Here is a 55856-nt window from a genome sequence, read left to right as displayed (position 1 = left end):
GCGCCTTCTTCCTGTTCTACTCGCTCGGTCAGATACCGGCAGGCTTTCTGCTGAGCAAGGTCAGCGTACGCGTGGTCGCTCCCGCGGCGATTGGCCTGACGTCACTCGTGACGCTGCTGATCGGCACCTCCCACAGTATCGGCATGCTCAAGCTCTATCGCTCGGCCCTGGGCGTGGCAGAGGCTGCTTTGCCCCTGTCGATGCTGAGCACCATCAACCGTTGGTTTCCGCCGCGGGAAAAGGGCACGGCTACCGGAGCGTTCCTATCCGCCGCGAAGATGGGCGCGGTGATCGCACCGCCATTGGGGGCAGCGCTGATTCTGCTCGATGGCTGGCGCACCATGTTCATCGCCTTCGCTCTGCCAGGCGTGCTGCTGGCCTTGCTCTGGTGGTGGCTCGTTCCCAACGACCCAAGGGCCTGCAAGCAGGTCAGTGACGCCGAAGCCGAACACATCGAAGACCAGACGACCGCGCACAGCGAGTCGGTCCGTAAGCACCGGGATTTCGGCAGGCTCGACCGCGCGCTGCGCTATGAACGCACCCCTCTCCTGGATACGTCCCGCTCCGTGTTCAGGTCCTGGAACATCTGGGGGTGTGGTCTGGGCTACCTGCTCATGACCGGTGTGGTGAACGTGCTCCTGGCCTGGCTCCCCAAGTACCTCGGTGAGGTGAAGCACTTCGAACTGATGCAGGTCGGCTTCGTGGCGTCCTTGCCCTTCGTTGGCGGGGTGCTTGGCAATATCGTCGGTGGCTGGCTATCGGATCGAATCCTGGACCGCCGTCGCAAACCGACCATGATGATCAGTGCGGTAGCGACCTGCGTGATGATGGTCGCTCTGGTCTACGCGCCCAATGGGCTGCTCGCGGTCAGTCTGTTGCTGTTCGGTACCGGCTTTCTGCTCAACATTGGCTACTCGTCGTTCTCGGTCTATTCGATGGGGCTGACGACCAGAACGACCTATCCGGTGGCTGCATCCGTGGTCAACAGCGCGGGCCAGGCGGGGGGCGCCATGGCGCCGCTGATCACCGGCTTCCTGCTGGATAGCTATAGCTGGACCGCGGTGTTCATTTTCCTGGGTGTCTGCTCCTTGGCCGCGCTGGCCTTCGTGCTGACCATTTCCGAACCGGCGACCGCGCCCGCTGAGGCCTCTGCTGCCTAGGGGGCGCAACCTTGGTTCACGATCACGGCCGCTTGCTGCGCTACCGTTCTGTAGCAGCAGGGCGGTCTGGCGCACCGGGCTAACGCTGCAGCTGTTTCGTGAAGTCGCAGAGGTGCGTCGCCAGCGTGGCGATCTCGGCGACGAAGGTCGAGGGGCGATCGTTGCGGTACATCGCCATGTAGGGAACCGGTGGCAGCTCGGGATCGGTCTCGACGATGACGAGCTTGCCGTCTTCCACCAGCGGGCGGAAACATTCGCGCGGCAGATAGGTGACGCCGAGACCCGCCGAGGCCAGGCCGAGCATGGCGGTGAGGCTGTCGGAGGAGAGGATCCTGGGCAGCTCTATGCCGCGTGCGTGCAGCCAGCGGTTCACGAACAGCCCCGATCCTGACTTCTTGCCCTGCATCAGCATGGGATATCTGGCCAGCTCGGCCAAACTCACCACGCCGGAATTCCGCACCAGTCCCGGCGCGGCCATCCAGGCATTCTCCACGGTCGCCAGGGGCACGCTGGTGACCTCGGGGGCGGTGAAGGTGTCCGGGATCACGATGAGGTCGACCAGGTCGTCCATCAGCCGCTCGTGCAGGTTGCGACTCATGTCGACTTCCGGCTCCACCGTAAGCCCCGGAAAGTCAGCGACCAGCCGCGTGACCAGGCGCGGTAACCAGGTCCAGGCGGTGAGTTCGGTAACGCCCAGCCGCAGGCGGCGCGTGGTGACGTGCTTGCCGTCCTTGAGCGAGGTGATGCGCTCGCTCAGATCGAGCATTTCTCGCGCGATGACCAGCAGCTCCTCGCCCTCGGCGGTGAAGCGGGCACCCCGCTGCGAGCGGTCGAACAACTGCAGGCCGGTGGAAGACTCCAGCTCCTGCACCCGTTTCGAAATGGCCGACTGGGTGGTGCTGAGGTGTTCCGCAGCCCTTTCGAACGTACCCAGCCGTTCGATCCAGTGCAGCGCCAGTAATTGCCGTAGCGTGACCATTGGCATTCCTTCAGGGCATGAGTGGTCATACCTTAATATCGCTTTTTCTATTTAGCCACCGGCCTATCCTCGACGTCATTCAACAAGAGGAGCCCCCATGAACGTCATCGCTTCCAGTCCGACCGCGCTGGTCGAAGCCTTCGCCCGCACCTCCACCTCGATCATCAGCGACTGTCTCGACCGGCTTCCAGGCGCTCGGCTGCGGCCCTTCCACCGGATCGAAGGCACCACGGCGGGCCTTGCGCTCACCGTGAAAGTACCCGCCGGCGACAATCGGGCGATCCACCAGGCGCTGGAGCTCCTCGTCCCTGGCCAGGTGCTGGTGGTCGATGGCGGCGGCGACCTGAGTCGCGCCCTGATGGGCGATATCATGGCGGCTATCGCGGAAAAGCGCGGTGCCGCAGGGGTCGTCGTCGATGGGGCGATCCGCGACCTGGCGACGATCAGCAAGGGTAGCTTTCCGGTCTTCGCGCGCGGGGGCTATCACCGTGGCCCCTACAAGAATGGCCCGGGCGAAATCAACGTGCCGGTGACCATCGGCGACATGATCGTGTCTCCGGGAGACCTCGTCGTGGGTGACCATGACGGCATCGTCGCCTTTCCCATCGCCCAGGCGGCGGAGCTGCTCGATCGGTGCCTGGCGACCGAGCGCAAGGAAGCGGAGATGCTCGCGCAGATTGCCGCTGGAACCTACCGGGGCGCCTACGCGGCCCACTGATCACGGAACACGCAAATGAAGCTAGCGATTATCGGCGCAGGCGAAGTAGGCCTTACCTATGCGCATCCCTGGGTGGCAGCGGGCCACGAGATCCTCCTGTGCGACCTCAAGCCCTCACCCCGAGCCCAGGCCTTTGCCAAGGAGCACAACCTGGCGCTCTTCACCTCGGTAGACGACGCGGTCGCCGAGTGCGACGTCGTCGTCTCCTGCGTTTTCGGCACCGTCTCGCTCCCGGTCGCCGAGCAGGCGCTCGCCCTTATGCAGGCGGGCGCGCTGTTCATCGACATGACCACCGCGGATCCGGAGCGGATCAGGCGAGCCGCGGCCATTGCGGCCGAGCGCTCGATCCCCTATGTGGACGTGGCCATCCTGGGGGCCATCGCGTTGACGCACGCGAAAACCAATCTGCTGGGTGCAGGCATCGGCGTTGAGCGCGCGGTCGCCCTGTTCGCCGAAGCCGGCGCACCGCTCACGCCCATCGAGGGAGGCGCCGCGGGCGATGCGGCGGCCCTGAAAATCCTGCGCAGCGTGTTCACCAAGGGACTGGAAGCCCTGACCATCGAGTGCTTCATGGCGGCCGAGAAGCAGGGCGTCACGGAAAAGCTCCACGATGCCCTGAGCGATATCGACCAGGGCTCGCTCAGAGACTTTCTCGGCGCCCTGATCAGGACGCATGTCGTCCATGCTCCGCGCCGTCTCAAGGAAGTGGAAGAGGCCGAGCGCCAACTGCGGGCAGCCGAGCTGCCGGTGGCGGTGCTGCCCGGGGTGAGGGAGGTATTCGCTCGGACATCCGCACAGCTGGCACGCGAGCCTGTCGACACGGCATCGCCGACCCTGGACCAGGCCTTCGACTGGCTGTTCAAGGCGAATGGCGTGGTGAGGTAGCGGGGCACTCCATGTGACGCCGAGTGAACGTCGGCGCTCGGCGATTCCATTACCCGGGGTTAAAGCGCCTCTGGCGCTAGGACGGCAGCCGGCACCGCCGGCTGCCCCAGCAATTCCTCCAGAATACTCAACCTGAACTGCCGTTGCAGGATCACCGCATAGAAGCGCTCGGCGATTTCCGGTACCTCGGCGTAGAGCTGCAGCGCGCCAGTGCGCACTTCGTCCTGCACCACCACGGCGGGCAGCAGGGCCATGTCGCCGGAGTCACGGGCGAGCAGGCGCAGCAGGGCCATGTCGTCGACCTCGGCGCAGATGCGCGGCGTCAGTCCCTGGCCGCTGCGATAGACCTCGAACTGGCTGCGCACGTCGCTGCTGCGCCCGGGCACGATCAGCCGGGCCTGTTGCAGGTCCCGGTGGAGGTCGAAGGGACGGCTGTCCTGGCGCGGTGGACCGATCAGGCACACCGGCCGGCGATTGAGCAGGCGGCATTGCCAGGTGCGCTGGCTGTCGGCGCTCACCGCCTGGTTGGTCAGCACCACGTCCAGCTTGTGCAGGGCCAGGCGCTCCAGCAATTCGTCCACGCTGCCGGATTCGAGGGTCAGCACCAGGTCTTCACGACCGAGGAAGGGGCGCAGCAGGTTCTCCTGGAAGTTGCGCGAGAGGGTCGCCACGGAGCCGATGCGCAGTGCCTGGTTCGCTTCCTGGGTGTTCTGCAGGGTGTCCTGCAACTCGCTGCCCAGGGCGAAGATGGTCTCGGCGTAGTCCAGCACCAGCTGTGCGGCTTCGGTCAGCCGCAGGCTGCGTCCGGAGCGGAGGAACAGGGGATGGCCGAGCTGATCCTCCAGCACCCGGATCTGGGTGGAGAGGGCGGGCTGGGAGACATGCAGCGCCTCGGCGGCGCGGGTGAGATTGCCTTCCTTGGCCACGGCTCAGAAGTAGCGGCCAAGTTGCTCGGACGGCTGCGCCGCTGCGCCCGCGACTGGGCGCAGACCCGGCCGGAATGGGGGCTGGCCGGCAATGCCGCCTTCATCGCCGCGCCGCGCGCGCGGACTCGCGCGGTGGACCTGCAGGACCGCGCCTTCCTGCATGACTACGACTGGCGGCAGGATGCGGGGGGCAAGGTGCTGGAGCAGATCATGACCGCGCCCATGGTGGTGGCGCACTGGATCAACCTGCAGTACTTCACCTCGACCACCGACAACCTGCGCTTCGGCAGCGGCAACAAGCTGCTGCACAACGTGGTGGGCGGTCATATCGCCGTATTCGAAGGCAACGGTGGCGACCTGCGCATCGGTCTGGCGGGCCAGTCGCTGCACGACGGCCAGCAGTGGATGCATCGCCCGATCCGCCTGCATGTGGTGATCGAGGCGCCGCGCGCCATGATCGATCAGGTGATCGCGGCGCATGCCGTGGTGCGTGATCTGGTGCGCAATGGCTGGCTGCACCTGCTGCGTCTGGATGGCCTGCCGGCCCGTCTGGAACTGCGCACGGTCGGGGGGTGGCAGCCTCTGTCCACGGGCTGACGCTGGCCGGCGCCAGGCCGCCCGAGGCTTCAGGCGGCCTGGCATGGCAAAGCTGAAATCCGTGACCAAGGGGTCGAGGCCGCTTGCTAAGGGGGCAGCAGCTGCCGCCCGAGCAGTGGAAGGATCACGTCGCGTGTCAGGGGCGCCAGCGGCAGATCGCCGGGTTCGCCTACGGCTACCCACACCGCCTCTGCTATTTCGGCGGCAGGCACCGGCTGGTCTCCCGCGCGCATGGCTACCTGATACAGCGCGCAATCGACCCTGAAACCGGGTTCGTTGGCGGCCGGCGCCCGATGATTGCCGAGAAAGGCCGCGGCATCCGGCCTGATGACCAGGCCAAGCTCTTCCGCCAATTCGCGGATCAAGGCTTCCAAAGGTTGCTCCCCAGGATCCACCTTGCCGCCCGGTTGCATGAAGGCGGTGGTGCCCCGCTTGCGCACCAGCAGCACCTGCTGGCGTTCGTTCAGGAGGATGGCGGCGGCGATGTGGAGGGTAGGGGGCAAGGCAAGCGTCCTGGCTGGTGTGGGCGGATCACCCTGCAGTGAAGCGAGCGAAAAGGCAACCGTCGGCGGTCCTGGCTAGTCTGGTCATGAGGGCGTGTGGTGGCGGTCGAAGATCGATTTCATAGATCGGTGTGCAGCGCATAGCCATTGAACCCGGGAGCGAACAGCAGGGCGCCCCAGAGTAAGAGGTCCGTCTGCAGGAATTCGCGCTTTATCCAAGCGAACTTGATGCCGCATTGCAGGGAGAGGGAGGGATCGATCAGCCACCCCAGAAGGACGGCTGCCAAGCCCACTAGCATGGCGATAGCGCCGATACTCTTCAGGACGTGCTTCACCTCGGTAACCCTCTGCCCGAAAACGGCATTCAGTGAGTGATCGCCGGGGGTCAAGGGTATCGATCGATAAAGAGCCGCGTGTAAAACTTCCTGAACGCTTGTAAACACGTGTTAAAGCGCGGCTCGGGGCCTTTGAGCGACGCTGCTACGGCACAGTCCTGGAGCGGACGCCCTCAGCGCATCGCCCGAAAGGCTTCCCGCAGGTGACCGACGAATTCTTGCGGATTTTCCATCGCCGCGAAGTGCCCACCCTGATCGGCTTCCGCGAAGAACCGCAGATCGGCGAAGCGCCGCTCGGCCCAGCGGCGCGACAGCCGCAGCTGCTCACCGGGAAACATGCTGATGCCGGCGGGCAGGGGCAGCGGCGCGGTAGGCATGCCGTTCGCTATCTCGCGCATCGCCTCCCAGTAGAAGCGCGCCGAACTGGCGCCGGCATTGGGCAGCCAGTAGAGCATGATGTCATCGAGCAGATGATCCAGCGCCAGGACGCGCTCGGGTTCGCCCGCGCTGTCCGAGACGTCCTGGAACAGCGCGTAGATCCAGGCTGCAAGGCCTACGGGCGAATCGGCCAGGGCGAAGGCCACCGATTGCGGGCGGGTCGTCTGCACCTTCATGTAGCCCGAGTACTGGCGTTCATAGCGTGCGGCGTCGGCGAGCATCTTCTGCTCGGCCGGCGTGGCCTCGGCCACCTCCTGCGCCGTGGGCTGGAACATCACTATGTTCAGGTGCACACCGGCCAGGCCCGCCGGGCGCATGTGCGCCAAGGCGGTGGTCACCGCGGCGCCCCAGTCACCGCCCTGGGCCAGCCAGTGATCGCCGTAGCCGAGTCGGCGCATGAGTTCGATCCAGGCCAGGGCGGTGCGGCCCACCCCCCAGCCGGGTTCGCCGGGCTGGTCCGAGAAGCCGAAGCCGGGCAGCGCGGGTATGACCAGGTGAAAGGCGTCGGTGGCGTCACCGCCATGGGCGACCGGGTCGGTGAGCGGCCCTATCACCTCGCGAAACTCCAGCACCGAGCCCGGCCAGCCATGGGTGAGCAGCAGGGGTGTAGCCGCCGGCTCGGGAGAGCGCACATGCAGGAAGTGGATGCCGAGGCCGTCGATTTCGGTGCGGCTACTGCCCCAGCCGTTCAGCAGGGTCTCGGCTGCCCGCCAGTCGTAGCCACCGCCCCAGCGCTCCACCAGGGCCTTCAGGCGCGTCAGTTGCGGTCCCTGGCTCCCATCGTGGACGGTCTCGCGGTCGGGCCAGCGTGTAAGCCTGAGTCTTGCCGTCAGCTCGTCGAGCTGGGCTTGAGGCACGTGGATAGGAAAGGACTGGATGAGATCGGTCATGGAGAGCCTCGCAGGGAAGGGCGCAGTCGCATAACTGAACGTTATCGTTCAGTTTACAGGCTCTGTCAATCCGCCTAAGGTTCGCCCATGAACGAGATGACCAAACCACGCGGCGGGCGACCTCGGCGTGAAGAGGCCGGCGATGTCGATCGTCGGCTGCTGGACGCTGCCTTCGAACTCTTCCTTGCCCAGGGCTTTGCCGCGACCTCCTGCGAGGCGGTGGCGCGACAGGCCGGAGCGGGCAAGGCCAGCCTCTATGCGCGCTTCGCCAACAAGGACCAGCTCTTCGAGGCGGTGATCCGCCGCCATTCGGGAACACTGCCGCAGATCGAGCCCTTGCCCTCCGGCCTGCCGCTCGCGGAACGCCTGCGGCTGGCCGGTCAGGACATGCTGGAGCACGCCTCGCGGCCGAAGACCCTGGCGATGATGCGACTGGTGATCGCCACGGCCGATCGCTTTCCGGCCGTGGCGGCCGAGGCGACCCGGATCGGCTGGGAGGCAGGTCGCCTGCGGGTGCGGCAGGCGATCGAGGCGGGCCCGGATCGGCCGGACGACGTCGAGCGCCTGCTCGAGGCGTTCATCGATCTGGTCTTCGCGCCGCATCAGTTGCGGGCGCTGCTGGGCGACGATCCCGAGGGACTGCAGGCGCTGGCGGCGGAGCGGATCGAGCGGGCGATTTGCCTGTTGCTGGACTGAGGGTACTCGGCGAGCTGGAGCGCTCGATGAGCATGAGATTGCCTTGAAGACCGGCGTCAGGCGAGATCCTGATTGGGAGCCTGCTTGCCCGCAGCGATCCTTCGCTAGCCCTTGCGTTTGGCCGATATCGCCGCCGCCGTGGAAATGAGCAGGTCCGCCATCCGCTTTTCGTCGCGCTCGGCATTCCAGCGTGCGCGGGTCACCGCGACGTTGACGGCGCCTATTGCGCGGCCCGCTGCATCGACGATCGCTGCCGCGGTCGAGGTGTCACCATAGAAGAACTGGTCCTCGACGTGGGCGTAGCGCCGCTGGCGAGCCTGCCGGATGTTTTCCCAGACCTTGTCGCGATCGGTGACCGTCGCCGGGGTATAGGCGATCAGCTCGCTGCGATCGAGGATGTCGTCGACCTCGTCATCCGCATAGGTGGAAAGAATCGCCAGTCCGGGTGCGGTACACCAGGCGGGAAGTCGACTGCCGACGATGACGTTGGCGTTGAAGACGTGGCGGCTGACGATACGCACGACGTAGACGATGTCGGTCCCGTCCATGACGGTCAGGTTGGTGGCTTCTTCCGTCTCGCTGCCGAGTTGCTGCAGATAGGGCGCGGCGCGATTGACCAATTCGCTGGACGACAGGTAGTGGAAGGTGAAATCGAGCAGTCTGGGTGACAGCTCGTATTTCTTGTCGGCGCCCTTCGTGAGGTAGCCAAGGGTACTGAGCGTATGGGTAAAGCGCTGGGCGGCGCTGATGTCCATATCGGCGAGCCCGGCGATTTCCGAGAGCGAAAGATGGCGTTTGCTGCCATCGAACGCGGTCAGGACCTTCATCGCCTTCTCGACGGATTGCACGTAAAGCGAAGAGGCGGTGGGGTCCTTGCGCGGACGTCGCGGATCACTCATGGAGAGACTCCTGCTTGGGGGGCGCGAATTATCGGGTCGCCGGCGCTATTTTTCTATCGCAGTTCGATAAAGCTAGTCCTGGATACTTTCTCAGCACTTCCAGGCGTCTGCTGTCGAGCGGCTCAGCAGATGCTTTCTGATGCGCTCGCTGGGTGTCAGGTCGAAGGCGTCGACCGCCTGATAGAAGGTCGGTCGCTGATAGGAAGCGAGCTTGTCTGCGGACCAGGCCGCGAGAGCGGCGAAGTCGAGCGCGGTGTCAGGCTTGGCCTGCACGTACAAGAGGATTTCCTGTTCGCCGATGGCGGAGGCGACACCGATCGCCGCGCTGGCATGGACGGCCGGATGGCTATTGAAAATTCGCTCCACTTCCCAGGCCGAGACGTTCTCGCCACGAACGCGCATGCTGTCGGTTTTCCGGCCCACGAAGAACAGCTCACCGTCGGCGTTGCGCCTGGCCAGGTCGCCGGTGAACAGGCGTCCCTCGCGAAGGGTGGCGGCGGTCGCCGCGGGATTGTCGAGATAGCCTGGCAGAAAGGCGCCTTCCACCGCACTCGACAGCACGATTTCTCCCAGTTCACCGTCGGCCACCGCTTGCCCGTGCTGATCCAGGAGTTCGACGGTCAGCCAGGGCAGGGGGCGTCCCACCGAGCCCGGCGTTCCCCGTTCGTTCAGCGTGGCGAAGCTCGAGCACTCAGTCATGCCATAGCACTCGCGCAGGGCACAGCCAAAGCGCGCTTCGGTGTCAGCCCAGCGATTCAGGCCAACGCCTGCGCCCCATAGAACGCGCAGCGGATGGCGATCAGGCCAGGCCGCTGGCGGCTGCTGCATCAGGATGTCGATGATGCCTCCCAGGTAGTGCAGCTGGGTGGCCTGGGCAGCGGCGCACTGATCCCAGAAGCGACTGGCCGAGAAGCGCGGCACGATGTGCAATTCGCAGGGGGTAAGCAGGGGCGCCATCAGCATCTGGGCGCCGCCGATATGGCACATTGGCTCCCAGATCAGCAGATGGTCGTCCGGCTGGACGTCGGCTACCCGGATGACCGACTCGCCAGCGATACGCATCATGCGATGGGTAAAGATCACGCCCTTGGGATGGCCGGTCGTGCCGGACGTATAGATGATGCATAGCGAGTGGTCGAAGGCCACCTGCTCTGGACGAAGCTCGGCAGCGGGCGCGGCTTCGGCCTCGCGAACGAGGTCCGCAAGGGTCACTAGGGGTAGGCGGTGGGCAGCTCCCGCCTGCAGCAGCGGTTGCAGCGCGGGCTCGCTGATCACCAGGTCGGGCTGGGCATGTTCGAAGGGGTAGTCGAGTCCCGGGCCCCGCAGCTTGGTGTTGATCGGGATCCAGGTGATGCCGCTCAGCGTCATGGCATAGATCAGGGCGACCTGATCGGCGCTGTTACCGAGGAACGTCGCGATCCGACTGCCCACCCCCAGTCCACGCGCCGCCAGGGTGCTCTGCAAACCGGCGACCCGGGCGCGAAGCGAGTCGCGCTCCAGCGCTTGCTCACCGAAGACGATGCGCATCCGGCTGGAGCTGTCGGTCAGGCGTTCATGGAGGAGCGGGATGACGTCCAGGCGATCCTGGGGGGATCGCGCGGGAAAGAAATCGGTATGGGGATGCATGGATCAGCGTCCTTGAAGTTTCGCGGTAGCACGCGACGACACCCAGCGGGCGAGGAGCGCGAAGGCGACGATGAAGGCGACCAGGGTGGTCGAGACTGCCGCCAGGGTGGGGGAGAGCGCCAGCTGGATGCTGTCCCACATCTGCTTGGGCAGGGTCGTGTTGATGCCGCCACTGACGAAGATGGCGATGGTCAGGTCATCGAAGGAGGTGATGAAGGCCAGCAGGAAGGCGGATACCAGGCTGCTCGACATCAGCGGGAGGGTGACGGTCCGCAGGCGCGTCAGCGAAGAGGCCCCGAGAATTCGCGCGGCATCGTCCAGGCGCCAGTCGTACTGCTTGAAGGCAGCGCTGAGGGTGACCACCACATAGGGCAGGGCCAGCACGGTATGCCCGATGACCAGGCCCAGGTCGCGACCGGCCAGGCCGATGCGCGAGAACAGATAGAGCAGGCCGAGGGCGATGACGATGCGCGGCACGATCAGGGGCGAGATGAACAGCGCGAACAGCAGCTTGTTCCAGCGTGACGGCAGGCGGGTGAGGGCCAGCGTCGCACCGAAGCCGAGGATCACCGCGAGCAGTGCCGTGAGCACCCCGACGCTCAGCGAGCGCCAGAGCGCCGCCTGCCAGACCGGTGAGAAGAAGAACTCGGCGAACCATTTCAGACTGAACAGCTTGGGTGGAAAGGCGATATAGGGCGCGCTGGTGAAGGCCAGGGGAATCACCACCAGGACCGGCAGGATCAGCAGGGCCACCAGCAGCACGCTGTAGCCGGTGAGGAGGAGGCTATCTCCCTGGCCGTACCGCCGCGGCAACAGGCCCGACAGGGCATGACCAAGGCCGATCAGCAGGCGTTGGGACACCCCGGCGCGGCGATTCTTCGGCGCCTCGCCGCTGAGCGAAGACAATCCGGCCACGCGATCAAACAGCCAGAACACCAGCAGCGAGCAGACCAGCAGCACCACGGACAGGGCCCCGGCGAAATGCAGGTCGAAGAGGTCGAGCACGGACGAGATGACCAGCTGCGCCACCATCATTTCGCGGGGCGAACCGAGCAGGGCCGGCACAATGAAGAAGCCGAGACTGGTGATGAAGACCAGCAGGCTTGCCGCGGCGACGCCGGGCCCGGACAGGGGCAGGAAGACACTGAAGAAACTCATGGTCCGGCTGGCGCCCAGGGTCTCCGCGGCGGGCATCAGGCGCTTGTCGATGGTTCTCATGATCGGCAGCAGGGTGATCACCGCCAGGGGCAGCATGGCGTGGACCATGCCGATCAGGGTGCCGGACAGCGCCGGCACCAGTCCCGAAGGATCGTCGACGACCTTGGCGGCAAGCGTCGTCAGCAGACCCTTGCGACTGAGCAGCAGCATCCAGGCGTAGGTCTTCACCAGATAGCTGGTCCAGAACGGCAGCATGATCCACAGCAGCCAACGCTCCCGCCCATGAGGCGACAGGCGACACAGCAGATAGGCGATGGGGTAGGCGAGCAGGACCGCGAGCACCGCGGCCAGGGCGGAAATCCAGAAGGTGATCCAGAGCACCCGGGCATAGATGGGCGTCGAGGCGATCCGTTCGAAATTGGCCAGGGTCAGTTCGCCAGCGTTGCCCTGAACGCTGCCCACCAGCATCTCGGCGACCGGGAGTAGAAAGAACGCACCCAGGAACAGCAGGGCCGGCAGCGCGGGCAGCAGACCTCGACGCAGGCTCATGGGCGGACCTCCGCCGGCAGCAGCGCGGCCTGCCGCGGGTCCCAGGTGATGCCCACCGCATCACCCGGTCTGACGGTCAGTTGCCGCGGGCACCTGACGTTGAATGCCTTGCCCGAGGGCAGTCTGACCTGGGCGCGCAGATCGCTGCCCAGGAAGACGCACGCGTCCACCAGACCCTGCAGCAGTCCCTCCCCGGGCGCCGTCAGTCGCGCGGCTTCCGGGCGAACCAGGAGCAGACCTTCGCTGCCATCGCACCCCTGATGAGCGTCGAGGTCCAGGGTGGCGTTTTCGACCTGCAGCCGGCGATCGGCGGTGAAGCGGCCCTCCAGCAGATTGGAGTGGCCGATGAAGCCAGCGGCGAAGCGGCTGACCGGTCTGTCGTAGAGGTCCTCGGGCGTCCCCAGCTGTTCGATGCGGGCCTGGTTCATCAGGCAGATTCGATCGGACAGCGTGAGCGCCTCTTCCTGGTCATGGGTGACATAGATGAAGGTGGCGCCCAGCTCGCGATGCAGGTGGCGGATCTCCAGCTGCATGTGCTCGCGTAGATTCTTGTCCAGCGCGCCCAGGGGTTCGTCCAGCAGGATCACCGAGGGGCGGTAGACGAAGCAGCGCGCGAGGGCGATGCGTTGCTGCTGGCCGCCAGAGAGTTCCTGTGGGTAACGGCGCGCGAAGTCGCGCATCCGCACCATGTCGAGGGCGTCGTCGACCGCCTTCGCGATATCGACCTTGCTCCGCTTGCGCATGCGCAAGCCGTAGGCGACGTTGTCCCACACGCTCAGGTGCGGAAACAGCGCATAGCTCTGGAACACCAGGCCGATCCCCCGCTCGCCCGGCGGCGTGCGGGTGGCGTCCTGGCCATCGATGAGCAGGGTACCCATCGAGGGCTGGACCAGTCCCGAGATCATCTGCAGGAGCGTGGTCTTGCCCGAGCCGGAAGGGCCGAGCAGGGTCAGGAATTCGCCGTCCTGCACGGTCAGGTCGGTGGGCTGCAGCGCAACGGCGTTCCCATAGGTTTTGCCAAGGCCGACGGTTGCTAGTTTTATGGCCATCTCCAGCTCCCCTCAGGACAGAATCCAGGCGTTGAAGCGCTCGGTCACTGCAGCGCGATGTTCCGCCCACCACTGCGGACTGGGCAGCCGCATGTGCTGCAGGTTGCCCGGCTCGGTGGGCAGCAGACGTGCGCGCTCGGCGGGGATGCTGTCGAAGGCCTTGCGGTTGGTGGGGCCGTAGGCCAGGGTCCTGGTCAGTTCGGCCTGGCGCTGCGCATCCGCGCAAAAGCGGACGAACTGCTTGGCGAGGTCCGCGCGTGGCGTGCCCTTGGGAATCGCCCAGCCTTCGATGGAGTACAGGCCCTGGTTCCAGGCGATCTCCACCGGGGCGCCATTGTCGATGGCCGCCTGGGCGCGACCATTCCAGGTGGAGATCATGTCCACCTCGCCGCTCTGAATGGCCTGCATGGCCTGGGCACCGGAGGTCCACCAGATATCGACATGGCGCTTGATGCGATCGAGGCTCTTGAACGCACGGTCCACGTCCAGCGGATAGAGGTCATCGATGGCGACCCCGTCGGCCATGAGCGCCTGTTCGAGGGTATCCAGCGGGTTGCGTCTCAGGCAGCGGCGACCGGGAAACTTCTCGACGTCCCAGAAGTCGCGCCAGGACTGGGGGCCCTTGCCGGGGGCGAAGGTGTCGGTGCGGTAGGCCAGGACGGTGGAATAGACGTCCACGCCCAGCCAGTTGGCGGTGACCGCCTCGGGGAGGAGATCGGGATAGTCCTCCGCCTTCAGCCCGATGGGTTCGAGGAAGCCCTTTTCCTCGAGAAAGGGAATGTCTGCCGAGATCGTCAGGGTGGTGACGTCCCAGACATAGTTGCGGGTCTGCACCATGGCCGAGAACTGGGCGACCGGCTGGGATTCGCGGGCCACGCTGATGACCTTGATACCGGTCGCCTGCTCGAAGGGCGTGTAGAAGGCCCGGCGATAAGCCTCGGTATAGGGGCCGCCAGGGTCCGAGACCACGAGGCGCTGATCCTGAGCGAAAACGATACGCGGCAGACCTGCCGCGGCGGCCAGAAGGGCGCCGGCCTTGAGCACCTGTCGGCGACCTGGATTCTGGAATTGACTCATCTGGACTGACTCCTTGGCAACGAAAACTCGTTTGCAGGTCGTGCCGTGCCGCAAACGCCCGGCAGCGGTGAACCCATGTCGTCGGCAGAGATAGCGGAAGGCCTCGTGGGCGAGGCGTGGAGGGTGGTGCTCCCGGTCAGGGGGGCCGCGCTCTTACTTGGCGCGTTGCTGGAAGAAGGCCTCCATCATCCGGGCGGGTTCGCCGGATTCGTAGGCCTCGCGCTGGATGCGGGTGCCCGCCTCGATGCTGTCCTGGAAGCCGGCTTCGGTCATTTCCCGGAAACGCTGCTTGTCCAGGCGCATGGCCACCGGCGGTTTCGCCGCCAGGGCTTCGGCAACTTCCAAGGCCTTGGTGAACACCTCTTCAGCCGGGACGAGGTGATGGATCAGGCCGATGCGGTGGCATTCGTCGGCGTCCATGAGCCGGCCGGTCAGGGTCAGTTCGATGGTGCGGGACATGCCGAGCATGCTGTTCATGATCCAGGGGCCGGTCGTGCTGGCGATCCCGGCATTGATCTCGGGTTGACCCATGCGCACGCCGGGGTGGCCGACCCGGATGTCACCCAGCAGGGCCACCTGGAAGGCGGAACCTGCCGCGGTACCGTTCAAGGCCATCACCAGCGGCTTGGATAGACCACGCAGGGCGGCGTAATAGCGCTGCCATTCGCCCACCCAGGCGACGGCGCGCTCGCCGTCGAAATCGTGCGCTTCGGAGAGGTCCTGGCCCGCGGAGAAGGTCCGGTCACCGGCACCCGTCATGATGATGGCCCGGATGGCGTCGTCCGTCTCGAAGCGCTCGAGCGCGTCGATGATCTCGTTGCGCATGGGGGTAGTCCAGGCGTTGAGTTTAGCGGGCCGGTTGAGCGTGATGACCGCAACCGCGCCTTGGATATCGATCAGGATGTCGCTCATTTTTATCTCCATTCGATAAAAGTTATTTAAACGAGATTTACCTTTATCTTTTAACGAGGGGCTGTCAAGTCGCGATTGTTGTCGCCAACGGGGCGGCGACAGGCAACTGGAGGAGCTGAGAATCGACGCGAGCAAGGCCATTTGGCTGGGCGGCGCGCGGGCAGCAACGGACCTCAGCGACGCCTGGTCAGGCCGCTGCTTGTTTGGGTGGGCAAGGAAAGGTGGCGGCGGCAGAGGCCACGCGGTCGTGGCCGTGGACCGATGCCTGGAGATCAGCCCCGCGCTCGCCGCTGTGGTCTGCCCGCTAGTTGCCGGGCCAGGACGATGAAGTTCTGCAGGGCGGGAAAGGGATTGAAGGCGCGGCAGGCAAGGGTGATCGGGGCGGCCAGCCGGGGGCGGGCGTGCAGGATGGGCAGTAGAAGATGTATCGAGCGGCTCTGATCTGCGAGTGGAGGCTGCAGTCCAGCGGCGAGGGCGCTACCGAGCGTGTGCTCTTTCCGGGCACTCGGCGAGACCATGAGACGAAGCGCCCTAGGGGTGTGCAAGTGGCAGCAGCGGACGTCTCGGTCGTCTGCTTCGCCCTCACTCCTCGCTCGACGCGAAGCCCTCGAGCCAGCGCGCTTCCGAACAGAGCAGGTGGTGACGCATGGCGGTCTGGGCGCCGATCAGGTCGCGGGCTTCCATGGCGCGCAGGATGGCTTCGTGTTCGGCCACGGCGACGCCCCAGGTTTTCTGGCTTTCGGTCTGCTCGGCGACGTGGGTGGAGAGGGGGCTGTGGCGCTCGTCGAACAGCGAGGTGATGATGCGCACCAGCGTGGAGTTGCCGCTCATTCGGGCCAGGCGGCAGTGGAACTTGCGATCGTCCTCCATGGGCGAAAGGCCCTGGGCAATCTTGTCGCTCATGTTCTGGATGCACTTCGCCAGGTAGCGGTAGTCGGCCTTGCCGCCCAGGGAACAGGCCAGCACGATGGTCGCGCCCTCGATCATGGCTCGGGCGTGCATCAGCTCCGAAGGACTCTCGCCGAGGGTGGAGGTGCGTACTCCGGTGTTCAGCAGCGCCGCGTTCACATAGATCCCGGAGCCCTGGCGCACCTCGATGCTGCCTTCGATTTCCAGGGCGATCAGGGCTTCGCGCAGCGACGGCCGGGAGACGCCCAGCAACTGCGCCAGGTCGCGCTCCGGCGGCAGGCGGGTGCCGGCTTCGATGGCGCCCTCGTGGATATGCTGGCGCAGGCGATCCGCGATCTTCTGGTAGAGCTTTCTTTCGGTGGTGGCAGTGGGCAGCGTCATCGGTGAAACCTGCATCTTCAAGGGCTTCAGTATCTCATGGGCTACCCGGATCGGCGCCAGCGGCTCAGGGCTGGGCGGCCAACTCGAACAGCGGGGTCGCCAGTCGCCACTTCGCCGATCCCGCCTCGGGGGAGGACAGCTGATAGCGCGCCATCAGGGTTTCCCATTCCTGGATCCTGGGGTTGCGCTGTTCCAGCGCCTGCAGGCGGTCGAAGGAGAAGTCCGGCCCGGCCTCGAGCAGCATGGTCAAACGGCAACCCAGGCGCCAGAGGGTCATGTTGGCGACGCCGGCTTCGCGCAGATGGGCGATGACCTCGGGCCAGACCGCCGCGTGCTGGCGTTCGTATTCGGCGATGAGCTCCGGGTCGTCCCGCAGGTCCAGCAGCAGACAGTAGCGTGTCATGGTCTCGCTCCTCGGCCAGGTCAGGCCCGTTAGATTTCGACGATGGCTTTGACGACGCCGCGGGCCGGGTCCAGCAGCTCCGCGAAGCGGGTGGGCAGCTCGGCCAGTTGCAGGCGATGGGTATTGAGCGCCTGGTCCGGGATCAGGCCCTCGCACAGGCAGCGCTCGACATGCTGGAAGTCCTCGGCGGTGGCGTTGCGACTGCCCAGCAGGGTGGTCTCGCGCTTGTGGAATTCGGGGTCGGCGAAGCGGATGTGGTCCTTCACCACCGAGATCAGTACATAGCTGCCGGCATGGGCGACGAATTCGAAACCCCGCTCGATGGCGCGGGCGTTACCGGTGGCGTCGAACACCACATCGAAGAAGTCACCATCGGTCAGCCGTGCCAGTTCGTCCTTGTCGCCGTCACCGACGGTGACCGTGGCCGCGACCCGCAGATGCTGGCGACAGAATTCCAGGCGATCGGTACGGGTATCGAGGACGGAGACCTGGGCCCCGGTGATGCCGGCGAAGATCGCCGCCGCCATGCCGATGGGGCCGGCGCCCACCACCAGCACCCGCTGTGCCTGACCCAGGCCCGAACGGCGCACGGCGTGGGCGCCGATGGCGAGAAATTCCACCATCGCCGCCTGATCGAGGGTGAGGCCCTCCGCCTTGAAGACGAAGCGGTCGGGCAGGCTGAGGTATTCGGTCAGGGCGCCATCACGATGCACGCCCAGGACCGCGATCCTGGTACAGCAGTTGGTCTTGCCCTGGCGGCAGGCGATGCACTGGCCGCAGGACAGGTAGGGCACCACGTAGACGATGTCCCCCGCCTGCAGGCGCCTGCTGTCGTCGGTTTCCTCGACGATGCCGGAAATCTCATGCCCCATCACCCGTGGGTATTCCAGGTAGGGCTGGTTGCCTTCGTAGATGTGCAGGTCGGTACCGCAGACGCCGACCCGACGGATGCGGATCAGGGTTTCGCCTGGGCCACGCGCGGGCTTGGGCGTATCGCGCGAGACCAGCAGGCCGGGTTTTTCACAGATGACGGTCAGCATAGGAAGACTCCGCATCGCTCGGGATGCACATTGGATTCGGGGCGAGACGCTCGCTGGGCGGGACAGCCAGTGGCCGGCGCCCAGGAGAGGGATGGCAAGGGCTGTGCGGTTTCATGCCGGGGCTCCTGCGACAGGGGCGTCGGCGTCCAGCAAGCCGCGCTGCTTGAGGGTGCTCCAGAAGGCCGCCGGAATGGGCGTCTGCAGCCAGGCCACGTTACTGGCCACCTGCTCAGCGCTGCGCGCGCCGATGACCGCCGAGGCGACCGCCGGATGCGCCAGGGGAAATTGCAGGGCCGCGGCGGCCAGCGGGATCGCGAATTCGGCGCAGACCTCCTGCAGGGCGCGGACCTTGGCCACCACCGCCGGCGGCGCGGCGCCATAGTCGAAGTGCTGGCCACCGGCGAGGATCCCGGAGTTGAAGACCCCGCCGGCGACGATGGCGTGGCCCTGGGCCCGGCAGCGATCGAGCAGGGGGCTCAGGCTCTCCTGGTCCAGCAGGGTGTAGCGACCGGCCAGCAGGGTGCAGTCCAGCGGGCACTCGTCGAGGCTGTCGACCACGACCTCCCATTCGTTGACGCCCAGGCCGATGGCCTGGACCTGGCCGGTGCTGCGCAACTCTTCCAGCGCGCGGAAACCACCGCCGCGGGTCAGCGCCTGCCAGTGCCGGTCATGCCGCTCGCCATGGGTGCGGCGGCCGATGTCGTGCACATAGAGGATGTCGATCCGCGCCAGCCCCAGTCGCTGCAGGCTGTCTTCATGGGACCTCAGGATGGCGTCGTAGCTGTAGTCGTAAACCGGCTTGAAGGGCAGTGGCCGAGCCCAGCCGTCATCGTTGGCGCGCTCGCTGCCGTTGGGCGCGAGCAGCCGGCCCACCTTGCTGCTGAGCACGACTTCATCCCGCGGCAATTCGTCGAGAAAGGCCCCGAGGCGATGCTCCGAGCGGCCATAGCCATAGAAGGGCGCCGTATCGAAATAGCGGATGCCCTGCTGCCAGGCGCCGGCCAGGGTGTCGACGGCCTGCTGCAGTGGTATGTCCCGGTACAGTCCGCCCAGCTGGGAGCAGCCCAGCCCGAGCACTGGGAGTGCCAGCGGGCTTTTCGCCAGGGGACGCCGTTCGGAGAGATTCATCGCCAGGCCTCCACTCAATAGAGCACGTTGCGTGCGTCAGGGCTGTCCAGGTTGGCCTTGTCGATGAGCAGGACGCCGGTGTCGATGAACTTGGGCACCTTCTGCTTCTCGATGACCTTGATCACCGTGGCGACCGATTCCAGGCCCATGCGATAGGAACTCTGCACCACGATGGCGTCCAGGGTGCCGTCGCGGACGAAGCCCTGCAGGTCCTCGTTGCCGTCGAAGCCGATGGCCTGCAGCTTGCCGGTCTTGCCGGACTGGGCGATGGCCCGCGCCATGCCGACCGCGGTCGGTTCGTTGGCGCCGTAGATGCCCTTGAGGTCGGGATTGGAGGCCAGCACGTCGGTGGTCTGGTTCAGGGCATTGGCCATCTGCGACTGGGAATAGAAGGGGCCCACCACGGTCAGCTGCGAATGCTGCTCCAGGTATTTGCGGAAGCCACCGACCCGGCCCACTTCCGAGCCGGTGCCCGGCACATAGGACATGATGGCGATCTTGCCGGTCTTGCCGACCTTCTCGATCATGCGCTGGGCGGACAGCTCGCCGGCCTTGTTGTTGTCGGTGGAGAGAAAGGACTGGTAGTAGGGCGCGCCGCTTTCCGCCACCGAGGAGTCGATCAGCACCACCGGGATATGGGCTTCCCAGGCCTGCTTGATGGCCGGCACCAGGGCGTCCGGGTCGGACGGCGCCAGCACGATGCCCGAGACGCCGCGGTTGACGGCATTGACCACCATGTTCACCTCGTCGGCGATCGCCGATTCCGAGGCCGGTCCCTGGAAGGTGACCTTGTAGCTGGTGTGCTGCTTGGCCGTTTCCTGCACGCCCTTCTGCACGTTCTGCCAGTAGTTGGAGTTGGCACTCTTGACGATGACGGCGATCTCGCCGTTACCGGCCAGCGCCAGGGAGGTCGCGGCGGACAGGGCGACACCCAGGACCACTTTCTTGAAGTTTTTCATCGGTCGTTCCTTGTTGTTGTTATCGAGGGTTCACTTCTTGCGGTTGCGGAGCTGGTCGATACAGACGGTCAGCAGGATCACCAGGCCGATGATGATCTGCTGGGTGAAGCTGGAGACGCCGAGCATATTGAGGCCGTTGCGCAGCACGCCGATGGTGAAGGCGCCGATCAGGGTGCCCGACACGCTGCCGATGCCGCCGGAGAGGGAGGTGCCGCCGATCACCGCGCTGGCGATGGCGTCCAGTTCGTACATCACCCCTTCGTTCGGCTGGGCGGTGACCAGGCGCGACATCAGCACCGCGCCGGTCAGGCCGGCCAGCACGCCGGACAGCACATAGGTGAAGAGGGTGACCGCGCGCACCTTGACCCCGGAGAGCCGGGCGGCTTCCGCATTCGAGCCCACGGCATAGATGTGACGGCCCAGGCGGGTGCGGCTGAGCACCAGCCACAGGGCGATGGCCAGGACGATCATGATGATCACCGGGTAGGGGATGCCGGGGAAGATCACGTTGGGAAAGCCGTCGTCGCCGATCCGCTCGATGCGGCCCAGGGTACCGTTGCCGAGCACGCCGAAGGCCGCGCCAAGACCGGAGATGGGCTGGGCATCGGTCAGTCGCAGGGCCAGGCCGCGGGCCACCAGCATCATGCCCAGGGTGGCGATGAAGGGCGGCAGCTTGACCAGGGTGACGAACAGGCCGTTGATCGCGCCGCAGATCCCGCCGACGATCAGGCCGACCAGGATGCCCACCTCGATGGGGGCACCGGCCTTGACCGCCATGGCGTTGGCCACCCCCGCCAGGGCCAGGACCGACCCCACCGACAGGTCGATGCCGCCGGTGATGATCACCGCCGTCGCACCCAGGCCGAGAAAGGCGATGGAGGTGACCTGCAGCGCCACGCTCATGCCATTGCCCATGGTGAGGAAGGCACTGCTCATGGAGGAAAACACCGCGATCAGCGCCAGCAGGCTGACCAGGGCGCCAAACTTCTGCAGGAATTCTTTTTGTTTTTCGGTCATTTCTCTGTCTCGCTCGACACGCGTGGGCGACCTGCCGTCAGTGCGACGTGCAGCCGGAGGCGTAGTGCATGATCTGGTCCTGGGTGGTGGTCCGGGTCGCGACATCACCGGTCAGGCGGCCTTCGTGGAAGACCAGGATCCGATCGCTCATGCCCAGCAGCTCGGGCAGCTCCGAACTGATCAGGACGACGCCGATGCCCTGGGCGGCCAGCTGGTCCATCATTTCGTAGATGGCGTACTTGGCGCCGACATCGATACCCCGGGTGGGCTCGTCGAAGAACATGATCCGGGCGTCACGGAACAGCCATTTGCCGATGATGATCTTTTGCTGGTTGCCGCCGGAGAGGTAGCGGGTGACCTTGTCGATCGAGGGCGTGCGAATGTCCAGCCGCCGCACATAGTCCTGGGCGACCCGCGCCTCCTCTTTGAAGCGGATGAAGCCCAGCGGGGTGCAGAGGGCGCCGAGGTTGGCCAGGGTCAGGTTGTGCGCCAGGGTCATCTTCACCGCCAGGCCGTCCTTCTTGCGGTCTTCGGACAGGTAGGCGATGCCCTGGTCGATCCCGTCGCGCGGACTGCGGAGGGTGACCGCGCGGCCGTTGATCTCCACCTGGCCGGCATCCAGCCGGTCGGCGCCAAAGATCGCCCGGGCGATCTCGGTGCGCCCGGCGCCCATCAGGCCGGCGAAGCCGAGGATCTCGCCGCGGCGCAGCTCGAAGCTGATGTCCTGGAAGACCCCCTTGCGGGTCAGGCCCTGCGCCCGCAGCAGCACCTCGCCGGTGGGAACGGCGGTGCGTGGCGGGAATTTCTCGTCGAGGGAGCGCCCGACCATGCCCGCCACGATGGCGTCGACACTGGTCTCGGCAAAGCGCTGGGTGGAGACGTAGCGACCGTCGCGCAGGATGGTCACCCGGTCGACGATGTGGCGCATCTCGTCCAGCCGGTGGGAGATGTAGAGCATGCCGACGCCGCGCGCCTTGAGGTCCTGGATGACCTTGAACAGCGCCTGGGTCTCGCTTTCGGTCAGCGAGGAGGTCGGTTCGTCGAGGATGAGCACCCGGGCGTCCAGCGACAGCGCCTTGGCGATCTCCACCATCTGCTGCTGGGCCACCGACAGCTTGGCCACCGGGGCGCGGGGGCTGATGGCCACGCCCAGGCGGGCCAGGCAGGCTTCGGTGTCCGCCTGCATCTTGCGCCTGTCGATCAGGCCGAAGCGCACCGGCTCGCGGGCCAGGAAGATGTTTTCCGCCACCGTGAGGTGCGGCACCAGGTTGAGCTCCTGGTGAATGATGGCGATGCCCACATGCTCGGCTTCCGACACCGACTTGAAGTGCCGCTCTTCGCCCAGGTAGCGGATCCGCCCCTCGTCGGGCGGCTGCTGGCCGCTGACGATCTTCATCAGGGTGGACTTGCCGGCGCCGTTCTCGCCGCAGATGGCGTGGACTTCGCCCGGGTAGAGGCTGAGGCTGACGTCGTTGAGGGCCACGACGCCGGGAAAGCGCTTGGAGATGTGTTCGAGCGTCAGGCAGGGGGCGGGCGCGGCCGTTACGGGGCCGCCACCTTCGCCGTGGGGCGATGGGGTATCCAGCATGGTGCTCTCTCTTGTTGTTGTTCTAGGGTCGGTGCCCTATGTGAGATCCATGGCAGGGAAAGCTACACCCCAGATCAGATGTCTGGCAAGACCAATTGGATTTTTTGAAATTGGTCTTGCCAGATTGCCGGGTGGTTCGTGAATTCCTGCACTGCGAGGAATACGGATGTCATGTGGCCGGCGGACAGGTCGTGCAGGAAGGAGCGGGTTGGTGCAGGGGCTGGGGCGCGGATAGACGGACAGGGCAGACCAGGAGACTCGGCACCGGGTCCGCGGCTTCGTTCGGATTGTCTGCAGGGAAGGTGTCGCAGGCCTTGCCGATGGCCCGGCCGCCTCCGGGCCGGGCCACCAGCCGAACCGTCCTAGCGCACCGGGGCAGCGGCCAGGCGTTCCGGACGGGCATCGCGGAAGCTGACCAGGAAGGCCAGCAGCACGCCCAGGGAGAACAGTGCCGGGAACAGCCAGATGCCCTGCCAGTCATGGCCGGCGGCGCTGGCATAGTGATCCGATACCATCCCGGCCACCCGGAAGCCGACCAGCATGCCCACGCCATAGGTGGCCAGGGTGATCAGGCCCTGGGCCGCGCTCTTGTTCGCCTCGCCGGCCTTGGCGTCGGTATAGATCTGCCCGGAGACAAAGAAGAAGTCGTAGCAGACGCCATGCAGGGCGATACCCAGCAGCAGGTAGGCGAGGGCGTCACCCTGGGCGCCGAGGGCGAAGCAACCGTAACGCACCGCCCAGGCCAGCATGCCCACCAGCAGGGTGCGCTTGAGGCCGAAGCGGCGGATGAACAGCGGCAGGAGCAGCATGAAGCCCACCTCGGACACCTGGCCGAGGGTCATCATGCCGGTGGGGTTGGCCACCCCCAGTTCGGCGAGAAAGAGGTTGGCGTTCTGGTAGTAGAAGGCCAGCGGAATGCAGATCAGCACCGAAGCGGCGAAGAACACTGCGAAGCTGCGGTCCTTGAGCAGGCGCAGGGCGTCGAGGCCGAGCATGGCGCCCAGTCCGCCGCGGGTGGCCGGCAGCGGCGCGGTGGGCGGCAGGCTGAAGCTGTAGAGACCGAGGAGGAGGGAGGCCGCGGCGCCGAGCAGGAAGGTGTTGCGCAGGGCGCCGGCGGCGATGCCGCTGCGGCTGTCCCAGGCGAAGACGAAACTGATGGCCAACCCGGCGGCGATCCAGCCCAGGGTGCCCCAGACGCGGATCCTGGCGAATTGCCGGGCCGGATCGGTCAGGTGGCGGAAGGCCACGGAATTGGCCAGCGCCAGCGTCGGCATGTAGCAGAGCATGTAGGCCAACACCAGCGGATAGAAGGTGGTGAAGTCGGCTGCCGCATAGAGCTGGTAGAGCAACACCGCACCGGCCAGGTGCAGCAGGCCGAGGATGCGCTCGGCGTTGAAGTAGCGATCGGCGATCAGGCCGATCACGAAGGGCGCCAGGATCGCACCCCAGGACTGGGTGGCGAAGGCCTGGCCGATCTGGCCGCCATTGGCGCCCAGGGTGTTGCCGAGAAAGGTCGCCAGGGTGACGAACCAGCTGCCCCAGATGAAGAACTGCAGGAACATCAGGGTACTCAGGCGTAGCGAGAGTGCGTTCATCGTCGATTCCTTGTTGTGGGTTATGTGACGAAAAAACGAGCGGGGTCCTTACTCCAGGCCCAGCATCCGCCGATTGCGCGCCGGGTCGGCCTCGCTGCCGGCGAAGTCGTCGAAGGCGCGGGTGGCCGGTTGGATCAGGTGACGCTGGATGAAGGGTGCCCCTTCGGCCGCGCCCTGGGTCGCGTCCTTGAGGCAGCATTCCCATTCCAGCACCGCCCAGCCGTCGAAGCCGTACTGGGTGAGCTTGCTGAAGATGGCGCCGAAATCGACCTGGCCATCGCCCAGGGAACGGAAGCGCCCCGGCCGCTCGGCCCAGTCCTGGTAGCCGCCATAGACGCCGCTGCGCGCATCGGGACGGAATTCCGCGTCCTTGACGTGGAACATGCCGATGCGTGCGTGATAGCGGTCGATGAAGCCCAGGTAGTCCAGCTGCTGCAGGACGAAATGGCTGGGGTCATAGAGGATCCGCGCCCGGGGATGGTCGTCGACTGCCGCCAGGAAGCGCTCGAAGGTGGCGCCGTCGTGCAGGTCTTCGCCGGGATGCAATTCGAAGCAGAGGTCGATGCCTTCCTCGCCGTAGACGTCGAGGATGGGGCGCCAGCGACGGGCCAGCTCGGCGAAGCCCTCGTCCACCAGGCCCGCCGGACGCTGTGGCCAGGGATAGACATAGGGCCAGAGCAGGGCGCCGGAAAAGCTCGCCACCGCCTTGAGACCGAGGCGGCGACTGGCCTTGGCGGCCAGCTTGAGCTGCTTGACGGCCCAGGCCTGGCGCTCCTCCGGGCGACCGCGCAGCGCCGGCGGGGCGAAGCCGTCGAAGGCCTCGCTGAAGGCCGGATGCACGGCTACCAGTTGTCCCTGCAGGTGGGTGGAGAGCTCGCTGATGGCCACTCCGGCCTCGGCGCATTGCCCGAGCAGTTCGTCGCAGTAGTCCTGGCTGGCGGCGGCGCGTTCCAGATTTGGGCACTGCGGGCCCAGCGTCGGCAGCTGGATGCCCCGGTAGCCGAGGTCCGCCGCCCAGCGCGCCAGGTTGGGCAGGGTGTCGAAGGGCGGCTTGTCATCGAGAAACTGGGCGAGAAAGATCGCCGGGCCCTTGAGGCCGGGACGAGCGTTGGCGGCCATGTTCAGGCTCCTAGGGTCGGTAAGGGGATCCAGGCGCCCTGGCGCCGATGGCTGGCCAGGGCGGTTTCGATGAAGGCCAGGCCGCGCCAGCCGGTGCTGATGCCGGGCAGCCCTGCCGCCGAATCGGCCGGATCGCGAATGGCCGCGGCCAGGTCGCGATAGAGATTGGCCAGGGCTTCGAGATAGCCCTCCGGATGCCCGGCGGGCAGGCGCAGGCGCTGCTGGGCGCCTGCGCTCAGCCAGGGTTGGCCGAGGCCGGCGCGCAGGTCCTGCGGCGGTTGGTCGAGGCTGCGCAGCAGCAGGCTGTTGGGTGCCTGCTGCCGCCATTCCAGACTGCCGCGCTCGCCGTAGAGGCGGATACGCAGGCCGTTTTCCTCGCCCGCACAGACCTGGCTGGCTAGCAGACTACCGCTGGCGCCCGCGGCGGTCTCGAACAGCACCATGACATCGTCGTCCAGCCGCCGACCGGGCAGGTGGCTGCGCAGATGGGCGCTGAGGCGGGTGATGGGCTGGCCACCGATGAATTCGGCCAGGCTGAAGGCATGAGTGCCGATGTCGCCCAGGCAACCGCCCGGACCGGAGGCGGCCGGATCGTCGCGCCAGGCCGCCTGCCGGTTGCCGGTGGCGGCCAGGTCCTGGGCGAGCCAGCCCTGGGGGTATTCCACATGGATCTTGCGTAGTGCCCCCAGCTCTCCGCGGGCGACCCGCTCACGGGCCTCCCACACCAGGGGATAGCCGAGGTAGGTGTGGGCCAGCGCATAGCGCAGGGGCAGGGCGGCCAACGTGTTCGCCAGGCTCTGCACCTGGGCCAGGGAGATGCCCGCGGGTTTTTCCGAAAAGACGTGGAAGCCGGCCGTCAGGGCCGCCTGGGCGATGGGCACATGGAGGTCGTTGGGCGTGACGATCACCACCAACTCGACCCGCTGCTCGAGGGGTAGCCGGGCTTCGTCGGCCAGCAAGGTTTCCCAGGAGGCATAGACCCGCTCGGGCGCCAGACCCAGCTCCCGTCCGGTCGTGCCGTTGTTGGCGGGATCGCGGCTGAAGGCGCCGCAGACCAGTTCGAGCGCGCCATCCAGGGCCGCTGCGCGCCGGTGGGCCGCGCCGATGAACGCGCCCTGGCCGCCACCGATCATGCCGTAACGGACCCTGCCGCCGGTTTCAGCCTGCATCCTCTTACCCTCGGTTTATCGTTGTGTTGAGTGTAACCGGTTACATCTACGAATATTTGGAGCCTGTGGCGGTCTTTAGTCAAGCGCCCGGCGGACGTACGGCTTGCCCGGACGCCCGGCTTTGCGCACAGTGACGGGCTCTCCCACGCTCACCGAGGCCGCATGTCCAACATCCGCAGGGTCGCCGAACTGGCCGGGGTCTCGGTCGCGACCGTGTCGCGCACCCTGAAGAATCCCGAGGTGGTGGCGCCAGCGACCCGCGAACGGGTGCAGGCCGCCGTGACCGCGGCCAACTACCGGCCCAACGGGATGGCGGTGCAGTTTCGCTCGCGACGCACCGGCAACCTGGTGGTACTGGTGCCGCTGATCGCCAACAGCTTCTTCGCTCGCGTCATCGCCGGGATCCAGCAGGCGGCCCAGGCGGCGGGATATCGGGTGCTGCTGTGCGATACCGCGGGCGACGAGGCCCGCGAGCGCGAGTACGCCGAACTGGTCTATGCGCGGCAGGCGGACGGGGTGATCCAGCTGCGCGCCTTCGATCCCTTCGCCGGTGACGCCGACGCACCGCCGGTGGTGAATGCCTGCGAGGTGCTCGCCGAGCACCCCTGGCCCAAGGTGCGGCTGGACAACCGTGCCGCCGCCCGCTGCCTGACCGAACACCTGCTGGCGCTCGGTCACAGACGTATCGCCCTGATCAAGGGGCCGCAAGACAGCCCGCTCACCCTGGAGCGCCTGGCCGGCTACCAGGAGGCGCTCACCGAGGCCGGCATCCCCCTGGACCCGGATCTGCTGCGCGCGGGCGACTTCACCCTGGCTGCCGGCGCCGCCGCCGCCCGGGCGCTGCTGAGGCTACCGGAGCGGCCAACCGCGCTGTTTTGCTGCAGCGACGAGATGGCGATCGGCGCGCTCCAGACGCTTCGCAGCGCCGGGTTGCGGGTGCCCGAGGACCTGTCCCTGGCAGGCTTCGACGACATCGCCTTCGCCGCCTACAGCGAGCCCCCGCTGACCACCATCGCCCAGCCCGCGGAGGCCTTCGGCCAGCGAGCGGTCGCCCTGTTGCTGGAGATCCTCAACGGTTCGCCACCGACCAGCCGGGAGGTGGTGTTGCCCTTCGAACTGGTGGTACGGGCCAGTACCGGGCCCTGTAGCCTTCGCTGAGATCCCGCTGGCGCGGAGGTCTCGTCACCCGCGGGCTGGGCGCACCAGCGCCAGCCGCTCGCGGATATAGCGGTCGTTGTCGATCGCCTGGGCGTCGAAGGGGATCGCCACGGCCCGAGTGTCGGAGCGCGAATACAGACGGGCGAAGATCGAACCGTCGGGGCAGGTCGGGCTCACCAGAACGGTCCAGCCGTCCAGTTCACGACTCAGACGCTGCATCAGGAATTGCGTGGGCAGGGTTGCGGGATTGGCGTTGTTCATCGGTCTTGCCTTGGCTGCTTGGGGTTGATTTCGACGGCTGCTCGGCGCCTCCCTGCCTGCCGGTGACCGTCCACGCTCGATTCGGAGTTGGCCCTCAGTCTCTCCAGCACACGGCACAGCGGCGACGCTTGCGCCCCGCGGGGACGCGCCTCGGTGTCGGGCGAGGGGGTTGAATGCCAGGGCCCATGCCTGTCGTTCAGTCTGTCCAGAATGGCCTCGAGCGGGCGGCGAGCGCCTTGGCCAGAAGCGGCTTGTCGGCACTCGTCCCGGCCATGCCCGGGTGTCACCCTGGCTAGGGTGAGTGCGCAGGTGACCCTGTCCGATCGCATGCCGTGACCACTCTCCGGTAGGGCGCCGGGCAGCTCCTTGCCCGGCAATACCGCCGCGGTGGTCAGCTAATGCGCATCGGTCGCCAGTCTCACGGCTACTTCCTCGACCAGTTGGATGGTTTCCGCCGTCAGGGCTTCGAACTGGAAGAGAATCTCCTGCAGTTGCGAGCTGCCCATATCGACATTGCGCAGTTGATCGATTCTCGAGGTGAGAAGCCGGTGAATGTTCAACAGACAATCGCGGTCGGGGTTATCGGGTATGGCGAAGCGGCTGCTCATCGTTGTCTCCGTGGGAATTGACCACCATGACTCTCGATATCGCCTAACCGACTTGTTTTTTAAGGCAATTCGTCGCCGACGGCCTACCGGTAAACGACGCTTTTCGTGCTTGACTCCGCGTGTCTGAAAAGAACTCGAAGACTTTTAGTTGCGTTGACGACCTTATCTTCAAAAAGCTCGTGAAGAATACGTAATAAATTCGTCAAAACCTTCGGTCAACGATTGCTTTAATGGGCCGTAGTGCTTCGGAAGTCATAGGTGAACTGGCATTAAATCCGACGGACGAGCAGCTTCGCTGCAGGCCAGACACACCTCCGCTATCCGGGCTTTCAACAGATTCGCCAGCTCATCGAAGAGGATCTGCACCGAGCGCAGCGACAGATTGTCCGGGCGGGTCAGCAGCCAGATATCGGTGTCGCAACCGGGCAGCGCCGGACCCAGGCGTTCGACGCCGTCCAGGCTGCTGATCATGAAGTCGGGGAGGGCGGCCACGCCGAGACCGGCACCGACCAGGCCGCCGACCGCGGACATGCTGCTGCAGCGATAGCGCGGGGTGAGGCTGGGGTAGGCCTGGCGCAGCCAGGTGACCGAGACGTGATCGGCCAGGGAATCATCCGGGGCGATCCAGGGCAATTCGGTGGCCAGCGGGCCATAACCGGCGCGATAGCGCTCGTGACCGCAGACGAAATAGGAGCTGCGACCGAGCCGGCGGCCGATCAGGTGTTCGGGTGGGGCGTTGGATAGGCGCAGGGCGATGTCCGCATCCCGCCGGCTCAGGCTGGCGAAGGTGTTGGAGGTGGCGACTTCCAGGGCGACCGCGGGATAGCGCGGCATGAGGTCGGCGAGCCCCGGCAGGAGCAGGCTGCGCAGCACGGCATCGGTACAAGTCAGGCGGACCGTGCCGCTGATGACGTTCTCGCCCTGGGTGAGGGCGATGCGCGCCGCGTCCAGCGCCTGTTCGGCGCGCTCGGCCTGTTCGGCGAGGGCCTTGGCACTCTGGGTCGGGGTGTAGCCGCGGCGGGTCTTGTCGAACAGCGCGACCTGCAGATTGGCTTCGAGCTTGCGGATGGCGCGAAAGACCGTGGAGACGTCCACCTGCAGCTGCTCGGCAGCCCTGGCCAGGGTCCGGCCGCGCACCAGGGCGAGGATCAGCCTGAGATCGGCATGGCCTATCTGATATTGCATCGGTGCATTCTTCCTTTGCCGATTCGCCGATATGGGTTGCGCTCATGCCAATTTATACTGGCCCGGCCCGTCGAGGGCAATCAGGTGGAAGGGCGGACCTTGGCAAAGAGGTCGGCGCCTGCAGGAACCACCGCCCACAGCCACGCTGCCAGACCCGCACGAGCAAGCACAACGAAGCGGGCCAGCGTCAAGGATGCCTCCCATGAATTCGATATCCCCCCGCGTCGTCCAGCTCACCGAAGCCAACGGCTTTCTCAAGGAGCACCCCGAGATCCAGTACGTCGATCTGTTGATCACCGACATGAACGGCGTCATCCGGGGCAAGCGCGTCGAGCGGGCCAGTCTGTCCAAGGTCTATGAGCGCGGCATCAATCTGCCGGCCTCGCTGTTCGCCCTGGACATCAACGGCTCCACGGTGGAAAGCACCGGGCTGGGCCTGCACATCGGCGATGCCGACCGCACCTGCTTCCCCATTCCCGGCACCCTGAGCTACGAGCCCTGGCAGAAGCGGCCGACCGCCCAGTTGCTGATGACCATGCACGAGCAGGACGGCTCGCCGTTCTTCGCCGATCCGCGCGAGGTGCTGCGGCGGGTGGTGAAGAAGTTCGACGACCTAGGCCTGACCATCTGCGCCGCCTTCGAGCTGGAGTTCTACCTGATCGACCAGGAGAACGTGAACGGCCGGCCGCAGCCGCCGCGCTCGCCGATCTCCGGCAAGCGGCCGGTCTCCACCCAGGTCTATCTGATCGATGACCTGGACGAGTACGTGGATTGCCTGCAGGACATGCTGGAAGGCGCCAAGGAGCAGGGGCTGCCGGCCGATGCCATCGTCAAGGAATCCGCGCCGGCGCAATTCGAGGTCAACCTGCATCACGTCGAGGACGCCATCAAGGCCTGTGACTACGCAGTGCTGCTCAAGCGGCTGATCAAGAACATCGCCTACGACCATGAGATGGATTCCACCTTCATGGCCAAGCCCTATCCCGGCCAGGCGGGCAATGGCCTGCACGTGCACATCTCGCTGCTGGACAAGCAGACCGGGCAGAACATCTTCGCCACCGACGATCCGGAGCACCATGCGCCGCTGCGCCATGCCATCGCCGGGATCCTGGACACCCTGCCGGCGTCCATGGCCTTCCTCTGCCCGAACGTCAATTCCTATCGCCGCTTCGGCGCCCAGTTCTATGTGCCCAATGCGCCGAGCTGGGGCCTGGACAACCGCACCGTGGCGGTGCGCGTGCCCACCGGCAGCAGCGAGGCGATCCGCATCGAGCACCGGGTCGCCGGGGCCGACGCCAATCCCTACCTGATGATGGCCTCGATCCTCGCCGGCATTCACCATGGCATGACCCAGCGCCTGGAGCCCGGCACCCCGGTCAGCGGCAACTCCTACGAGCAGCTCGAACAGAGCCTGCCGAACAACCTGCGCGATGCCCTGCGCCGGCTGGACGACAGCGCGGTGATGAACCAGTACATCAGCCCCGAGTACATCGACATCTTCGTCGCCTGCAAGGAAGCCGAGCTGGAGGAGTTCGAGACCACCATCTCCGACCTCGAATACAACTGGTACCTGCACACCGTCTAAGGAGCGTGATCATGACAAGGCTGACGCAACAGGACTGGGAGCGGCGCTTCCAGGGATTGACGGTCGAATCCCGCGCCTTCATCGACGGCCGTTATCAGGACGCCCTGGGCGGTGCCACCTTCGAGGATCTGAGTCCGGTGGATGGCCGGCACCTGGCCCAGGTGGCCAGTTGCATGGCCGAGGACGCCGAGGCGGCGGTCCGTTCAGCGCGGGCCAGTTTCCAAGGCGGTGACTGGGCCCATCAGGCGCCGGCGCAGCGCAAGCGGGTCCTGATCGCCTTCGCCGATCTGCTGCTGGCGAACGCCGAGGAGCTGGCGCTGCTGGAAACCCTGGACATGGGCAAGCCCATCAGTGATTCCCTGGGTATCGACGTCCCGGCGGCGGCCAATGCCATCCGCTGGAGCGCCGAGGCCATCGACAAGGTCTACGACGAGGTGGCGCCCACGCCGCGTGACCAGCTGGGTCTGGTGACCCGCGAGCCGGTGGGGGTGGTCGCGGCCATCGTGCCCTGGAATTTCCCGCTGATGATGGCCTGCTGGAAGCTCGGGCCGGCGCTGGCCAGCGGCAACTCGGTGATCCTCAAGCCCTCCGAGAAGTCGCCGCTGACCGCCATCCGCATCGCTCGCCTGGCGCTGGAAGCCGGCATACCGGCAGGGGTGTTCAACGTGCTGCCCGGCTACGGCCACACCGTCGGCCAGGCGCTGGCGCTGCACCCGGACGTGGATACCCTGGTCTTTACCGGTTCCACCCGCATCGCCAAGCAGCTGCTGGTCTATGCCGGCGAGTCGAACATGAAGCGTGTCTGGCTGGAGGCGGGCGGCAAGAGCCCCAACATCGTCTTCGCCGATGCCCCGGACCTGACCGCCGCGGCCGAGGCAGCCGCCGCGGCCATTGCTTTCAACCAGGGCGAGGTGTGCATCGCCGGCTCGCGACTGCTGGTGGAGCGTTCGATCAAGGAGCGCTTCCTGGCCCTGGTGGCGGAGGCGCTGCAGGCTTGGGCGCCCGGCCATGCCTTGAATCCCGACACCCGCGTCGGCGCCCTGGTGGACGAGGGCCATCTGCGCACCGTGCTGGGTTTCATCGAGACCGGCCGCGCCGAGGGTGCCCGGTTGGTGAGCGGCGGCGCGCGTGCCCTGAGCGAAACCGGCGGCAGCTACGTCACGCCGACTATCTTCGAAGGCGTGGACAATGCCATGCGCATCGCTCGGGAAGAGATCTTCGGCCCGGTGCTGGCGGTGATCGACTTCGACGGTGAGGCGGAGGCCGTGCGCATCGCCAACGACACCCCCTATGGCCTGGCCGCCGCCGTCTGGACAGCTGACCTCTCCCGCGCCCATCGCGTGGCCCGTGCCTTGCGTGCGGGCAGTGTCTGGGTCAACCAGTATGATGGCGGCGACATGACGGCACCCTTCGGCGGCTTCAAGCAGTCCGGCAACGGACGCGACAAGTCGCTGCACGCCTTCGACAAATACACCGAACTCAAGGCGACCTGGATCAAGCTCTGAACAGGCGCGGCGGTCCGGGCGTTGGCGCCGGGCCGCAGGCAGAGGAATCTCACCATGCAACAACACGTCGGCAGCTACTACGCGGCTTCGCGCAATATCCACACCGAATACCCGGCGCTCGAAGGCAGTGTCGAAAGCGACGTCTGCGTCATCGGCGCCGGTTACACCGGGCTTTCCACCGCGCTGTTCCTGCTGGAGCACGGCTTCAGCGTGACGGTGCTGGAGGCGGCGCGGGTCGGTTTCGGCGCCTCCGGGCGCAATGGCGGCCAGATCGTCAATAGCTACAGCCGCGACATCGATACCATCGAGCGCCAGCTGCCGCCCAAGCAGGCGCAACTGCTGGGCGAGATGGCCTTCGAAGGCGGTCGCATCATTCGCGAGCGCATCGCCCGCTACGACATCCAGTGCGATCTCAAGGACGGCGGCGTCTTCGCCGCCCTGACCGGCAAGCAGCTCGGTCACCTGGAAGCCCAGCAGAAGCTCTGGGAGCGCTATGGCCATACCCAGCTGCAGCTGCTCGACAAGGCCGGCATCGGCGAGGTGGTCGGCACCGATCGCTATCTGGGTGGCCTTTTGGACATGAGCGGCGGCCACATCCACCCGCTCAACCTGGCCCTGGGCGAGGCGGCCGCGGTCGCCTCCCTGGGCGGCAAGCTCTATGAACAGAGCGCGGCCGTGCGCATCGACCGCGGCGCCAATCCGGTGGTGCATACCGCCAATGGCCAGGTGAAGGCGCGCTTCGTGGTGGTGGCCGGCAACGCCTACCTGGGCGGGCTGGTGCCGGAACTGGCCGCCAAGTCCATGCCCTGTGGCACCCAGGTGCTCACCACCGAGCCGCTGTCCGAGGAGCTGGCGCGCAGCCTGCTGCCCCAGGACTATTGCGTGGAAGACTGCAACTACCTGCTCGACTATTTCCGCCTCAGCGCCGATCGCCGGCTGATCTATGGCGGTGGCGTGGTCTATGGCGCGCGGGATCCGGCGGACATCGAGGCCATCATCCGGCCGAAAATGCTGCAGACCTTTCCGCAGCTCAAGGACGTGAAGATCGACTTCACCTGGACCGGCAACTTCCTGCTGACGTTGTCGCGACTGCCCCAGGTGGGCCGCCTCGGCGACAACATCTACTATTCCCAGGGCTGCAGCGGCCACGGCGTCACCTACACCCACCTGGCGGGCAAGGTGCTGGCCGAGGCCCTGCGCGGCCAGGCCGAGCGCTTCGACGCCTTCGCCGGCCTGCCGCACTATCCCTTCCCGGGCGGGCAGCTCCTGCGCGTGCCCTTCACCGCACTGGGCGCGACCTATTACCAGCTGCGCGACCGCCTCGGTATCTGACCCTGTCCGCCCGCCGGGTACCGGCGGGCACTCTGGAGATAAGCCATGTCCCCTATGCCCCTGATCGGCGTGACGGCGTGCCGGCAGACGCTCGGCAAATACGATTCCCATACCGTCGGCGACAAGTACGTCGAGGCGGCGGGTCATGCCGGCTTGCCGGTGGTGCTGCCGGCGCGCAGCGTGCCGAGCGATCCGCAGGCGCTGCTGGAGCATCTGGACGGCCTGCTGTTCACCGGCTCGCCCTCCAATGTCGAGCCCCATCACTACCAGGGACCAGCGAGTCTCGCCGGCACCCACCACGATGCCGCGCGTGACGCCTACACCCTGCCGCTGCTGCGCCTGGCCATCGACCGTGGCATTCCGGTGTTCTGCATCTGCCGCGGTTTCCAGGAGCTGAACGTGGCCCTCGGCGGCAGCCTGCACCAGCGGGTGCAGGAGTTGCCCGGGCATGACGATCACCGCGAGCCCCAGAGCGAGCGGCTGGCCGAGCAGTACGCGCCCACGCATCCGGTCGCGGTGCCGCCGGGCGGGGTGTTCGAGCGCCTTGGCCTGCCGGCTACCTTCCAGGTGAATTCGCTGCACAGCCAGGGCATAGCTCGCCTGGCCCCCGGGCTGCGTATCGAGGCCCAGGCGCCGGACGGCCTGGTGGAAGGGGTATCCCTGGCCGACGCCCCGGGCTTCGTCGTCGGGGTGCAGTGGCATCCCGAATGGAATTTCCGCGAGAACCCCGAATCCCTGGCGCTGTTGGACGCGTTCCGCGACGCCTGCCAGCGCCATGCCGCGGCGCGCTAGGCACCTCGTCGCGCACGCCGCACTCTGAATAACAATTCCAACAGCAGGGCAGAGACCTATGACTGAACAGCGCAAGGGTACGCCGGCCGGCGGCTCGGACACCGCCGGGCCGGCAGCCCTGGCCGATGCGTCCGCCAAGGGCCTGGCCGCCGGCTCCCTGGGGCTGCTCGCCTGCGTGGTGCTGGGCATTTCCACCATCGCTCCCGTCTATACCCTGACCGGCGCCCTGGGACCGACCGTGCGCGAGGTGGGCGTCTATCTGCCCGCGGTCTTCATCGTCGGCTTCCTGCCGATGCTGCTGGTGGCCCTGGGGTATCGCGAGCTGAACGCCGTCGATCCGGACAGCGGAACCTCCTTCACCTGGTCCACCCGCGCCTTCGGTCCCATGATCGGCTGGATCGGCGGCTGGGGCCTGGTGACGGCGACCACCATCGTCCTGTCCAACCTCGCCGGGGTGGCGGTGGACTTCTTCTATCTGTTCCTGGCCCAGCTCAGCGGCCGGGCGGAGCTGGCGGCGCTGTCGCAGCACCTGCTGGTGAACGTCGTCACCTGCTGCGTCTTCATCGCCATCGCGGTCTGGATCAGCTGTCGCGGCATCGGCATGACCATGAGCGTCCAGTACGGCCTGGTGGCCCTGCAGTTGCTGGTGCTGATCGGCTTTTCCCTGGCGGCCTTCAACGCCGCGCCCGCGGCGGCGCCGGTGGTCTTCCATCCGGAGTGGTTCAACCCCTTCAACGTCGAATCCTTTTCCGCCTTCGCCGCCGGTCTGTCGCTGTCGATCTTCATCTTCTGGGGCTGGGACGTCTGCCTCACGGTGAGCGAGGAATCGGTGGGCAGCCAGAAGGTGCCGGGGCGGGCGGCCACGGTCACGGTGCTGCTGATCCTGCTGCTGTACCTCTTCACCGCCGCGGCGACCCTGCAATTCGCCGGCATCAGCGAAGCCGGCCTGGGCCTGGGCAATCCGGAGATCCAGGAAAACGTCTTCGCCCACCTGGCCGGCCCGGTGATGGGGCCGCTGGCGATCCTGATGTCCATCGCGGTGCTGGCCAGTACCGCCGCCTCGCTGCAGTCCACCTTCATCTCGCCGGCGCGCACCCTGCTGGCGATGGGGTACTACGGCGCGGTGTCGCGCCGCTTCGCCCACATCTGCCCGAGATCTCGCACGCCGCGCTATGCCACCATCGCCGCTGGCATCGCCACCGGTGGCTTCTATGTGGTCATGCGTACCCTGAGCGACAACGTCCTGGCGGACACCATCACCGCCCTGGGCATGATGATCTGCTTCTACTACTCGCTGACCGCCTACGCCTGCGTCTGGTACTTCCGCCGCAGCCTGTTCGACAGCCTGCGCCATGCGCTGCTGCGCGGCCTCTGTCCGCTGCTGGGCGCCATCATCCTCTCGGTGATCTTCTGGCAGACCGCCATCGCCAGCCTGTCGCCGGACTTCGGTAGCGGCTCCCACCTCGGCGGCATCGGCCTGGTGTTCATCATCGCCGTGGTGATCCTGGGACTGGGTCTGGCGCTGATGCTGTTCGCTCGCTGGCGCGCGCCGGCCTTCTTCCAGGGCAAGACCCTGGAAGCGCTCCCGCACCGGGGCTGAATGGGGCGGACAGGGCGTCCGCCGGTAGGTCAGTGACCCAGGACCGCCGAACCGCTCCCTCGGGTGCCGGCCGGAAAACCGTGGCGCCGGGCATTGGTGGCGATGGCCAGGGCGCTCAGGGACAGCGCCACCACGGCCCAGCTCAGCGCCTGGGGGCCGATGCCTTCCAGCAACAGGCCGCCGAGGATGCCGCCCCCGGCGATGGCGCTGTTCCAGGTCACCACGTTCATCGCCAGGGCCGCATCGGCGCCACTCCCGGCGGTATCCGCCAGGGCGGTCTGTAGCAGAGTGGCCGCACCGCCGAAGGTCAGGCCCCAACCGAAGACGCCCAGGTACTGCAGCAGCGCCGAGTCGCGGTTGAGCCCCAGCAGCAGCGCGATCGCGGCGAAGCCGGCAAGACTCACCAGCACGGCCCGCCGCAGGCTGTGATCGACGATCCGCCCGGTGATCCAGATTCCCGCCAGCGAGGCCACCCCGAAGGTCAGCAGCACCCGGTCGACCTGATCGCCCAGGCCGGCCTGGGCCACGAACGGCGCGATATAGGTATAGAGCAGGTTGTGGGCCAGCATCCAGGTGAAGACCACGCCGAGGATGGCGCGAATGCCGGGCGTGGCGAATACCTGGCGCAGCGGCAGGCGCTGGCCCTCGGCCTGCCCCGGATAGTCGGGCACCTTGGCCAGCACCCAGACGATCAGGCCCAGGGTGAGGGCGGACATGCAGGCGAAGGCCAGCCGCCAGCCCAGCAGCCCGCCCAGCCAGGTCCCCAGGGGCACGCCCAGGGACAGGGCGACCGGCGTGCCGATCATGGCGATGGCCATCGCCCGCCCTTGCAGGCGCGGCACGACCAGACGCCGGGCATAGCCGGCCAGCAGACTCCAGGCGAGGCCTGCCGCGGCCCCGGCGGCGAAGCGGGCCACCAAGGTCAGGGGATAGTTGGAGGAGAGCGCGGTCAGGGTGTTGAACAGCAGAAAGCCCAGGATGGTCGCCAGCAGCACCCGGCGCCGCCGCCAGCGCGCCGTTGCCAGGGTGAGAGGAATCGCGGCAGTCAGCGAGCCGGCGGCATAGGCGGTCACCGTCTGTCCGGCCAGGGCATTGGAGACGTGGAGCCCCTGGGCGATCTCGGGGAGCAGGCCGGCGGGCAGGGTCTCGGTCATGATGCAGATGAAGCCGGTCATGGCCAGCGCCAGCAGTGCGGCCACCGGCAGGCGTTCGGGATTGGGGGTCGCGCTCACGGGTAGGCTCCTTGGATATGTATCGATCGATATATATCTAAGCAGCAGGTGCTCTGGCTGGTCAATGAATTCTGTATCGTCTAGTATAAAAATCGAATCCGACGAGGAGTACGGCTGTGGCTCAGGTGGGACGTCCGCGGTCCTTCGAGCGGACCCAGGCAATCGATGACGCGATGCTGCTGTTCTGGCGCTATGGCTATGAGGCGACGTCCCTGAGTCGGCTCAAGGCGGCGATGGGTGGCGGCATCACCGCGCCCAGCTTCTATGCGGCCTTCGGTTCGAAGGAGGCGCTGTTCAAGGAGGTGGTCGCCCGCTACATGGAGACCCATGGCCGGGTGAACGATCCACTGTTCGACGAGACCCTGCCGCCCCGGGAGGCGATCGCCTCGGCCCTCGGGCGTTCTGCGCGGATGCAATGCGATGAGCGCCTGCCCAAGGGCTGCCTGGTGGCGCTCGGTACCCTGGGCTCCTATGCGGATGAAGACTCCAGCCTGCCGCTGCCCTTGCGCGAGGCCCGCGCCCGGATCCGCGCCGGTCTGCTGGCCTGTGTCGGGCGCGGCATCGCCCGCGGCGATCTCGCGGAAGGCACCGAGGCTCATGCCCTGGCGACGCTGTTCGAAGGCTTTCTGCTGGGCATTTCACCCATGGCGCGGGATGGCGTGGCGTTGCCCGTCATCGAGGGCGCCATCGCCCTGGTGATGACGCTCTGGGATGGTCATCGACCGCCTGCCCGAGGCGCCGCCTGAGCCAGGTGTCTTGCGCCGTGATCGCACAGGGGTGGCGTCAGGGCGCCTGCCGTTCACCGGTGGGCGTGGCGGGCGAGGGGTCGGCTAGCGCGATGCGGTCGATGACGTCCTGATAGGGGGCGAGATCGAGAAAGGCCTCGACCTGGGTCGCCCGTTCCCCGTCCATCTTGAAGATCCAGACGTATTCGTTGCGATAGGGCGCGCCATCGCGCGCCGTGGCCGTGCCCTTCCAGCGCACCACGACCTGGTCTTCCCGCACCCAGATACCCTGAACCCGGGGCACGATGGGCGTGGCCAGGCGCTGCGCGAAGGGGCGTACGGCGCGCTGCAGAAAGTCCTCGCGGCCGTGGTAGGTACCCGCCGCCGGCCCGCTGCCCTGGATGGTCCAGACCACGTCGGGCGAGAGCAGGTCGTCGAAGAGACTGCCGCGACCCGCGCTCCAGTTCGCGAAGGCGCCTTCGACCAGGCGCTGGTGGCGTTCAGGGGTGGATTCGGTGGCTGCGACGCCGCTCCAGGGACCACTCAGGACGATGAGCGACAGCAGCACGCTCCCGGTAAGACGCTTGGCTGGCTTCATGGCGGCACGCTCGCAGAGGACGGGATGAGGTGGGTAGCGGCGTCGGCCAATGGCACCTGCCTGGAACCCACCTTAGGCCGCTGGCGGCGTCCGCATAACCGGCACGCGGCTGGACACTCCGGTTAGCGCGCCTTACCGGCAGATGTCACGCGCCGGTTCCGGCCGCCTGGTGAAGCCTGGCGGCCAGCGTCCGCGCCGTCTCCGCTCAGCCCACCAGCGGCGGCGTCCGCGGCGGTACCTGGCGCTTGGAGCCGGTCGACTCATAGGCAGCGGCCAGGCGGAGCAGGTTGGTGTCGTCATAGGCGCGACCGGCGAAGGTCAAACCCACCGGCATGCCGATGTCGGCCATCACGCCCATGGGCACGGTGACGGTCGGCACGCCCAGGTGGCGGATGGCGAGGTTGCCGTTGGCGACCCAGACGCCATTGCTCCAGGCGATGTCGGCCGAGGCGGGATTGATTTCGGCATCCGCCGGCGCCACGTCCGCCACGGTGGGGAAGAGCACGGCGTCCAGGCCCTGGGCCTCCAGCCAGTCTTCCAGGTCGAGCTTGCGCGTCCGTTCCAGGCCGCGCAGGCCGTCGGGGAGGCTAGCGATCTGCTCCAGGGTCTTGAGCCCCCGCTCGGCCATGCGCACGTATTCGGCCATGCCGGCGGCCAGGTCGCCTTCGCGATTGGGCAGGGTGCCGGGCTCGTGGGGAAAGATCAGCTCGCCTTCGACGTCCACCAGGCGATTGAGATTGGGATCGTTGTTGTCGCGCAGGAAGGTGTCGAAGCCCCAGGCGGACAGGTCCCAGAGTTCGTCATGGAGAAATTCCCGGGAGACGATCCCGCGGTTGAACACCGTGGGCGCGCCGGGGCGGTCGCCTTCGCAATTGGAGACCAGCGGGAAGTCCACCTCGATCACGCTGGCGCCGGCGGCTTCCAGGGCCGCCCGGGCCTGTTCCCAGAGGGCGATCACCGAGTCGCGGGTCCGGATGCGCTGGCCGGTGGGGCCGCCGATGCCGGGATTCTCGCTGGTGCCGGCGTCCGGGTCCTGGTTGATGAACATGCGCGGCACGCCCAGTCGCTTGCCGGCCAGGGCATTGGGGCCGGCGGCCAGTGCGGGGTAGGACGCCGGGCGTACCGCCGAGGCCAGCGGCAGCGGCACCCAGGGTTGCAGGCGCCAGAGGTCGCCGGAGGTGTCGGGATCGTCCGCCACTACCACGTCGAGCACCTCCAGCAGATCGGCCATGGTGCGGGCATAGGGCACCACCACGTCCATGGTCGGTGTCAGCGGCCAGTTGCCGCGTACCGAGATGATCCCGCGCGAGGGGGTGTAGGCGCAGAGACCGTTGTTGGAGGCCGGGCCGCGCCCGCTGGACCAGGTTTCCTCGGCCAGGCCGAAGGCGGCGAAGCTGGCCGCGGTGGCGGTGCCGGCGCCGTTGGACGAGCCCGAGGCGAAGGGCGCGGTCAGGTAGCCGGCGTTGTAGGGGCTTTCCGCGCGCCCGTAGACGCCACGCTGCATGCCACCGTTGGCCATGGGCGGCATGTTGGTCTTGCCCAGGCAGATGGCGCCGGCGGCGCGCAGCCGTTCGACGGTGAAGGCATCGCGCTGGGCGACCAGATCCTTGAAGGCCGGACTGCCGGAAGCAGCGGTCAGCCCCTTGACCAGGTAGCTGTCCTTGGCGGTATAGGGGATGCCGTCCAGCGGTCCCAGGACCTCGCCGCGGGCGCGGCGGCGGTCGGACGCGGCGGCTTCGGCCAGGGCCTCGGGATTGCGCACCACCACGGCATTGAGCGCCGTGGCGCTGGTGGGCGGATCATAGGCGTCGATCCGGGCCAGATAGGCCTCGACCAGTTGCACCGCAGTGGTCTGGCCGGTTTCGAGTGCGCGACGCAACTCGGCGATGGAGCGTTCGGTAACTTCGATCATGGTGGGTCGCCGTTGAGGATTCCGCGGTACGGGAGTGGCGGTTGCCAGAGGTCCCGGGAGAAAAAAGCACCGGTGCAGTGTACACCCGAAGCCTGCCGGCTTCTGATTGCGTCCGCGCATGGAAGCCTTGCCGGACCGCCCATGCAGGTTGGCCTGGCGACCTCTATCCTTGGCCTGAATTGAAGCTGTTCGCCACGCCTGGAGGCGATCGGTAACCGGAGTCGAGCATGTTGAAACGCCTGAGCAACGAGCGCACGGTGCTGCGCTTTTCCATTGCCGTCACCGTGCTGCTGGCAGCCGTGGGTATCGCCTTCGGCGTGCTGTCCGGCTCCTATGCCATCGTCTTCGACGGCTTCTATTCGCTGACCGACGCCTTCATGAGCGGGGTGGCGCTGCTGGTGGCCATGCTGATCCACCGGCATGCGCAGGAACCGGAAGGGGACCGGCGGCTGGCCGAGCGCTTCAACATGGGTTTCTGGCACCTCGAACCCATGGTCCTGGCCCTCAACGGCAGCGTGCTGTGCATCGTGGCCTGTTATGCGTTGGTCAACTCGATCATCAGCCTGATGAGTGGTGGCAAGGCCCTGGCGTTCGGCATGGCGCTGCTCTATGCGCTGGTCGCGGCCCTGAGCTGCTTCGGTTTCGCCGCCCTGGTGCACCGGTTGAACCGGGACATCCAGTCGGACTTCCTCAGGCTCGACATCAAGAGCTGGATCATGTCGGGCAGCATCTCGGCCGCCCTGGTGGTGGCCTTCCTGGTCGGCGCCCTGGCCCAGGGGACGGCCTATGCCTGGATCACGCCCTACATCGATCCCCTGGTGCTGTCGATCATCTGCGTGCTGATCACCCCCATACCGCTGAAGCTGGTCTGGCAGGCGTTCAGGGAGATCCTCATGGTGACCCCGCCGGCGCTCAAGCAGCAGGTCGATGAAGTCGCCAAGGACATGGTCACGCGTTTCGGCTTCCTCGACTATCGCGCCTATGTGGCCAAGGTCGGCCGGGCGCGGCAGATCGAGCTGTATTTCATCGTGCCCCTGGGGTGGCCGGCCAAGACCCTGGACGAATGGGACGCCATCCGCGACCAGATCGGCGAGGCCATCGGCGGCGAGGGTCCGGACCGCTGGCTGACCATCGCCTTCACCACCGATCCGGCTTGGTCGCGCTAGCGGCGCACAGCTAGCGCGCCGTGCAGAGGCGTTCGACGTCCGCGGCGAGTTGCTGGAGGATGACGCGGTCTTCGGCCTGGCCAAGCGTGGCCTCGGCCCGGGCCAGTGCCAGGCGCGAATGCCGCAGGCACTCGCGCCTGATCCGCGCGTCCCCCTGGACCGCCAGGCGCGCCAAGGCTTTCTGCAAGCGCATGCCCACCTCCACCAGCGGCGCCGCGTCGCGGCCCACCGGCAGGAAGAAGTCGTCGAACAGGTCGTCCAGCGACAGCTCCGGCACTTCGATCCGCGGATAGCGGGGCTCGATCGCTTCCCGCGGCTCGGTGAGGGCGGTCAGCAGCCGTTGCGCGCGACCGAGGATGGCGATGGCGGTACCCGAGTCGCTGCGCGAGGGCACCAGCGCCCCGGTGGCGATCTCGCCCAGCACCGTCAGGCCGAAGCGCGGATCCTGGTCGTGTACCCGGCGGGCATCCAGGATGAAGGCGGCACGCAGGCGCTCGTCCTTTTCCGGTCCCAGACCCTCGACCCAGAGCAGCGGCTGCGCCGGATCGAGGAAGGCCCCGGGCAGGGCGGCCAGGCGAAGGCGACCCTGGTCGCCGCAGAGGTCCGCCAGCAGCGGCATGTCCACCCGTTGCAGATAACCGGTGCGGTCTGCCATGACCGGGCGGCCACTGGCGGGCTCATCGATGGGCGCCGCCACCCCGCCCAGGTACGGGTGGGTCAGCCAGCGTTGCAGACTGTGCCGGGCGGCGTCCTCGATGCTGTCGCTGGTGGCATCCAGTTGGCCCAGTCGCGACAGATGGTCGATCCAGCGCAGCAGGGTGAAGACGATCAGCAGGATCACCACCAGGGTCACGGCAAAGAGCACCACCCGGCCGTTGTCGCCGTAGAGGCCGGTGCTCAGGGCGATGATGCCGACCAGGCTGAACAAGAAGGAGCCGAGAAAGGTGGCCAGGGCGTTCTGGGTGGTGCTGTCTTCCAGGAGCAGCGGATAGGCACGGGGCGTCACGCTGCTGGCGGCGGCGTTGTAGGCCGTCACCATGGTGCTCAGGGAAAAGGTGGTCACCGCCAGCATGCTGCTGGCGATGATGGTGAGGATCTTGTCGACGGCATCGGCGCCGACCTTGGCCGGCAGCGTCGCCGGGATATGGTCACGCAGGAGCAGGGCGAGGAGGGCGGTCGCCACCCCGGCGACCGAGAACAGCGTGGCGCGAAACCACAGGCGTCGCTGGAATCCGCGCAGGACCCAGCCCAGGCGGGCCAGCACCGGCCCTCAACCCATGGCCGGCGGGACGGGGGTGGCACTCAGTTGGGCGAGACGCTGGTCGGCCTGTTGCTTGAGTTTGTCGCGCATCTGTCGGGCGGCTTCGCGGGCGTCGCCGGATTTCAGGCCGTTGCGGTCGGCGTCCACGGTGGTGAGCACCGCACCCAGGGCCCCATGCACCAGGCGACCGCCGGCCAGGGTGTCGCTGCGCAATGGTTCGACGGTGAGCGGTGTGGCCGTGACGGCGAGATCCAGGGCTTCCAGGCACAGCTGGGCGGTGGCGATGGGGATCTGTACGGCGTTGGCCGCGGCCAGGTTGAGCGCCTGCTGGCGGCGCTCGCCCTCTGCGGTGGCACCGCTCGCCTGGCGATCGGCTTCCAGGTAGTTGGCGAACGCCTGGACGTCGGCATCGGCGCAGGTGCTCAGGGCTTCCTGCAGGCGCTCGCCCACGGAGATCAGGTCGGCATGGCGGGTCACCGGCTGGCGCTGCTGGCTGAGTTTGAGGCCCTTGAGGATGAGCGCGACACCCAGGCACGCCGCCACGGTGGCCGCCGCGCCGCTGCCCGGCGTGGGCAGGGTGGAGCCGGTTCCGTCACGGAACTGGGCGAGGGTCTGCTGCCAGAGAGTAGAGGTTTCGTTCATGCCAACCGCCTGCAAGCAAAAGGGAAGGGGATTCGGTCACGACCGACCGCTGTTTGGATCGTGCGAAACCGCTGAGGTTCGCACGCTAAGTGCAATAAGGGACAGGGTTTATGTCGATTTGCGTCGTACCGCGGACGGCATTTCAGTTAAGGTGAACCTGAAACAATAAGTTACAAGGAGTCACCTGTGGATCCTGCTGCGCTCGCCTGGGTCGCCCACGACACCCGGCTGATCTTCTGCTGCCTGGCCGCCATCCTGGCCATCGTCCTGCTCATTGGCGTCACCCGCCTGCCACCCTTCCTGTCCATCCTCATCGGTACCTTTATCGCCGGCCTGGGCGCCGGCTTGCCCGCCGAGGCCGTGGCCAAGGCCTTCAGCAAGGGCGCGGGCGGCATCCTCGGCGAGGCCGGCATCATCATCGCGCTGGGTTCCATGCTTGGCGCGCTGATGGCCGAGTCGGGCGCCGCCGATCGCATCGCCAGCACCCTGCTGGGCCTGGGCAAAGGCCGCAGTCTGCCCTGGGTGATGGCCCTGGTGGCCATGGTGATCGGCCTGCCGCTGTTCTTCGAAGTGGGCCTGGTGCTGATGGTGCCCATCATTTTCGTCATGGCGCAGCGCTCCGGGCAGCCGCTGCTGCGCATCGCCATTCCGGCGCTGGCCGGCATGACTACCCTGCATGCCTTGCTGCCGCCGCATCCCGGTCCGCTGATCGCGGTCGGCGCCCTGCATGCGGACCTCGGCCTCACCATGCTGCTGGGCCTGGCGATCGCCATCCCGGCGGTGATCCTGGCCGGGCCGCTGTACGGTGGCTGGCTGTCGCGGCGCATGACGATCCAGCCGCCCGCGGAGCTGGGCGCGCTGTTCAGCGCCCGCGACCAGGGCGCGCGTCAGCCCGGCTTCGGCCTGTCGCTGCTGGTGATCCTGCTGCCGGTGCTGCTGATGCTGGGCAGCACCTTCGCCAAGGTCGCCCTGGACCCCCACAGCGGTCTGGCGGAGGGGCTGAAATTCCTCGGCGAACCCCTGGTCGCCCTGGGTCTCGCCGTGCTGGCGGCTACCGTACTGCTCGGCTGGGGCAGTGGCATGCCGCGCGAAAGCGTCGGGGGCGTGCTGCGCAAGGGCCTGGCGCCCATCGCCGCGCTGCTGCTCACCATCGGCGCCGGCGGCGGCCTCAAGCAGACCCTGCTCGACGCTGGCGTCAGCCATACCGTGGCCAAGGTCGCCGAGGGCGCTCACCTGCCCTACATCCTGCTGGCCTGGCTGATCGCCGTGGCGCTGCGCCAGGCGACCGGCTCGGCGACGGTGGCCACCACCACCACGGCCGGCATCCTGGCACCGGTGGTGGCCGGGCTGGCCGGCCCCCAGGCCTCGCTGATCGCCCTGGCCATCGGTGCCGGCTCGGTGTTCTTCTGCCACGTCAATGACGCCGGCTTCTGGATGGTGCGCGAGTACTTCGGCCTGGAGCTCAAGCAGACGCTGTGGGTCTGGTCGGTGCTGCAGACGCTGGTTTCCATCACCGGCCTCGCGGGTACGCTATTGTTGTCGCTCTGGATCTGACGAACCCCTGCCCATGGACAACGACTCCACCCTGCACCGGCCGCGGCGCCGCGATCTCTTCCTCGGCTTCTTCGGCCTGGGCATCACGGCCTTCGGCGGGGTGCTGCCGCTGGCGCGGCGCTACCTGGTGGAGAAGCGACGCTGGTTGTCGGCGGAGGAATTCACCGAACTACTCGGCCTCTGCCAGTTCCTGCCAGGCGGCAATATCATCAACCTCTCGGTGGCGGTGGGCATGAGGTTCGCCGGCTGCAGCGGCGCCCTGGCCGCTGCAACCGGGCTGCTGGTGGGCCCGACCCTGGTGGTGGTCGGGCTGGGCGTGCTCTATGACCGCTACCATGACGATCCCCTGGTGGGTCGCGCCTTCGCCGGTCTCGCCGCCGCGGCCGCCGGCCTGCTGGTGGCCATGGCGGTCAAGCTCCTTCAGCCGTTGCGCGGTCGCTGGCTGGCCCTGGGCATCGCCTGCCTGGCCTTTCTCGCCCTGGCGCTGCTCAAGCTGCCGCTGCTCTGGACCATGCTGGTGCTCACCCCCATCAGCGTGCTGCTCAGCTATCGGCAGGGCCTATGAGCTCGACCCTGCTGGCGCTGGCGCTGATCTTCACCCAGCTGTCGCTGCTGGCCTTCGGCGGCGGCAACTCGGTGCTGCCGGAGATGCAGCGCCAGGTGGTGACCGTGCATGGCTGGATGAGCGCCGCCGACTTCGCTGCCCTGTTCGCCCTGGCCCAGGCGGCGCCCGGCCCCAATCTGATGATCGTGCCGCTGATCGGCTGGCACGTGGCCGGCTGGCCGGGGCTGCTGGTGACCTCCCTGGCCAAGTTCGTGCCGTCTTCGCTGCTGACCCTCGGCGTGCTGCACCTCTGGCAGCGCTTCGCCGATCGCCCCTGGCGCCGGCATCTGCAGGCCGGACTGGTGCCGGTCACCGTCGGCCTGGTGGCGGCCAGCGCCTGGCTGGTGGCTGCGAGCGTGGCCACCGCGCCGCTGTGGGTGCTGATCCTGGCGGCTGGCGCCCTGGGCTCGCTGTTCACCCGCGGGCACCCGCTGTGGCTGCTGGCCGGCGGGGCCCTGGTCGGGGTGCTGTTCGGACCCTGACCCGCTAGGGGCCAGGCACTGTCGCGCCCGGGCGGCGTCGAAACCAGTACTTCACGCGAGAGCACACCTGTGATCACCCGTCCCCAGAATCCCTCGCTGCGCGAACTGCTGTTCACGGTGCGCGGCTCCATCGTCCAGGCGATCTGGCCCAAGCTGCTCTATGTGATGCTGCTGAGCCTGGCGGTGACCCTGAGCCATGGTTTCATCCTGCGCTTCGACTTCGGCCTCACCACCACGCCCCTGACCCTCTGGGGGTTGACCCTGGCGATCTTCCTCGGCTTTCGCAACACCACCGCCTATCAGCGCTTCTGGGAGGCCCGCGGTCTGTGGGGCGAACTGCTGATCGCCGGTCGCAACCTGGCGCGCCAGGTCGAGAGCCTGCTGCCGGGGCTGACCGCGTCCGAGCGCCGCCAATTGCTGACTCCGCTGCTGGCCTTCGGTTATGCCCTGCGTGATCACCTGCGCCGCGAAGCGCCGTCTGCCGATCTGCAACGGGTGCTGGCGGGGGAGGAGAGCCTGCTCGCCGCACCTCACCGCCCCAGCGCCCTGATTCGCCGCCTCGGGACAACGCTGGTTGCCCGGGCACGACAGGAAGGCCTAGGCGATCCGCTGATCGCCAACCTCGACCACCAGCTGGACCGGCTGACCGCGGTGCTCAGTGGCTGCGAACGCATCCGCCAGACGCCCATTCCCTATCCCTACATCCTGATGCTGCACCGGGTGGTGCACGTCTATTGCTTCCTGCTGCCGTTCTGCCTGGTGGACAGCCTGGGCTGGTTCACGCCCCTGGCGGTGCTGGTGCTGGCCTACACCTTCTTCGGCCTGGATGCGCTGGGCGACCAGATCGCCGACCCTTTCTGCACCCAGCCCAACCATTTGCCGCTGGACGCCTTGAGTCGTGGCCTGGAAATCGCGGTGCTGGATCTGCTGGGCGAGCCCACCCCGGCGCCCATTCGGGCGGAGGCGGGGTTGTTGCGGTGAAGGCGCGACGATTCGCGTTGATGCGATCGCGGTCATGGGCCGCTCCTACGGATTCAGCCGTGCTGCAGGAGCGGCCCATGGCCGCGATCAGGAGTCTGCCTCAAAGGGCGGCATCGGCGGATCGCCCTGGCTGCGCCCTGCCTACTGTCGGGTGTCTTGAGCGCCTTTCGCTATCCGCCGCGGACGCCTGACCAACTCCCCGCGACAATTCGGACACCGCCCCTGCAACGGCCCGGCAGCGCATTCCGTGCAAAAGGTACATTCATAGGAGCAGATCACCGCCCCTTCGCTGTCCATCGGCAGGGCCTTGGTGCAGCGTTCACATGAGGTACGCATGTCCAGCATGGCTTTCTCTCCTGATCAGGCGCCAAAGCGCGCCGCGTAGTCCTGGGGGCTGACCGCCAGGTGCTTGTGAAAGGTGCGTCGGAGATTTTCCGGATGGCCGAAGCCGCACAGGCGCGAGACCGTGGCGATGGAAGCCTGGCCATCCTGCAAAAGCACCCGCGCCGTCTCCAGGCGGACCTGCTCGACATAGCGACCCGGCCCCATGCCCACTTCGCGGCTGAACAGGCGCGACAGGGTGCGCGGCGCCATATGGGCCCGCTCGGCCAGGCGCTCCAGGCCCAGGTCTTCCCCCAGGTGACCGGGAATCCAGTCGAGCAGGGCGGCCAGCCGCGGCGTCCGCCCCGGATCGGGCGCCAGGCAGGCGCTGAATTGCGCCTGGCCGCCGGGGCGACGCAGGAACATCACCAGTCGGCGCGCCACCGCCAGCGCCAGCGGACGTCCGAGATCCGCTTCCACCAGCGCCAGGGCCAGGTCGATGCCGGCGGTGACGCCGGCCGAGGTGAAGACATGGGGATCGCCATCGCGGCCCTGGGGATCATAGGTATGCAGGCGGTCGCCCTGGACCTCGATGGCCGCAAAGGTGGCGAGTTCGTCGACATAGGCCCAGTGGGTGGTGGCGCGGCGACCGTCCAGCAGGCCGGCGCCCGCCAGCAGCAGGGCGCCGGAACACACCGAGCCGAGCCGTCGCACCCGCGGTTCCAGATCGCGCAGCCAGGCCTGCAAGCCGGCGTCCTGGCGCAGCGTCTCGATGCCCAGGCCACCGGGGACGAGCAGGGTATCCACCTCGCCCACGTCGAGGTCGTACCAGCCCTGCTCGGCCTGGATACCGATACCGGCCGAAGTCCTCACCAGCCCCTCGGCGGCGCCCAGCAGACGCAGCTCATAGTGAGCGGGCAGGCCCTGGCGTTCCCGTTCCAGGTTGGCCGAAGCGAACACCTGCAGCGGGCCAGTGACGTCCAGACTCATGACCTCGGGATAGAGCAGCGCAGCGATCAGCGGCATGGGTGGCTCTCCGTAGCGATCTGGCGAGCATGCCTGGCCGCCCCGGCTGGCGACAAGGTCAAAGACCCCACGGATCTGGCCGTCCTCCGCCAGGTTGGATTTGGCGTGACTCGCGCCCGGCCTTATCATCGCCGCCCATGAACTACACCGATCCCAAGCAACTGGCGCCCCTGCTGGAAGCCATCCTGCTCGCTGCCGGCCGCCCCCTGACCCTGGAGCGCCTGGCCGAGCTCTTCGAAGAATACGAGCGCCCCGAGCCCGCTCATCTGCGCGCCGGCCTCGCCGTGCTCGGCGGCTCCTGCCGCAAGCGCGGCTTCGAACTCAAGGAGGTGGCCTCCGGCTATCGCCTGCAGGTCCGCGAAAAGTACGCGCCCTGGGTCGGACGACTCTGGGAAGAGCGCCCGCCGCGCTATTCCCGCGCCATGCTGGAGACCCTCGCCCTGATCGCCTATCGCCAGCCCATCACCCGTGGCGAGATCGAAGAGGTGCGCGGCGTGGCGGTCAACAGCCAGATCGTCAAGACGCTGCTGGAGCGCGACTGGATTCGTGTGGTCGGCTATCGCGACGTACCCGGCCGACCGGCCATGTTCGCCACCACCAAGGCCTTTCTCGACTACTTCGATCTGCGCAGCCTCGACCAGTTGCCGCCCCTGGCCGAGGTCCGCCAGCTGGAACCCGAACCGGCCTCGGTGCTGGAGGACCCGGAGCTGAGCCTGGCGGCCTTGGGTGTGGGTGATGCTGAAGCGGTGGAGGAGGGCACCCCGGTGATTCCCGAGCGCACCAGCTTCCGGACCCTGCTCACCGAGCTCGACGCCATGGAGACCGGCCTCAAGACCGACTTTGACGACCTGCGTCAGGCGGCGGACGAGGACGAAGAGGGTTGAGTCAGCCCTGTTGGGCTTCGCTGCGTTCAGCCCAACCTACAGCGCCACTACAGCTCGGTCTTTCTGCTTAGGGTGCCGTAGGTTGGCGCTGAGCAACGCGAAGCCCAACAATCTCGCCCAAAACGAAAAAAGCGCCCGAAGGCGCTTTTTTCCAACCCAGACCTACAGACCTCAGGCCGGCGCGTTGACCAGCGCCTTGCAGGTATCGAGCATACGGTTTGAGAAGCCCCACTCGTTGTCGTACCAGGCCATGATCTTCACCAGCTTGCCGCTCACCTTGGTGTGGTTGGCGTCGAAGATCGACGACAGGCGGTTGTGGTTGAAGTCGATGGAGACCAGCGGCTTGTCGTTGTAGCCCAGGACCGGCGAGGCCTCTGCCGCGGCCTTCATGAAGGCGTTGATGGTCTTGGCGTCGGTTTCCTTGGCCGTCAGGATGGTCAGATCGACCAGCGACACGTTGATGGTCGGCACCCGCACCGCCATGCCGCTAAACTTGCCTTGCAGTTCCGGCAGAACCAGACCCACGGCTTCGGCGGCACCGGTCTTGGTCGGAATCATCGACTGGGTGGCCGAACGCGCCCGGAAGGGGTCGGAGTGGTAGACGTCCGACAGGTTCTGGTCGTTGGTGTAGGCATGGATGGTGGTCATCAGACCGTTCTCGATACCCAGTTCGCGCTGCAGCACCTGGGCGACCGGCGCCAGGCAGTTGGTGGTGCAGGAAGCGTTGGAGATGATCTGGTGCGACTGGCGCAGGATGTTGTCGTTGACGCCATAGACGATGGTGGCGTCCACGTCCTTGCCCGGTGCCGAGATGATCACCTTGGAGGCGCCGGCTTCCAGGTGGGCGGCGGCCTTGTCGCGGCTGGTGAAGAGGCCGGTGCATTCGAACACCACGTCGACCTTCAGATCCTTCCACGGCAGCTCGGCCGGGTTGCGGATGGCCGTCACGGCGATGCGGTCGCCATTGACCACCAGCTTGTCGCCCTCGACGGACACCTCGGCAGGGAAGCGGTCATGAACGCTGTCATACTGTAGGAGATGCGCATTGATGGCGGCGTCGCCCAGGTCGTTGATCGCGACGACCTCCAGGTCCTGGCGATAGCCCTCGGTATACAGCGCCCGCAGCACGTTGCGGCCGATGCGTCCAAAACCATTGATGGCAATACGAATACTCATTGAGAGAAACCTCGCGATAGCTGGGTTTTGTTGTAAAAAACATTACACATGACGCGTGCTAAGCGGAATAATAGCGCCAATTTGGCTGTGAATGTTTTAAATAACAACAAATTTAGCCCGGTGGAGAATCGAAACCATGCATCCTCGCGTCCTCGAAGTCACACAGCGGTTGGTGGAACGCAGTCGTCCGACCCGTGAGCGTTACCTCGCCATGATCCGGGCCGCCGCCAGCGACGGTCCGCAGCGCGGCAAGCTGCAGTGCGCCAATTTCGCCCATGGCGTCGCCGGGTGTGGATCCTCGACGGATAAGCAGCGCCTCCGTCTGATGGACCAGGCCAACGTCGCCATCGTTTCCAGCTACAACGACATGTTGTCGGCTCACCAGCCCTATGAGCACTATCCGGAGCTGATCAAGCAGGCCCTGCGCGAGATCGGCTCCGTCGGTCAGTTCGCCGGTGGCGTGCCGGCCATGTGCGACGGCGTGACCCAGGGCGAGGCCGGCATGGAGCTGAGCCTGGCGAGTCGCGAAGTCATCGCCATGTCCACCGCCGTGGCGCTGTCGCACAACATGTTCGACGCCGCGCTGCTGCTGGGCATCTGCGACAAGATCATTCCCGGCCTGATGATCGGCGCGCTGCGCTTCGGCCATCTGCCGATGATCTTCGTCCCGGGCGGCCCCATGCCGTCGGGCATCTCCAACAAGGAGAAGGCGCGCGTGCGCCAGGCCTTCGCCGAGGGCAAGGCCACCCGCGAAGAGCTGCTGGAATCGGAGATGAAGTCCTACCACAGCCCCGGCACCTGCACCTTCTATGGCACCGCCAACACCAACCAGGTGGTGATGGAGGTCATGGGCCTGCACCTGCCCGGTTCCTCCTTCGTCAATCCCTACACCCCGCTGCGTGACGAGCTCACCCGCGAGGCGGCGCGCCAGGTGACCCGCATCACCCACCAGGGCGGCAACTTCATGCCGCTGGGCGAGATCGTCGACGAGAAGTCCATCGTCAACTCAGTGGTGGCCCTGAGCGCCACCGGTGGTTCGACCAACCACACCCTGCACATCCCGGCCATCGCCCAGGCCGCCGGTATCCAGCTGACCTGGGACGACATGGCCGAGATCTCGGCGGTCACCCCGACCCTGGCGCAGGTCTATCCCAACGGCAAGGCCGACGTGAACCACTTCCATGCCGCCGGTGGCGTCAACTTCATGGTGCACACCCTGCTCGAAGCCGGACTGCTGCACGAAGACGTCAACACCATCATGGGGCACGGTCTGTCGCGCTATCTGCAGGAGCCTTTCCTCGTGGACGGCAAGCTGGAGTGGCGCACCGGGCGTGCCGAAAGCCTGGACGAGGACATCCTGCGGCCGGCCAGCCGCCCGTTCAACGAAGAGGGCGGCCTGCGCGTCATGCAGGGCAACCTCGGTCGTGGCGTGATGAAGGTGTCGGCCGTGGCGCCCAAGCACCAGGTGGTGGAAGCCCCGGCGCGGGTCTTCCATGACCAGAGCGAGCTGGCGGCCGCCTTCAAGGCCGGCGAACTGGAACGCGACTTCGTCGCGGTGGTCCGTTTCCAGGGACCCAAGGCCCTGGGCATGCCCGAGTTGCACAAGCTCACCCCCTACCTCGGCGTGCTGCAGGACCGCGGCTTCAAGGTGGCGCTGGTCACCGACGGCCGCATGTCCGGTGCCTCGGGCAAGGTCCCGGCGGCGATCCACGTCTGCCCGGAAGCCATCGACGGCGGTCCGCTGGCCAAGGTCTGTGACGGCGATCCCATCCGCGTCGATGGGCGTACCGGAGAGCTGAAGATTCTGGTCCCGGCGGACGAATGGATGGCTCGCGAGGCGGTCGAAGCGCCCCAGGGCACCGGGGTAGGCTGTGGTCGTGAGTTGTTCGCCTTCATGCGCGGCGCCATGAGCACGGCTGAATCGGGTGCCAGTGCATTCACTTCCAGCCTGGAGGCGCTGAAATGAGTTTGGCTTTGGTTGGCGACATCGGGGGCACCAATGCCCGCTTCGCCCTGTGGCGCGACGGTCGCCTGGAGGCCATCGAGGTCTTCGCCTGTGCGGATTACGCCTGTCCGGAAGACGCCGTGCGCAAGTACCTGGCGCAGACCGGCGTGGCGCTGGACGACATCACCGCCGTGTGCCTCGCCTGTGCGGGCCCGGTGGGCGAGGGTGACTTCCGCTTCACCAACAATCACTGGGTGATCAAGCGCGAGCAGTTCTGCCGCGAGCTGGGTCTGACCCATCTGCTGCTGATCAACGACTTCACCTCCATGGCCTGGGCGATCGCTCGTCTGGACCCGGCGGACTGCGTCCAGGTCCGCGACGGCATCGCCTTGCCGACCCGCCCGCGCCTGGTGATCGGGCCGGGCACCGGCCTGGGTCTCGCCAGCCTGGTGCCCAGTGGCAAGGATCGCTGGATCGTGCTGCCGAGCGAGGGCGGTCACGTCGACCTGCCGATCAACACCCAGCGCGAATTCGATATCTGGAAGATCCTCAAGCGCCAGTTCGGTAACCACGTCTCCGCCGAGCGCGTGGTGTCCGGCAGCGGCCTGGTCAACCTCTATCATGCGAGTTGCGAGCTGGACGGCCGGACCGCCGCCCTGCACAGCGCGGCGGACATCTGCGAGCTGGCGCTCAAGGGCGATCCCTATGCCGACGCCGTGCTGGAGCAGTTCTTCATCTGGCTGGCGCGGGTCGCCGGGAACGCGGCCCTGACCCTGGGCGCCCTGGGTGGCGTCTACATCGCCGGCGGCATCCTGCCGCGCTTCGTCGAACGCTTCCAGAGCGGGGCCTTCGCCCATGCCTTCGCCGACAAGGGCAAGACCAGCAGCGCCTACCTCAAGGACATCCCGGCCTGGCTGGTGACCGCCGAGTACCCGGGCCTGTTCGGTGCCGGCGTCGCCCTGGATCAGACCATCGCCGAAGCGCGGCAGGCCTGATCCACCCCGGGGGCGGGCGACTACTCAAGGTCGCCCGACCCCGGTATGCTGCCGGCACTACCGGTAGCTGGCCCCTGGCCAGAACAACAAGAGCGAACATCGCCATGTCCACCCTGGGCAAATCCCTCCTGATCGTCGACGACGACGAGGAAATCCGTGAGCTTCTGGACGCCTATCTCACCCGTGCCGGCTATCGGGTACGCGCCGTCGGCGACGGCCGCGAATTGCGCCGGGCACTGGGCGACTTCGTCCCCGATCTGCTGATCCTCGACGTCATGCTGCCCGGCGAAGACGGCTTCGCCCTCTGCCGCTGGATGCGCGAGCAGTCGAGTTGCCGTCAGGTGCCCATCATCATGCTCACCGCCAGTTCCGACGAGGCGGATCGGGTCATCGGCCTGGAACTGGGTGCCGACGACTACCTGGGCAAGCCCTTCAGTCCGCGCGAATTGCTGGCCCGCATCAAGGCGTTGCTGCGCCGCGCCGGCTTTGGCGAGACGCGTCCGGCGGCTATCGGTCTGCTGACCTTCGACGACTGGCGCCTGGATCCGGTCAGTCACCGGCTGTTCCACCGCGATGGCGAGGAGGTCATCCTCTCCGGCGCCGATTTCACCCTGCTCAAGCTGTTTCTCGACCATCCCCAGCAGATCCTCGATCGCGACACCATCGCCAACGCCACCCGCGGCCGCGAGGTGCTGCCGCTGGAGCGCATCGTCGACATGGCGGTCAGCCGCCTGCGCCACCGCCTCCGGGATACCGGCAAGTCGCCGCGGCTGATCCGCACCGTGCGCGGTTCCGGCTACCTGCTCGCCGCCGAGGTCAGCGGACTGGTCGCCGATGCGGTGTAGCGGTCCACTCGCGCGGCTGGTGCCGCGCTCCCTGCTGGCGCGGATGCTGCTGCTGACCCTGCTGGCGGTGCTCCTGGCCCAGGGCGCCTCGGCGCTGTTCTGGTCGGCCGCGCTGCGCAGCGATCGCAACCAGGGCCTGCAGACCGCCGCCCGCAGCCTGGGCTATTCCATCGCCGCCAGCGTGCGCTATTTCAGCCTGCTGCCACCGGCCTATCGGCCGCTGGTGCTGGAGCAACTGCGCAACATGGGCGGCACGCGCTTCTTCGTCTCGCTCAACGAAAAGCCGCTGACCATGCAGGCGTTGCCCGCGACCCCTGGGCGCAGGGCAGTGCTGCAGGAGGTCGAGACGGTGCTGCGTGAGCGCCTGGGCGCCACCATGCCCATGTACGTGGAATTCATCGGCCCGCAACAGCTGCGCCTTTTCAACGGCGCTCTCGCGCTCGACGAACTGCCGCGTTCCTGGGCGCACTATGCGCTGAGCCTGGAACCTCTGGAGCCACCGGTGCTGGTGACCCAGATCCGTATCGGTGAAGGGGAGTGGGTGTACCTGGCGACCCTGATGCCGGCGCCTTACTACAGCCTGGACGAATCCTGGCTGCCCCTGCAGCAGGTGTTGTTCATGGTCTTCAGCAGCGCCTTCCTGCTGCTGTTCATCGGCTTGTTGATCCGCTGGCAGAGTCGCCCGCTCAAGCGCCTGTCGCGTGCCGCTCGGGAGCTGTCGCTGGAGGTCCATACACCGCCGGTGCGGGAGGAGGGGGCCCAGGAGATCCGCGAGG

At 66.9% G+C, this 55856-nt stretch carries 53 protein-coding genes and 1 pseudogene (2 of these 54 cut by a window edge); 22 read left to right on the top strand and 32 right to left on the bottom strand.

Features of this window, described 5'->3' with window-relative positions:
* A protein-coding gene (locus tag RCF34_RS02845) for an MFS transporter (protein ID WP_308706808.1) crosses the window boundary here: on the top strand, positions 1-1160 show its 3' portion. 214 nt of this gene lie to the left of the window's left edge; only the last 1160 of its 1374 coding nucleotides appear in the window; its start codon lies off the left edge, out of view; its stop codon occupies positions 1158-1160.
* A 79-nt stretch (positions 1161-1239) separates the two neighbouring features.
* Here the strand turns inward: RCF34_RS02845 and RCF34_RS02840 are convergent, their stop codons facing one another.
* Positions 1240-2139 carry a LysR family transcriptional regulator gene (locus RCF34_RS02840; protein ID WP_308706807.1) on the bottom strand — a complete coding sequence of 300 codons (900 nt, stop codon included), beginning with the start codon at positions 2137-2139 and terminating at the stop codon, positions 1240-1242.
* Between the two features lie 97 nt (positions 2140-2236).
* Between RCF34_RS02840 and RCF34_RS02835 the strand changes: the two genes are divergently transcribed.
* Together RCF34_RS02835 and RCF34_RS02830 are read left to right on the top strand one after the other, a co-directional pair.
* Positions 2237-2857 (top strand): RraA family protein, encoded by a 621-nt coding sequence (locus RCF34_RS02835; RefSeq protein WP_308706806.1) that lies wholly within the window; start codon positions 2237-2239, stop codon positions 2855-2857.
* A 15-nt stretch (positions 2858-2872) separates the two neighbouring features.
* Positions 2873-3742, top strand: a complete 870-nt coding sequence (locus RCF34_RS02830) for an NAD(P)-binding domain-containing protein (RefSeq protein WP_308706805.1) — start codon at positions 2873-2875, stop codon at positions 3740-3742.
* Positions 3743-3801: 59 nt separating this feature from the next.
* On the opposite strand, the gene RCF34_RS02825 is transcribed toward RCF34_RS02830, so the two are convergent.
* Positions 3802-4668 carry a LysR family transcriptional regulator gene (locus RCF34_RS02825; RefSeq protein WP_308706804.1) on the bottom strand — a complete coding sequence of 289 codons (867 nt, stop codon included), beginning with the start codon at positions 4666-4668 and terminating at the stop codon, positions 3802-3804.
* Positions 4669-4683: 15 nt separating this feature from the next.
* Here RCF34_RS02825 and RCF34_RS02820 point away from each other — a divergent pair.
* Positions 4684-5265 (top strand): annotated as a pseudogene (locus RCF34_RS02820) (putative inorganic carbon transporter subunit DabA); the annotation flags it as partial.
* An 86-nt stretch (positions 5266-5351) separates the two neighbouring features.
* Here the strand turns inward: RCF34_RS02820 and RCF34_RS02815 are convergent.
* The 3 genes from RCF34_RS02815 to RCF34_RS02805 all read right to left on the bottom strand — a co-directional run bounded on the left by RCF34_RS02815 (position 5352) and on the right by RCF34_RS02805 (position 7431).
* Positions 5352-5768 carry an NUDIX domain-containing protein gene (locus RCF34_RS02815; RefSeq protein WP_308706803.1) on the bottom strand — a complete coding sequence of 139 codons (417 nt, stop codon included), beginning with the start codon at positions 5766-5768 and terminating at the stop codon, positions 5352-5354.
* Between the two features lie 119 nt (positions 5769-5887).
* The gene (locus RCF34_RS02810; protein WP_308706802.1) at positions 5888-6157 is read right to left on the bottom strand and encodes a hypothetical protein; all 270 of its coding nucleotides are present in this window, start codon (positions 6155-6157) and stop codon (positions 5888-5890) included.
* Positions 6158-6276: 119 nt separating this feature from the next.
* Positions 6277-7431, bottom strand: a complete 1155-nt coding sequence (locus RCF34_RS02805; RefSeq protein ID WP_308706801.1) for an epoxide hydrolase — start codon at positions 7429-7431, stop codon at positions 6277-6279.
* A gap of 87 nt (positions 7432-7518) precedes the next feature.
* On the opposite strand from RCF34_RS02805, the gene RCF34_RS02800 reads away from it, so the two are divergent.
* Positions 7519-8127 (top strand): TetR/AcrR family transcriptional regulator, encoded by a 609-nt coding sequence (locus RCF34_RS02800; RefSeq protein ID WP_308706800.1) that lies wholly within the window; start codon positions 7519-7521, stop codon positions 8125-8127.
* A gap of 104 nt (positions 8128-8231) precedes the next feature.
* On the opposite strand, the gene RCF34_RS02795 is transcribed toward RCF34_RS02800, so the two are convergent.
* From RCF34_RS02795 to RCF34_RS02715, 16 genes are all read right to left on the bottom strand, one after another.
* A complete protein-coding gene (locus tag RCF34_RS02795) occupies positions 8232-9026 on the bottom strand; it encodes an IclR family transcriptional regulator C-terminal domain-containing protein (RefSeq protein ID WP_308706799.1) in 795 nt (264 codons plus the stop codon).
* A 90-nt stretch (positions 9027-9116) separates the two neighbouring features.
* On the bottom strand, positions 9117-10652 hold the full coding sequence (locus RCF34_RS02790; protein ID WP_308706798.1) for an AMP-binding protein: 1536 nt from the start codon (positions 10650-10652) through the stop codon (positions 9117-9119).
* Positions 10653-10655: 3 nt separating this feature from the next.
* On the bottom strand, positions 10656-12359 hold the full coding sequence (locus RCF34_RS02785) for an ABC transporter permease subunit (RefSeq protein ID WP_308706797.1): 1704 nt from the start codon (positions 12357-12359) through the stop codon (positions 10656-10658).
* Positions 12356-13408, bottom strand: a complete 1053-nt coding sequence (locus RCF34_RS02780) for an ABC transporter ATP-binding protein (RefSeq protein WP_308706796.1) — start codon at positions 13406-13408, stop codon at positions 12356-12358. The genes RCF34_RS02785 and RCF34_RS02780 overlap by 4 nt, the downstream gene beginning before the upstream one ends.
* A 12-nt stretch (positions 13409-13420) precedes the next feature.
* On the bottom strand, positions 13421-14485 hold the full coding sequence (locus RCF34_RS02775; protein WP_308706795.1) for an ABC transporter substrate-binding protein: 1065 nt from the start codon (positions 14483-14485) through the stop codon (positions 13421-13423).
* 153 nt (positions 14486-14638) lie between these two features.
* Positions 14639-15397, bottom strand: a complete 759-nt coding sequence (locus tag RCF34_RS02770; RefSeq protein WP_308706794.1) for an enoyl-CoA hydratase/isomerase family protein — start codon at positions 15395-15397, stop codon at positions 14639-14641.
* Positions 15398-15979: 582 nt separating this feature from the next.
* Positions 15980-16687, bottom strand: a complete 708-nt coding sequence (locus RCF34_RS02760) for a FadR/GntR family transcriptional regulator (protein ID WP_308706793.1) — start codon at positions 16685-16687, stop codon at positions 15980-15982.
* 64 nt (positions 16688-16751) lie between these two features.
* Positions 16752-17090: an L-rhamnose mutarotase gene (locus RCF34_RS02755; protein WP_308706792.1), complete on the bottom strand. Its 339-nt coding sequence runs from the start codon at positions 17088-17090 to the stop codon at positions 16752-16754.
* A 29-nt stretch (positions 17091-17119) separates the two neighbouring features.
* On the bottom strand, positions 17120-18130 hold the full coding sequence (locus RCF34_RS02750) for a zinc-binding alcohol dehydrogenase family protein (RefSeq protein WP_308706791.1): 1011 nt from the start codon (positions 18128-18130) through the stop codon (positions 17120-17122).
* A gap of 111 nt (positions 18131-18241) precedes the next feature.
* Positions 18242-19258, bottom strand: coding sequence for an aldo/keto reductase (locus tag RCF34_RS02745; protein WP_308706790.1), 1017 nt, complete (start codon positions 19256-19258; stop codon positions 18242-18244).
* Positions 19259-19272: 14 nt separating this feature from the next.
* The gene (locus tag RCF34_RS02740; RefSeq protein ID WP_308706789.1) at positions 19273-20217 is read right to left on the bottom strand and encodes an ABC transporter substrate-binding protein; all 945 of its coding nucleotides are present in this window, start codon (positions 20215-20217) and stop codon (positions 19273-19275) included.
* Between the two features lie 30 nt (positions 20218-20247).
* Positions 20248-21234, bottom strand: a complete 987-nt coding sequence (locus tag RCF34_RS02735) for an ABC transporter permease (protein WP_308706788.1) — start codon at positions 21232-21234, stop codon at positions 20248-20250.
* A gap of 37 nt (positions 21235-21271) precedes the next feature.
* The gene (locus RCF34_RS02730; RefSeq protein WP_308706787.1) at positions 21272-22822 is read right to left on the bottom strand and encodes an ATP-binding cassette domain-containing protein; all 1551 of its coding nucleotides are present in this window, start codon (positions 22820-22822) and stop codon (positions 21272-21274) included.
* Positions 22823-23184: 362 nt separating this feature from the next.
* Entirely contained in the window at positions 23185-24417 is a 1233-nt protein-coding gene (locus RCF34_RS02725) for an MFS transporter (protein ID WP_308706786.1), read from the bottom strand.
* A gap of 48 nt (positions 24418-24465) precedes the next feature.
* Positions 24466-25536, bottom strand: coding sequence for a sugar phosphate isomerase/epimerase family protein (locus RCF34_RS02720; RefSeq protein ID WP_308706785.1), 1071 nt, complete (start codon positions 25534-25536; stop codon positions 24466-24468).
* Positions 25537-25538: 2 nt separating this feature from the next.
* Entirely contained in the window at positions 25539-26705 is a 1167-nt protein-coding gene (locus RCF34_RS02715; RefSeq protein ID WP_308706784.1) for a Gfo/Idh/MocA family oxidoreductase, read from the bottom strand.
* Positions 26706-26867: 162 nt separating this feature from the next.
* On the opposite strand from RCF34_RS02715, the gene RCF34_RS02710 reads away from it, so the two are divergent.
* Positions 26868-27863, top strand: coding sequence for a LacI family DNA-binding transcriptional regulator (locus RCF34_RS02710; RefSeq protein WP_308706783.1), 996 nt, complete (start codon positions 26868-26870; stop codon positions 27861-27863).
* Positions 27864-27887: 24 nt separating this feature from the next.
* Here the strand turns inward: RCF34_RS02710 and RCF34_RS02705 are convergent, their stop codons facing one another.
* From RCF34_RS02705 to RCF34_RS02695, 3 genes are all read right to left on the bottom strand, one after another.
* On the bottom strand, positions 27888-28124 hold the full coding sequence (locus RCF34_RS02705) for a hypothetical protein (protein WP_308706782.1): 237 nt from the start codon (positions 28122-28124) through the stop codon (positions 27888-27890).
* A 395-nt stretch (positions 28125-28519) separates the two neighbouring features.
* The gene (locus RCF34_RS02700) at positions 28520-28732 is read right to left on the bottom strand and encodes a hypothetical protein (RefSeq protein ID WP_308706781.1); all 213 of its coding nucleotides are present in this window, start codon (positions 28730-28732) and stop codon (positions 28520-28522) included.
* Positions 28733-28984: 252 nt separating this feature from the next.
* Positions 28985-29917, bottom strand: coding sequence for a LysR family transcriptional regulator (locus RCF34_RS02695; protein ID WP_308706780.1), 933 nt, complete (start codon positions 29915-29917; stop codon positions 28985-28987).
* 202 nt (positions 29918-30119) lie between these two features.
* Here RCF34_RS02695 and RCF34_RS02690 point away from each other — a divergent pair, with 202 nt between their 5' ends.
* The 5 genes from RCF34_RS02690 to RCF34_RS02670 are packed head-to-tail and all read left to right on the top strand — an operon-like array spanning position 30120 to position 36731.
* Complete coding sequence (locus RCF34_RS02690) at positions 30120-31502, top strand: glutamine synthetase family protein (protein ID WP_308706779.1); 1383 nt, start codon at positions 30120-30122, stop codon at positions 31500-31502.
* 11 nt (positions 31503-31513) lie between these two features.
* On the top strand, positions 31514-33007 hold the full coding sequence (locus RCF34_RS02685) for an aldehyde dehydrogenase (protein WP_308706778.1): 1494 nt from the start codon (positions 31514-31516) through the stop codon (positions 33005-33007).
* A 54-nt stretch (positions 33008-33061) separates the two neighbouring features.
* Positions 33062-34339, top strand: coding sequence for an FAD-binding oxidoreductase (locus RCF34_RS02680; protein ID WP_308706777.1), 1278 nt, complete (start codon positions 33062-33064; stop codon positions 34337-34339).
* Positions 34340-34384: 45 nt separating this feature from the next.
* Positions 34385-35131 carry a gamma-glutamyl-gamma-aminobutyrate hydrolase family protein gene (locus RCF34_RS02675; RefSeq protein WP_308706776.1) on the top strand — a complete coding sequence of 249 codons (747 nt, stop codon included), beginning with the start codon at positions 34385-34387 and terminating at the stop codon, positions 35129-35131.
* 58 nt (positions 35132-35189) lie between these two features.
* Complete coding sequence (locus RCF34_RS02670) at positions 35190-36731, top strand: APC family permease (protein ID WP_308706775.1); 1542 nt, start codon at positions 35190-35192, stop codon at positions 36729-36731.
* 29 nt (positions 36732-36760) lie between these two features.
* On the opposite strand, the gene RCF34_RS02665 is transcribed toward RCF34_RS02670, so the two are convergent.
* Positions 36761-37906, bottom strand: coding sequence for an MFS transporter (locus tag RCF34_RS02665; RefSeq protein WP_308707512.1), 1146 nt, complete (start codon positions 37904-37906; stop codon positions 36761-36763).
* Between the two features lie 173 nt (positions 37907-38079).
* On the opposite strand from RCF34_RS02665, the gene RCF34_RS02660 reads away from it, so the two are divergent.
* On the top strand, positions 38080-38709 hold the full coding sequence (locus RCF34_RS02660; RefSeq protein WP_308706774.1) for a TetR/AcrR family transcriptional regulator: 630 nt from the start codon (positions 38080-38082) through the stop codon (positions 38707-38709).
* A gap of 37 nt (positions 38710-38746) precedes the next feature.
* On the opposite strand, the gene RCF34_RS02655 is transcribed toward RCF34_RS02660, so the two are convergent.
* Both RCF34_RS02655 and RCF34_RS02650 read right to left on the bottom strand, forming a co-directional pair.
* The gene (locus RCF34_RS02655; protein WP_308706773.1) at positions 38747-39286 is read right to left on the bottom strand and encodes a nuclear transport factor 2 family protein; all 540 of its coding nucleotides are present in this window, start codon (positions 39284-39286) and stop codon (positions 38747-38749) included.
* Positions 39287-39491: 205 nt separating this feature from the next.
* Positions 39492-41198 carry an amidase gene (locus RCF34_RS02650; protein WP_308706772.1) on the bottom strand — a complete coding sequence of 569 codons (1707 nt, stop codon included), beginning with the start codon at positions 41196-41198 and terminating at the stop codon, positions 39492-39494.
* Positions 41199-41425: 227 nt separating this feature from the next.
* Between RCF34_RS02650 and RCF34_RS02645 the strand changes: the two genes are divergently transcribed.
* Positions 41426-42364, top strand: coding sequence for a cation transporter (locus RCF34_RS02645; protein ID WP_308706771.1), 939 nt, complete (start codon positions 41426-41428; stop codon positions 42362-42364).
* 10 nt (positions 42365-42374) lie between these two features.
* On the opposite strand, the gene RCF34_RS02640 is transcribed toward RCF34_RS02645, so the two are convergent.
* Positions 42375-43628: a DUF2254 domain-containing protein gene (locus tag RCF34_RS02640; RefSeq protein WP_308706770.1), complete on the bottom strand. Its 1254-nt coding sequence runs from the start codon at positions 43626-43628 to the stop codon at positions 42375-42377.
* A gap of 6 nt (positions 43629-43634) precedes the next feature.
* On the bottom strand, positions 43635-44267 hold the full coding sequence (locus tag RCF34_RS02635) for a cyclodeaminase/cyclohydrolase family protein (RefSeq protein ID WP_308706769.1): 633 nt from the start codon (positions 44265-44267) through the stop codon (positions 43635-43637).
* A 186-nt stretch (positions 44268-44453) separates the two neighbouring features.
* Between RCF34_RS02635 and RCF34_RS02630 the strand changes: the two genes are divergently transcribed.
* The 4 genes from RCF34_RS02630 to RCF34_RS02615 all read left to right on the top strand — a co-directional run bounded on the left by RCF34_RS02630 (position 44454) and on the right by RCF34_RS02615 (position 47888).
* Entirely contained in the window at positions 44454-45821 is a 1368-nt protein-coding gene (locus RCF34_RS02630; RefSeq protein ID WP_308706768.1) for a gluconate:H+ symporter, read from the top strand.
* A gap of 13 nt (positions 45822-45834) precedes the next feature.
* Positions 45835-46386, top strand: a complete 552-nt coding sequence (locus tag RCF34_RS02625; protein ID WP_308706767.1) for a chromate transporter — start codon at positions 45835-45837, stop codon at positions 46384-46386.
* Positions 46383-46907 (top strand): chromate transporter, encoded by a 525-nt coding sequence (locus RCF34_RS02620; RefSeq protein ID WP_308706766.1) that lies wholly within the window; start codon positions 46383-46385, stop codon positions 46905-46907. Before RCF34_RS02625 ends, RCF34_RS02620 begins: the two co-directional genes overlap by 4 nt.
* Positions 46908-46976: 69 nt before the next feature.
* Positions 46977-47888, top strand: coding sequence for a bestrophin family ion channel (locus RCF34_RS02615; protein WP_308706765.1), 912 nt, complete (start codon positions 46977-46979; stop codon positions 47886-47888).
* A 141-nt stretch (positions 47889-48029) separates the two neighbouring features.
* On the opposite strand, the gene RCF34_RS02610 is transcribed toward RCF34_RS02615, so the two are convergent.
* Together RCF34_RS02610 and RCF34_RS02605 are read right to left on the bottom strand one after the other, a co-directional pair.
* On the bottom strand, positions 48030-48224 hold the full coding sequence (locus RCF34_RS02610) for a DUF1272 domain-containing protein (protein ID WP_374941157.1): 195 nt from the start codon (positions 48222-48224) through the stop codon (positions 48030-48032).
* Between the two features lie 24 nt (positions 48225-48248).
* On the bottom strand, positions 48249-49235 hold the full coding sequence (locus RCF34_RS02605; protein WP_308706764.1) for a DJ-1/PfpI family protein: 987 nt from the start codon (positions 49233-49235) through the stop codon (positions 48249-48251).
* A gap of 137 nt (positions 49236-49372) precedes the next feature.
* Here RCF34_RS02605 and scpB point away from each other — a divergent pair, with 137 nt between their 5' ends.
* Complete coding sequence (gene scpB, locus RCF34_RS02600; RefSeq protein ID WP_308706763.1) at positions 49373-50119, top strand: SMC-Scp complex subunit ScpB; 747 nt, start codon at positions 49373-49375, stop codon at positions 50117-50119.
* Between the two features lie 171 nt (positions 50120-50290).
* Here scpB and gap read toward each other — a convergent pair whose 3' ends face one another.
* Positions 50291-51295, bottom strand: coding sequence for a type I glyceraldehyde-3-phosphate dehydrogenase (gap, locus tag RCF34_RS02595; protein WP_017641313.1), 1005 nt, complete (start codon positions 51293-51295; stop codon positions 50291-50293).
* A gap of 136 nt (positions 51296-51431) precedes the next feature.
* Between gap and edd the strand changes: the two genes are divergently transcribed.
* The 4 genes from edd to RCF34_RS02575 form a co-directional block, all read left to right on the top strand.
* Positions 51432-53261 carry a phosphogluconate dehydratase gene (gene edd, locus RCF34_RS02590; protein ID WP_308706762.1) on the top strand — a complete coding sequence of 610 codons (1830 nt, stop codon included), beginning with the start codon at positions 51432-51434 and terminating at the stop codon, positions 53259-53261.
* A complete protein-coding gene (locus RCF34_RS02585) occupies positions 53258-54235 on the top strand; it encodes a glucokinase (RefSeq protein ID WP_308706761.1) in 978 nt (325 codons plus the stop codon). Before edd ends, RCF34_RS02585 begins: the two co-directional genes overlap by 4 nt.
* Positions 54236-54339: 104 nt before the next feature.
* Positions 54340-55080, top strand: a complete 741-nt coding sequence (locus RCF34_RS02580) for a response regulator transcription factor (RefSeq protein WP_308706760.1) — start codon at positions 54340-54342, stop codon at positions 55078-55080.
* Positions 55070-55856, top strand: the 5' portion of a protein-coding gene (locus tag RCF34_RS02575) for an ATP-binding protein (protein ID WP_308706759.1). 662 nt of this gene lie beyond the right edge of the window; only the first 787 of its 1449 coding nucleotides appear in the window; it begins with the start codon at positions 55070-55072; its stop codon lies beyond the right edge, outside the window. The genes RCF34_RS02580 and RCF34_RS02575 overlap by 11 nt, the downstream gene beginning before the upstream one ends.

This window comes from Pseudomonas sp. 102515, from assembly GCF_031085165.1.
Classification (GTDB): domain Bacteria; phylum Pseudomonadota; class Gammaproteobacteria; order Pseudomonadales; family Pseudomonadaceae; genus Chryseomonas.
This window is presented reverse-complemented; position numbering and strand designations above follow the sequence as displayed.

Excerpts from the sequence above, each read along its gene's own strand:
- RCF34_RS02730 (WP_308706787.1), bottom strand. The coding sequence starts at position 22,822 with ATGCTGGATACCCCATCGCCCCACGGCGAAGGTGGCGGCCCCGTAACG.
- RCF34_RS02670 (WP_308706775.1), top strand. The coding sequence starts at position 35,190 with ATGACTGAACAGCGCAAGGGTACGCCGGCCGGCGGCTCGGACACCGCC.
- RCF34_RS02740 (WP_308706789.1), bottom strand. The coding sequence starts at position 20,217 with ATGAAAAACTTCAAGAAAGTGGTCCTGGGTGTCGCCCTGTCCGCCGCG.
- RCF34_RS02805 (WP_308706801.1), bottom strand. The coding sequence starts at position 7,431 with ATGACCGATCTCATCCAGTCCTTTCCTATCCACGTGCCTCAAGCCCAG.
- RCF34_RS02760 (WP_308706793.1), bottom strand. The coding sequence starts at position 16,687 with ATGACGCTGCCCACTGCCACCACCGAAAGAAAGCTCTACCAGAAGATC.
- RCF34_RS02750 (WP_308706791.1), bottom strand. The coding sequence starts at position 18,130 with ATGCTGACCGTCATCTGTGAAAAACCCGGCCTGCTGGTCTCGCGCGAT.
- RCF34_RS02755 (WP_308706792.1), bottom strand. The coding sequence starts at position 17,090 with ATGACACGCTACTGTCTGCTGCTGGACCTGCGGGACGACCCGGAGCTC.
- RCF34_RS02585 (WP_308706761.1), top strand. The coding sequence starts at position 53,258 with ATGAGTTTGGCTTTGGTTGGCGACATCGGGGGCACCAATGCCCGCTTC.
- RCF34_RS02745 (WP_308706790.1), bottom strand. The coding sequence starts at position 19,258 with ATGAATCTCTCCGAACGGCGTCCCCTGGCGAAAAGCCCGCTGGCACTC.
- RCF34_RS02835 (WP_308706806.1), top strand. The coding sequence starts at position 2,237 with ATGAACGTCATCGCTTCCAGTCCGACCGCGCTGGTCGAAGCCTTCGCC.
- scpB (WP_308706763.1), top strand. The coding sequence starts at position 49,373 with ATGAACTACACCGATCCCAAGCAACTGGCGCCCCTGCTGGAAGCCATC.
- RCF34_RS02650 (WP_308706772.1), bottom strand. The coding sequence starts at position 41,198 with ATGATCGAAGTTACCGAACGCTCCATCGCCGAGTTGCGTCGCGCACTC.
- RCF34_RS02620 (WP_308706766.1), top strand. The coding sequence starts at position 46,383 with ATGAGCTCGACCCTGCTGGCGCTGGCGCTGATCTTCACCCAGCTGTCG.
- RCF34_RS02665 (WP_308707512.1), bottom strand. The coding sequence starts at position 37,906 with ATGACCGGCTTCATCTGCATCATGACCGAGACCCTGCCCGCCGGCCTG.
- RCF34_RS02645 (WP_308706771.1), top strand. The coding sequence starts at position 41,426 with ATGTTGAAACGCCTGAGCAACGAGCGCACGGTGCTGCGCTTTTCCATT.
- RCF34_RS02605 (WP_308706764.1), bottom strand. The coding sequence starts at position 49,235 with ATGCCGCTGATCGCTGCGCTGCTCTATCCCGAGGTCATGAGTCTGGAC.
- RCF34_RS02775 (WP_308706795.1), bottom strand. The coding sequence starts at position 14,485 with ATGAGTCAATTCCAGAATCCAGGTCGCCGACAGGTGCTCAAGGCCGGC.
- gap (WP_017641313.1), bottom strand. The coding sequence starts at position 51,295 with ATGAGTATTCGTATTGCCATCAATGGTTTTGGACGCATCGGCCGCAAC.
- RCF34_RS02715 (WP_308706784.1), bottom strand. The coding sequence starts at position 26,705 with ATGCAGGCTGAAACCGGCGGCAGGGTCCGTTACGGCATGATCGGTGGC.
- RCF34_RS02780 (WP_308706796.1), bottom strand. The coding sequence starts at position 13,408 with ATGGCCATAAAACTAGCAACCGTCGGCCTTGGCAAAACCTATGGGAAC.
- RCF34_RS02700 (WP_308706781.1), bottom strand. The coding sequence starts at position 28,732 with ATGAGCAGCCGCTTCGCCATACCCGATAACCCCGACCGCGATTGTCTG.
- RCF34_RS02830 (WP_308706805.1), top strand. The coding sequence starts at position 2,873 with ATGAAGCTAGCGATTATCGGCGCAGGCGAAGTAGGCCTTACCTATGCG.
- RCF34_RS02735 (WP_308706788.1), bottom strand. The coding sequence starts at position 21,234 with ATGACCGAAAAACAAAAAGAATTCCTGCAGAAGTTTGGCGCCCTGGTC.
- RCF34_RS02840 (WP_308706807.1), bottom strand. The coding sequence starts at position 2,139 with ATGGTCACGCTACGGCAATTACTGGCGCTGCACTGGATCGAACGGCTG.
- RCF34_RS02690 (WP_308706779.1), top strand. The coding sequence starts at position 30,120 with ATGAATTCGATATCCCCCCGCGTCGTCCAGCTCACCGAAGCCAACGGC.
- RCF34_RS02705 (WP_308706782.1), bottom strand. The coding sequence starts at position 28,124 with ATGAACAACGCCAATCCCGCAACCCTGCCCACGCAATTCCTGATGCAG.
- RCF34_RS02720 (WP_308706785.1), bottom strand. The coding sequence starts at position 25,536 with ATGGCCGCCAACGCTCGTCCCGGCCTCAAGGGCCCGGCGATCTTTCTC.
- RCF34_RS02790 (WP_308706798.1), bottom strand. The coding sequence starts at position 10,652 with ATGCATCCCCATACCGATTTCTTTCCCGCGCGATCCCCCCAGGATCGC.
- RCF34_RS02795 (WP_308706799.1), bottom strand. The coding sequence starts at position 9,026 with ATGAGTGATCCGCGACGTCCGCGCAAGGACCCCACCGCCTCTTCGCTT.
- RCF34_RS02635 (WP_308706769.1), bottom strand. The coding sequence starts at position 44,267 with ATGAACGAAACCTCTACTCTCTGGCAGCAGACCCTCGCCCAGTTCCGT.
- RCF34_RS02625 (WP_308706767.1), top strand. The coding sequence starts at position 45,835 with ATGGACAACGACTCCACCCTGCACCGGCCGCGGCGCCGCGATCTCTTC.
- RCF34_RS02675 (WP_308706776.1), top strand. The coding sequence starts at position 34,385 with ATGTCCCCTATGCCCCTGATCGGCGTGACGGCGTGCCGGCAGACGCTC.
- RCF34_RS02785 (WP_308706797.1), bottom strand. The coding sequence starts at position 12,359 with ATGAGCCTGCGTCGAGGTCTGCTGCCCGCGCTGCCGGCCCTGCTGTTC.
- RCF34_RS02655 (WP_308706773.1), bottom strand. The coding sequence starts at position 39,286 with ATGAAGCCAGCCAAGCGTCTTACCGGGAGCGTGCTGCTGTCGCTCATC.
- RCF34_RS02710 (WP_308706783.1), top strand. The coding sequence starts at position 26,868 with ATGTCCAACATCCGCAGGGTCGCCGAACTGGCCGGGGTCTCGGTCGCG.
- RCF34_RS02695 (WP_308706780.1), bottom strand. The coding sequence starts at position 29,917 with ATGCAATATCAGATAGGCCATGCCGATCTCAGGCTGATCCTCGCCCTG.
- RCF34_RS02800 (WP_308706800.1), top strand. The coding sequence starts at position 7,519 with ATGAACGAGATGACCAAACCACGCGGCGGGCGACCTCGGCGTGAAGAG.
- RCF34_RS02680 (WP_308706777.1), top strand. The coding sequence starts at position 33,062 with ATGCAACAACACGTCGGCAGCTACTACGCGGCTTCGCGCAATATCCAC.
- RCF34_RS02580 (WP_308706760.1), top strand. The coding sequence starts at position 54,340 with ATGTCCACCCTGGGCAAATCCCTCCTGATCGTCGACGACGACGAGGAA.
- RCF34_RS02725 (WP_308706786.1), bottom strand. The coding sequence starts at position 24,417 with ATGAACGCACTCTCGCTACGCCTGAGTACCCTGATGTTCCTGCAGTTC.
- RCF34_RS02770 (WP_308706794.1), bottom strand. The coding sequence starts at position 15,397 with ATGAGCGACATCCTGATCGATATCCAAGGCGCGGTTGCGGTCATCACG.
- RCF34_RS02685 (WP_308706778.1), top strand. The coding sequence starts at position 31,514 with ATGACAAGGCTGACGCAACAGGACTGGGAGCGGCGCTTCCAGGGATTG.
- edd (WP_308706762.1), top strand. The coding sequence starts at position 51,432 with ATGCATCCTCGCGTCCTCGAAGTCACACAGCGGTTGGTGGAACGCAGT.
- RCF34_RS02610 (WP_374941157.1), bottom strand. The coding sequence starts at position 48,224 with ATGCGTACCTCATGTGAACGCTGCACCAAGGCCCTGCCGATGGACAGC.